This window comes from Huijunlia imazamoxiresistens (assembly GCF_037132455.1).
Classification (GTDB): Bacteria; Bacteroidota; Bacteroidia; order Chitinophagales; family Chitinophagaceae; genus Flavisolibacter; species Flavisolibacter imazamoxiresistens.
In genome coordinates, this window is the sequence record NZ_JBBBEI010000012.1 from 56586 (window position 1) to 114256 (window position 57671).

Consider the following 57671-nt stretch of genomic DNA (forward strand, 5'->3'; position numbering starts at 1 on the left):
CCAGGGGGCAGGGAAGAGCTGAAAAAAGCCCCGGTCCGGGCCGCCCGCTCACTTCTACGTTTCTATACGGGTTCTACACGCCCAATGGGAAGCAAAAAGGGGCAACAGAACCATATTCCGGCGTGATCTCCAATAACCACTGCTTTTGAAGGTTTTGACTGCAAAAGCTTTTGCTCCTAAAGGTACACCAGGCTGATGCTTCATGTACCACATAAAAAAACCACGCAAAGTTCGGCGGCTGGCACAGGGCCCACGCACAAGGGCAGGACCAAAAACTTCCGCCATAAACACAGGGGCCAGCGCACAAAGGCCCTCTTTTATTGCGTTGCTTTTTGGCCCTGCTGCTGCGCCGCCGGGAAGGGTGCTTTCTTTTTTATTTTTTTCCTTTTTATTTTTTCTTTTCAGAATAGGTAGAATATTGAAGAGGCGGAGGATCATCAGACACTGCTTAGGGATGGTTCTGACGGATGAACGCAAGTTATCGCTCTGGAAACATTGACTCGTCAATATAGTTCCGACATAAAGCTGCAGTTCCTGTTTGGATCCATGTATCCTGCACTGGCTGCACCAAGGGTTTGCGGCGGCAGCCATCCACGGATTTATTCCTTTTCCTTTTTGCCCTTTTGGCCCCGGGCCGCTGATCCCGGAGGCTTTCTTTTTTCCCTTTTTCTTTTGGGAAGTGTTACCTCCCCAACAGCAGCCATGACTTTTTACAGGCCTACCCGTTATGAATATTCATCCCTCCTGAAACTTGCCAAAGCGCCTGGAAGACATTCCCAATTTTTCAGTAATTTCCCTTTATGCAGGCAAAAGACGAACGCTTCCTCTTGGCCGGGCAAAAGATCAAGGCAGGGCAAATCACCCGGTTCTCGGACATTTTCAAAATCGTCCCGAAGACAGTTATTGCCAGGGCGCTTGCCAAAAACGTACGAACCTCCCTCCCCCTCCTAAATAACGATCCTTTTTATTTCCGGGTAGGCGAACTCCTGAAGCTTGCCGGTCTGATGGGGGTCAAAGGACGTAAAGTACCCTCCCTGATGGAAGTTGATATTCATGCAGTTGAAGCCAGCAGGGTAACCACTACCCGGGCAAAAGGCCATACCCCCGCATTTCTGAAAAAAGCAAAAGAGGCACAGCGGCTCTTTGCCACCGGTAAATACAATAAAGCCCAACGTGCGGCAAAGATGAACAACAGGCAATTCAACATCCATACTCAACAATGGCCGTAAATAACGGGGATCCTACAGTTTAGCGGACAGTGCTTAAAGTTACCAGCGTGATTGTATCTCCTGCCTTGGTACCATTCCTTCTTGAAAGGCACATCACCGACATTGTAGAATTAATTTAACTTCGTTCCCGTAATTAGGTTTTACTATGTATTAGGAATTTTTAGTAAGGTAAGTTTCCGAATATTTATTCCGAAATTGATCAAGAAGTTCTATTTCAGTTGGTTTCCAATCACCTCGAAGAAAAGAAAGTGCTTTTTGTCGCAGTTCAGGATCCGTTGACTTGATGTGTTGCGCGTCTCGTTCAATGAGAGATTTGTACTCCTTTTCCAACTCTGCCAGCCAGATCCGTTCTCCCTCAGTATTAATTGTGAGGCGTTTTCTATAGATTGACAGCCGCCAGATGTTCATAACCAGTTGATAATACGGTTCTGCCTTGTTGGACACCTCTTTGCTGAAAGTAATCCCCGAAAGCGTTTCTAACATCTTCTCATCTGGAATTTGCGGCATCGGATCCGGCAACGTCTCTTCCTGCTGAGTCGCCTCTATACGCTTCATGGTTTCAAAATAATCTCTTGTAAATCGGTAAGCACCGATTGCTTCTCCATCTTTGTTTACAAAGACAAAACTGAAAAAATCAATATCTGTATTACTAAGACTAGTGAGTCCAAAAGAAAGGGTTATCAGGTCGTCACTACTACTAACATCAAAACCCTGTAATCCAATAACTGCCGTTTTCGAGAGTTTTTCCTGTAGGATAAATTTTGGATAATAAAGACGAAAACCTGATGCTTCCTCAAAGCGACGTAAGATCATATGGATCATTTCCAATTCTTTTTTTTCTTCTGCTATAACCCAAGCCGCTACTGTGCGTTCAACTACTATTACAGTATTGGTCTCTCCTGAAACGATTCGGTGTCGGAAAAAGCGTGCAGTGTTTAGAAGTCTGCTTATCCAAACAGCTTCTTTCTTTTCCAATTCCAACACATCCACCTCAAAATATGGATGCGTTGACTCCATAATGACCCGAAAGCCTTTTTGTGCTCCTTCTAGATAGTACCGCGCAGACGTCAGGTTCACAATCACCAAGTTTCGGTCATGTTCTTTGCGAGGGTTAAACAAATAAGCTATCTGGTTCATCACATTCCGAAAATGTCTGTGATAATCACGGATGGCTTTAGTTTCTTCTGAAAACAATTTCACTTCTCCTTTCTGTGGTCTATATACAGGTAGTTTTGCACGTTGGGTTTCACTTTGAAAATAGTTTTTGCTCAAGATTTCAATTGTAGAGGCCAAGGATTGCACTCTCGATCGATTTAGCTCCAAATGAGCCTCAATTAGTCGAGTTAGCTTTTGGGCTAGTTCAACTGTTTTATCCCTCAACTCCTTCTCTTCCCTCTGCCAGGTAAAGATTGAATCAGCGCGGTAAATATCTTCAATGACTTTAATCCATATTTTATTCTGGTGAACTTCAAAATCACCTTTTAAGTATTCTGCTGCAATATGTTTGGTAGAAGATTGAATTACAAAGTCATATACTTTTCCTGAGATCAAAGGCAAAGCCAAAGCCTGTGCACAATAGCGCTTATAAAAAGGAAAGATTTTCCGAATTTTTTCCAGCCGAGAGACGCTCTCTCCATTTGGATCCTCCCATTTCTGATTTAACAGATATTCCATTTGAATATCACCGTCTTTTTCAAAAATCGTTACTGTATCAGTTGCCTTTTTTAACCAGCCCCATATTTCGGAGCCGCTCCGCTCCAAAAACGCTTGATACTGCTGAGGATGCACTAAGGCGTATATTTGAAACAGTTCGGTTGCCGTCTCCAAATTTTCTGTTCTTAAAGCTTCGATTAGGTCCTCATCTTTTGGCTCTTTTAACTTAGGATACGGAAGGCCCATCATCATAAACCATTGATAGAGAAAGAGTGTACCCTTACTCCCATTTTGAACTGATTGCCCCTTTATTGCCTTGCCTATTTCCGTGATGAACCTATAGAGTACTGATTCTTCTTTTTTATAAGAAGGCAGCGCCTTTAATTGCTCATCTAAATAACGAATATTTTCACTAAGCTCCGGTCCTAATGCATCCAGCAACATATTTAAGGAAGTGCTATTCTGAAAAGGATTGGTATCCAAAGCAACCAGGGGTAAACCACCACGTCTAAAAGCCTCGTCAAAAAACTCCTTATTTAGCATCCAGAATAATAAGGGTTCATAATGTGCTAAACCATTGATCGCTGATACAATATCCTTAAATGATTTACTCCCCATATGATCTGCGGCCGCGCTGTAAAACGCCTCATCCACAGAAAACTGAACTGGTGCTGCGATAAAAAATTCACTAATACTGTCGACCTCCAATAGGGGTAACAGGTGAAGCAAGCTTTCTTGAATCGAGGAAGCCCGATGCAGTAAGTTCACAAGATGACGGGAACGAACAGGATGAAGTCCTTCGATATAACGATCTCCAAACTTCAGCGTATATTCTTTTTCCAGTTGGGCAAACATGGCATTAGGGTCCTTTGACAAACCAGTGTACTTTCTAAGGTGCTCAACTAGGTGACTTGTGCGTATTCTAATGTTCAGTACATCTGCTAGAGCTATAAGTCTCAATGTTTCTACTTTCGCGCCACTTTCTTCTTCTCCTTCTATTTTTCTAACCTGATATTGCAAACGTTCTTCCAGCCCTTGACCCTGGGTCATCAAGTAAACATATTCAATCAACAATCCCTTATCCTTAATACGTTCCCAAAGCGGTTCCCAAGTATGAACCGAAGGATGTAGCTTGCCCTGTTTTTTAAATGCTTCAAAAAGCAGCTTTGCTTCTTCAATTGAAAGACTAACAAGGACTGTATTTAACTTCAAACGTGCCACATCTGAATTGTATCGGTACCAGTCTTCTTCTCGGGTGGTCACTAAGCATTTGATCGGTAATTCTCTCAGTCCTTCCGCGAATTCCTGCCAAGCGGCGGTTGTAGTAGATAGCCCATCGATTATCACTAGTGGGACTTCCCCTATCTGCAGTCTGGTAATCAGGAAGTCTTTTATGGCGTTCGCCTCACTGAACTCTTTACACTGCAACAATTGATACACTTGCTTCCCTTTTCTTTTCCACTCAAAACCAAGTAGCCAAGCTAGAGTCGACTTTCCCTGACCGCTTGAACTTTTTATCACTGTGACATCAAAATCTTCTAAGCTCTGCCTCAGCTTCAACTGCCAAAGAGGCCGCTCCACCGCCAATCCACTAGCAATGTCATTAGGTTGAGCAGCTTTACCATCAAAGTAGCTACAACAGTCTCCTTTTTGCTGGTAGGTGACCTTAATGATCCACCCATTCTGGATCGCTGGGTTGACCGAGTGTCGGGAATTGACGTCTCTTACGTCAACTAAGACCCTTTGCAATTCTTGGTATGAAACTGTTTGCCGTTCACGGGACCATAGAAAGACTTGGAAGAACAGAGCATTCAGGAAGCTGGTCTCCGCTCCTAAGTTCACTTCAAAATGTGTGTATAAGAGTTTGGTTATTTGTTCCAGCAGCCATGGCTCACTATGTTTTTCAAAAGAAATGCTGCCAAAAAAGTGTTTTATGTATTCTAGTGAAATCTGTAATTTGCCAGTATGGCTTATTTGACTGAACTTTTCAATCCAAAAATCAAAGGATAAATCTGAATGGGCATTCTGCACGAGTGCCTGCATGTGCCCTTTACTGAAGCCTATGTTGTGCACCAATCGAAAACGAGCCTTGGGGTCCAAGTCGTAGACCTGCTTAAAATTTTGTAGCACGCCTAGTTCCCAAAAAGTTCCAGCATCCATCGTATTTTGACTGGTTTTCACCTGTATAAATTCGCTTCCTTCCTCGCTATAAATATCAATATCTTCAAGACCTTCAAGACGGACCTTTGCCGTTGTTTCTTTATGTAGCTTCGTCAGAACAATGTAGACTGCATAAAGTAGTTGAAAACGCATTCCCCGAAAATTGATCGCCCCACCACTTCTCTTGTGCGCTAGAATATCTAAGATATTTGAGTGAACTGATGCAGGAATATCAAAGTGCTTGGCTTCCGCAATTTGAGCTTTTACTTTTTTCTTTCCCATAAGTACTTCAATTGGTAGAAGTAAACAAAAGTACAAAGCCGTCACCTTTAAGACAAAGGTGCTTCCGTTCCAGCTTTTCTAGGAAGTGCTGGCCGAGAATCGCAGCCAGGTGCCGGAACCGGCCGGGTGGCTGCGGCCCAGAGACTTCAGGTAAAAAAGGAAATATTCGTCCTATAGCTTGTACACAAGCTATAGGAAACTCACTTAAAGGCATTCAATAACGACTCAGCTTTTTTCAGGCTGTCAGCATAATCAAATAATGCCTTTTGGAATAACATAGCGAACTCTGTATTACTAAAGCAATAAACTTCATTAAGTCCCGAGGAGGAAGAAAATTGAAGCTTGCCATACAGCGCTATGGGTATTTGATAATTGTTCGAAAACCGCCTGTCAGGCGATCCATCCTTATTAACTTTGTGCCATGTATGCCCTACAACTTTTGCATCGCCAGGCACCTCCTCTTCTTCTATAAAGTTCTGCGCATTGTAGGAAATGGACAAATCAGAGTAGTTGATTATTGCAAATTCTGTTTTTGATTCATATACGATTAAAAACCCTGGATAAAGATATATATCACCTCCATTTATATTATGGAAGCACATGGCAGGCTCATCAGTTTCTAAAATTGGAAGCTTTTTTTCAGTCAGGTCAATAAGTGACCGGGTAATAGTTGAAGCCGCGGAGGTCCGTTCTGCGTAACGGTTCGTTGCTCTTGAGCTAGTAAAATCCCATTTTTTCTCCGATTGAGTTAAGAGGCGAAATGCTTTTCTAAGGTTATAATACAAATCGCCAAAAACATCTTCGCTGTCAATTTCCAACCGGACAACACTTAACTTCAGCTGCTCATTAAGTTCACTTATTTCAGCCTGCACTTCCTGTAAATCAGCAGCAAGTTTAGCCCGCTTCTTTTTATATAAAAACTTAAATAAATTATTATTGAGCCGGTCCAGCTTCTTTGAAGTTTGCTCATGCTTGGCAGTTTTCTCGGTACTTAATTGTTGCGTTTCAGCGTACGACTGCCCAGAAGCTAATAAAAGGGATTTAAACTCCTGAAGACTTTCAGGCGTTAAACGATTTATTGGAGCGCTTTTGATTTCATGCTCTTCCTCGTAAGGTTTAAATAACTGGAGCTTCAACTTTTCCACGCTAAGTTGCAGATCTGTATTAGTTTCCTTTGGAGACTGAATTTCAGTTTGAATGCCACCTTTCCCATATTTTAATTTGATACCAGGCATTACTTGAAATTCTTTTCTGAATTTCCATTCCATTTACAGTTAGTTTAAGTGGTTGATTAAAAGCGTTTTGGAAAACCCAATTTACAATGTTTTAAAAACTTAAAGCACCTGGCATTTTAAAAAATAAAATGTTTAAGTAATTATACTTAAAATCAAATATGCCGCTCTGGATAGTAGAAAGAGGCCCCCATAATAAATCCTATCATTGGCAGAGCCAACTAAATAAAGCACGAGAATCCTAAAGTATTGATTATCTATATTTTGGGCGCATCTTGTGTAGCCAGATAAAACTATGGCCCCTTTTCAAGCAGCTTAAAAAGGTTCCATTGTTAGTGTACTTACCACAAATCAAGTCCATTGCTTCCCGCTCAAGGGGGGGTATAGGACTTGGATGACATCCATCTACGAATTTTTTCCGGCCCATTTTTGCCCTTTTGGCACCGGGCCGGAGGAGGCTTTCTTTTTTCCCTTTTTCTTTTGGGAAGTGTTTACCCCTCCAGCAGCCATGACTGGTTACAGGCCTACACGTTATGAATATCCTGCCCTCCCGGAGCATGCTCCAGCGCCGGGAAGACATTCCCGAATTTTCAGTAATTTCCCTTCATGCAGGCACAAGACCAACGGTTCCTCATGGCCGGGCAAAAGATCAAAGCAGGGCAGATCACCCGGTTCTCGGACATTTTTATAATCGTCCCCAAAACAGTATTGGCAAAGGTGCTTGCTAATAACATACGCCCCTTCCTCCCACTCCGGAATTACGACCTATATTATTTTAGAATTGACGAACTCCAAGAGCCTGCCAGTTCGATGGGGGCCAAACGATGCAAGCTGCTCTCCCTGGTGGAGGCTGATATGCAGGCTGAGGAAGCCCGAAAGGGTACACTCTACCCGGCAACAGGCCATATACCTGCATTTCTGAAAAAAGCAAATAAGGCATGGTAGCTCTTTGCCACCGGTAAATACAACATAAACCATCTGGCGGCAAAGATGAACAACGGCCAATTAAAAATCTCTACTCAGGATTGGTCCTAAATGACTGGAAGCCTACAACACCTCTATCAGCTATCTCTGTAGTGATTTATACTTTGGCGGTTGCTCCTGTTGTGAAAGAGCCGTTGCCGGCCCAGGATGCTTCTGGCGTTATGCAAACGGCCGACTCATCCCAGAATTTATTCTTAGTAGCCTAAGACTTGAAAAACCTGGCAGCGTGGAACGTGCCTGATGCCCCATACGGGAAGCATCATTGCCGGACACCAGCTATTGGGCTTCAAAGGCAATGTAGGTTCCCTCCACCTGGTGACCCCGCGTTACCTCTTCAGGATTTTGCCAGGAGACTTGTTTCAGCAGCTGCTCCAGGCAGGCCAGCAGTTGCGCATAGGTGTCGGATTTTACCACGTAGAGCGTAGCCCCACAGGCGTATGCCTGTTTGATGTCCTCGTGGTGGCTGCTGCCGCCATACACGATGACAGGTATGTTGGCATACCGCCCTTCCTTAATTTTCTGTAAACAGGCGCAGCTATCCACCTCGGCCAGGTCCATTTCCATAAAGATCAGGTCCGGTAAAAAATCCTCTTCCTTGAAGGATGGATAGTCACTGCAGGGCAAACAACAGGATGCAATAGCCGGTTCAATCCTTTGAACGGCTTCCTGAACAATCGAATAATCGTCTTCATCCTCATAAATAAAGAGAATGCTGCGAATGGCAGAGGGTGTGGTTAGCATAGTGTACTGATAAATCGGTATTTTTCAATAAAGCTCTGCTGTTAAACGCTTTACGGCCAGGCATTCCGACCAGTTTTCCGGCAAACAGGTTCCTTACCAAGCTTACAAGTTTGAGGCCATGGCCGGGCCCGGGAGTTTACCTGATGGTACGCGGACCTTACCGGGAAAAAGGGCCGTTGTTCCGATTTTCGCCCTCAGACCGCGAGAAGCCGCTCTATAAATCATCGATTTTCACACAATTACAAAGAAAGATCAAATCAAGCCATTCGAGTAATTACCCGGTCTTCTGCAGCGCGAACCAGTACGGCAGCCACCCTACGCCGGATCTTGTCCATCCCAATAATCCCCTGTTTCGCCGAAGGGTTACAGCCGTCCAACCCTTTTAGCAAACCCTTGGTGCTTACCGGGTTATATATTTGCCCCGCAATATCCCAGGTAAAAACTTATCGGGAAAGCCTACGTTTTATCAGGGAGCGCTTCTAAAAAATGGAAGTCGTCTTTCGCAAAGTCAGCAATTAAACTTTAAACTGATGAACTGTACGCACTGTATCTTTTTAATTGATGATGACGCAGATGACCGGGAAGCGCTCCGGGACGCCCTCCAGGAGGCTGGTTCCACCCAACCGGTTGTTGAGTCCCGGGATGGCCTTCAGGCTCTTGAGCTCCTCCAGGGCATGAAAGGTTCGGGCCAGCTGCCCTGCCTGATTGTTCTGGACGTGAATATGCCCCGGATGGATGGCCGACAAACCCTGCTGGCCCTGCAGGCCGACAGCGCTCTCAGCGCCGTGCCGGTTGTGATGTTTTCCACTTCTTCGCTGGATTCGGACCTTGCCTGGTTCGCCCAGAGAAACGTTCCCTTTATTACCAAGCCCCACGACTTCAGCGGCCTGATAGCGGTAGCGACCCGTTTTTTAGGTTATTGTGCCCAGGAAATGAGAGCCTGACCAAACCCTTTTCCTATTGGGGAAGCAGGACAATGAAGCGGGCGCCCTCCCCTTCACGGGAGCGGGCCAGGATGAGGCCGCCATGGTTGTCCACGATCCTTTTGGCAATGGCCAGCCCGATGCCGCTACCTTCATATTCGGTTTTGCTGTGGAGGCGGCTGAAAAGGCCAAAGATCTTTTCGGCATACTCCTGCCCAAAGCCGATGCCATTGTCCTGCACGCAAAGCTCCAGGTAACGGTCCGCAGAAGGCAGGGAATGATGTTGTAGTTCCCCTTCCGTCAGCCACTTATGGGTGATAGAAATGTGGGGCGGGACCTCTGGCCGAGAAAACCGGAGCGCGTTGTCCAGCAAGTTCCGGAACAGCTGCCGTAACTGTTCCGCTATCCCCTGTACCACCGGAAGTTCATCAAAGACAATCTCCGCCTTTTTTTCCCTGATGCGCTGTTCCAGTCCTTCCATAGCCTGCCGGATAATTTCCGCCAGGGAAACGCTTTGTCGTTCGTCCCAGAGTGTCAGGGTGGAATACACCATAATGTCGTCGATCATGCGGGTGGCATCCCTGGCCAGTTGGTTGGCCCTTTGTACCAGCCGGCGGGTAGCCGTCGACAACTCCTCCATCCCGGTTAGCACCATGTCGGTAAAGGTGGCGATTTTGCGCAGCGGCTCTTTGAGATCGTGACTCGCCACGAAGGCAAATTGCTCGAGGCTTTCGTTGGAACGCTCCAGCGCCCGGGTTTTCTCCTGGAGTTCCAGCTCCGCTTTCTTCCGCTGGGTAATGTCCTGGATGGTGCCGACCAATTTTACGGCACGGCCGTCCTGGTAAACGGCAATACCCCGGGACCAGATGTATTTCAACTTGCCGTCTTTCAAAAAGCGGTATTCGATTTCGTAGGAGCCCTCCTGCCGGGCCCGGGCCATGTTGGCCGCCACCCGCTCCTTGTCCTGGGGATGCACATACTCCAGGAAGGCCCCCATCCCGGTTCCGGCTTTTATTTCAAAGATCCGGTAGATCTCCGGGGAGCTGTGGGCCTGACCGGTATCCAGGTCCAGTTCGAAGCTACCCATCCGGGCAATATGCTGGGCTTCCAACAGTTCTTTCTCGTGCTGGGCGATCTCGTCCTTCAGCAACTGGATATAAGTGTTGGTAGCTGCAGTAGTACTGCCGGTGAAAAAACTGTCCAGTTCGTCCACCAGCTCCAGTATCGTGTCGATGTGGGTGCTGAATTCCGGGATAAAGAGCCGGAATGCCCGCTGCCGGATGTAATGGATCAGGTAAATGTCTTCGGCCACCAGTTCAAACCTGCCAATAATTTCCAGCTGGTCCGCCTTCCACCGTTCCAGGGACAGCTCAATGAGTTCGGCGGCCTTTCCCTGAGCCAGGAGCTCCAGGTACTCTTGCATGGAGTGTTGGGTCATCTCCACCAGCTGTTCATCACTGTAGGAGGCCAGCTTTTTCAGGGCCGGCAGCTCCACTTCCCGGGCCAGTGCCAGCTGCTGCCGGCTAAAAGCTTCCAGCCGGTGTTCCTGCAGGTAGCGGGCGAATGGCGGTAACCATTTGTACGTATGCGTACTGGTATAGGAGCGAATAAACCTCACTGCTTTTCCGTTTGTAGTTTTTCGTTAGGCCTCCGGGCTGTTTTGCTTTTCCCCCTTTATGGAAGGGAGAAGCAGTAAGCTCCATACTATCGGGTTTTCATTCCTGCGCCGACCGTTGTCCTGTTTTACCGGGCTCAAAACAGGGGCCGCCTGCCACCTTTCACCGGTTTCCAACGGGGCCGGTAAGCCCCGCGGTGTACTCAGCTCTCTGAGTGTGTGAAGAACAAATGGGAACTGCTGTGGGACAAGTTCCTGACAGGGCATTTTACGGCCTGAAAAAAAGTGGCTCCCGCTCTCTGCGGAAACCACCTCGCCTTTGGATACGGGGAACGCTACCTCCTTCGGGGTAAAGGGCTGCATAGGGCCTTTTAGGAATCCAAGGGTAAGGGGGTACAACTTCATCCGGGTCGGTTTTCATTTGCACGGCAAAGCAGATTTCATCCATCAGTTCCTGCTCCCTGTAGTACCGAAGCGATGCAACGCTCCCCGGTACCAGGCTGCTGCCATCACCGCCATTGACGCTACCTGCTTTGGTTGCCCTGTATAGGCAAACACAATGCCGAAGAACAGCCCGGGCCGGCAATCGGGAAGACAGAGGCAGCCCGGCAGGAATTGCAGAGGGCAGGTGGCGGGCGCCTAAGTCGGGAACAATGGCCCCGGGCAGGCGTAGATCCCGTCCGCAGTCCCGGGTGGTTCTGTCTGCCGGTGAAACCAGGGGCTGGCTTTAGGTCCTGTTCTCCTTGCTGCAGTATCTCGACCGCTACTTTAAGGCAAGAATCCCTGTAAGATAAACTCCATTGTTCCGGCATTCAGCGGTTGGGCATCACAACCTATTGCCACTGAAACTCAACAGGATAAAGGCTTTCAGCCAAGCTCATGTGGCTTTTGGAATAATGAAACAGGTGTAGGATTGATGCAATGCAAACGGGCACTTCCGTTATGTTTGTACCCGGTACAAAGCTGCAGGAAAGGACAAAGAGAAACGGATTCCGGCAGCAGCATTGTAGCTCCAGACAGGACTATTTCCAACTCTTTCATATGGCAAGCAATCGTTAGTCGCCCCTTGTTTCCACTCGGGGCTTTTTTTATTTCTGTTCTATCCCCCTCCAAACCAAATAGATGTTATTAAATTGATTACCTTTCGGTTAAGCAGCTTTTTACGGATTATTAGCGTTTTTGTCCAAAGGGGGCATAGGGACCAACCTGAAAGAAGCTCCTGGGCAGGGGAAAAAATTGACCCCTGTAGAAACAGGGGTCACAACCAAAACTAACTGCTTATGAGAACTGCAAAATTAGGCACAATTCTATTGCTCATCAATAATTTACAGGTACTTGTCGTTCATGCAACTGCATTTTAACACATCCCAATAGCTTCTGCTTGGGCGGTACCAAGCCCGGGCCGAAAAAAGCCCCCGCCGGGGATAGGGGCTGCCATCTGTGAATTGGAACCTTTATAAAGGAAATTACCATCTTTTATCCCTGCCATATTGGCTTTAGGAACGATCCCCTGCTTTTTTGCAGGGGCTGTTGTTGTCGCGGTCGTATCGGTCGTCCCGGTCGTCTTTGCAGTACGATTTGTTACGGCTGCTGTAGTGCCGTTCGTTGACTTCGCGAACCTGGCGCTCGCGGCGGGACTGCAGGTTGTCCAACTGATGGTCTTTGTCACGGGAGCTCAGGCGGTGATAGGTCCGTACTATGCGATTCTGGAGGTCATAATCACGTCGGATGCGTTCAACCTGCTCATCCCGCTCCCACTTGGACAAGAAATAGTTTCCAGGGGCTGTGGCAGGTACTTCAACTTTTCCTGCAGGGACAGTAGAAGGAGCCACAGCAAATACGGTACTACTGGAATTCAAAAACGGAGGGCGCCGGGTAGAAAGGAAGCCATTGCAACATTTCAAAAAACATATTAACCTCAAAAAGACACGGCCAAAAGAAATAGAGGAAGACACGAAGGTAGCGCCCGGACAAGAGATCGATGCAGGGCAAATTACCTGATTGCTCAGGAGACTATTATCCTGATCTCTCCCGAAGGCTCCAACTTAGCTGGTCTTAAAGTGGAAAACACCATGACCGGTATAGCACAGAGCTCCGGGTGAGCCTACAGGAAAAGAAGGGTCTCGCGGTCATCCCTCCTGGGCATGTTCATGTCCCGCACCATCATGCAGGGCAACGGGTCTTTTTCCTCCAGCTCCCCAGGCATCCGAAGGGCCTCAATGCCATTGGGGCCTCCATAACGGAACAGGTGGGTCGGGTTACTTCGAAGGCCTCCCGGTCATCAGCGTCTGCTCCAACATTAAGGCAAACTCCAGCTATTTGGTGTCAGCTCATGGGTTTTGGCAAGGTATTGGTTAAACGTAAAGCCCATGGGTACCGCAAGCTGTAGGCAGCGAACCAGACTGCATCAACTCTTTCATATGGCAAGCAATCGTTAGACGCCCCCTGTTTCTACTCGGGGCTTTTTATTTTTTCCTCATCGGGGCAATCGGAAAGTTATCGGGCAATCCGACAAAAGGCAATTCATAATTACCAGTCTAGTAGCAACGGCCGATAACAATCGCAAATCATCGGTTCTGTTGAAAAGGGATTCGTAATTGCCTAAATGGATGCCTGTAATCATCGGTTGCGGGGTGACGTTGCCTCTGCAAGATCCTTATCCCATTTTCCATGAAATCCGCTTTAAAGTGAGGACGTGTGGCATAATTATTTCACGCACAATTGCTTACAACTTTTTTAGTGATTATGTTTGCAGTTAGGGCTGGAATGAGGCAGTGGTGTGAAAACCTGAAAACCCATGGGGACAAGCCTGCCTTCCTTGATTCATCCGAAGGGTGTCATCATCTTTTGCATTAGCAGGCCGGGCACAGGCCTATACCTCAACATGAAGAAAATAACCATCATCATCGTAGACGACCATACCCTGGTGCGGGAAGCCTGGGCTTTCATTCTGGACCGGGATGCCCGGTTCAGCGTAGTAGGGGAATGTGGAACGGGAGAAGAGGCCTTAGAGCTGGTAAGGCTGCTCCGTCCCGAAATTGTACTTATGGACATCAATTTACCCGCCATGAGTGGGCTCGAAGCCGCTGAATTGATCCAAAAGGAGATCCCGGCTTCCAAGGTTATCGGCATTTCCTTTCATGCCGAACCCGCTTATGCCCGACGAATGATACAGAAAGGCGCGCTGGGTTACCTGACCAAGAACTCTTCCCATGAAGAAATGTACCAGGCGCTTTTGGAGGTACACCAGGGCCGCAAGTACATCTGCCAGGAAATTAAAGACTTGCTTGCGGAGCAAATGGTTGGCGGGGGAAACGGGCCGGACGGGCTTTCTTCCCTGACCCCGCGGGAACTGGAGATCGCTGAATATATTCAAAAAGGGCACTCCTCGCGGGAAATAGCGGAAACCCTGCAGCTCTCCACAAAAACAGTGGAAGTACACCGGCATAACCTTTTAAAAAAGCTGAAACTGAAGAATACGGCCGCCCTGGTAGCCTATTTGGGCAGCAAGCCTCCCTTTTAATAAAAGTGGGCCGGGATACCGCGCACATCTGCCAGCACGTGCTTAGCTGCGGCTGGGACTATTATAAAAAGGGAACAAGTTGCCCCCGGTGTTCCTTGATCCGGTCCGGATGGCGCCAGTCCAGCTGCAGGATCCCCCGCAGGGAGACCAACAGGTCCGAATAAGACAGGGGCTTGATAAAAAACAGGTCCGCACCCAGGTGGTAGGCTGCTTCAATATTACCGGCCCGGGTAGAGCTGCTGTAGATCACCACGGGCAGGGAGGCAAAAAGTGGATTTTGCCGGATTTCTACCAGGCACTCCAGGCCGCTTTTTACCGGCATGTCCAGGTCCACAAATACGAGATCAGGCCGCAGGCTCCTCAGAAGCGCACAAAGGTCATCACCGGTGGACACACTATGGATTTTGAGGGAAGGATCGATCTGGGCCATGGCCTCCCGGAAGACCAGCACATCATCGGGGTCATCATCGGCATAAAAAATCGTTCGGACGGTGCGGGGCGCACTCAATTTCCTGCTTGGCATACAAGGAGTTGAAGGCTAAGAGGATAAAGATAGGAAAAGATCAGTTACCTCATGCAGATGAGATCAGGACGTTGGGCTGCCCGGCCAGGACTTCCAGCAGGAAGAAAGGTCCCGGAAACAGGCTGAGGGTGGTGCTGTTATACGGTAAACGGAACAAAGCGGTTATTCATGAAGTAGTGGTGATGAGGAGTCGCCTTCTGCCACCACGTCTTTTCCAATACCGTCTCCAGTGCATTTTTCAGGTGTTCGCTGGCAAAGGGTTTTACCATATAGAGGTCCGCCCGGGAGGCGAAGCACTTTTGGATATCGGTCATTTGGGCAGAGCTGCTGTAGACAATCACTTTAAGGTCCCGGAACGCCGGGGTCATCCGGATCTGCTCCAGGCATTCCAGCCCGTTTTTACAGGGCATGTTCAAATCCAGAAAGAGGATTTCCGGCAATTGCTCCAAAAGCAACTGGAACAACTCCTCGCCGTCTTGGGCTACCGCCAGTTGTTTGCAGGGCATAACTTTCTGCAAAATGCGGCTGAAAAGGAGGGCGTGATCGGGATCATCATCGGCCAGAATGAGATAATTTTCTAATGGTGCGCTCATGTTTCTTCCCTACGGATATAGTGTCAAACGGAATATTGGAATTCTGGTCCTTTTACGGGCACGGGTGGATAGAAAGAGTTTTGCGCACTGCTAACGTTCTTTTGCTTCTTATTTCCCTGTTGGTCTCTAAGCCACTCACCTCGTCCCGCCTGTTCTGCTACCGCCAGGCATCAGGTCCGCAAGCCTACCGCCTCGCCTCTGTGTCCCTGCCCCAAAAAACCTTCTGTAAGGCGCAAATTCTGTTCCAGTTTTCCTGCATTGTCCTAATAGTCAATCCGTTCGAAATTGGCCCGCCCCGGTAGCTTTCCCGCAGTAGTGCCTGGTGAAAAAATGTAGAGCTCGATACACAATAAAAAAAATTAAACCAGCAGCAGCGGGCAGGATTGCCGGCCCACCCCATGCCCCGGACAAAGAATGGGAAAGGAAGGGGCCGGCTGCCTAGGCGGGCAGCAGCAGGGAAAAGGTGGCTCCTTTGCCCGGCTCGCCCTGCGCCCAAACAGCACCGTTGTGATTGACGGCTACCTTGTGAACAATGGCCAGCCCGATGCCGGTGCCGGGATAGTCCAAACGCCCCTGCAGCCGATGAAAGAGCTGAAAGATCTTTTCGGCCTCCTGGGGATCGAAGCCAATGCCGTTATCGCCTACCTCAATGAGGCGGCAGCTGCCGGCGCAGCTATCCTGCAGCAGTGGGGCCGAAGTATCACCTTCCCTCACCGGGCGGTAGCGAAGGGTGATCCGGGGCGACACCTCCTTGTTGCGATATTTGAGGGCATTGCCCAGCAAATTCTGAAACAACTGTCGCAGTTGCCGCTCATCGCCCCGGACCTCGGGCAGGGGATCAATCTGCAGGTGGGCACCCGACTGCTGAATGGCCGTTTCCAGGTCGTGGAGCACTTCGCGCACCACTCCGTTCAGGTCCACCGGCTGGAGCAGGCCGGGTTTCATGCTGACCTGGGAAAAGGCCAGCAGGTCATCGATCAGGGTCCGCATCCGGCTGGCGGCATTTTCCATGCGCTCCAGCAATTGGCTATTTTCTTCCGGAACGGCGGTGGTAAGGCCCTGCCGCAACCGCTCGGAAAACAGCTGGATCTTACGCAGCGGTTCCTGCAGGTCGTGGGAAGCGGCATAGGCAAATTCCTGGAGGCTGGCATTGGAGCGCTGCAACTCCTCTACCGTGCGCTCCAACTGAAGCCGCGTCTGCTTCTGGGTGGTAATATCACTGAGGACAAAAATCAGCTGGTCCCCTGTCAGGCGGGACAGGGTTACTTCCAGCCATTTTTGGGTAAGTTGCCAAAAGAGTTCGGTGTGCAAGGTGCGCCCGGACTGCAGGGCTTCTGTGTTCAGGTCTAAAAACTGCGACTCCCATACATCCTGGTGCAGGTGCGCAGCTGTCTGGGACAGGTATATTTCCCGGGGAATGCCGACCAGCCGGATGGCCGCGTCATTGGCCATGACGATGCGCAGGTCCCGGATATTTCCCTCCTGATCCCGCACCGCCTCGCCTACCACAATGCCGCCGGAGGAATGTTTGAGGATGTTTTCCAAAAGGCGGCGCTGCTCCTCGACCAGTTGCGCTGCCTGCTTTTGTGCCGTCACCTCGGAAAAGGTAACCAGCACACCGCTGTCCAGCTTTACGGAAGTTACCTGGAACCAGGCGTCCCGGTGCCCCAGCCGGCAATGAACTTCCCTGCTTTCCGACTTCCCGGTTTTAAAGACCCGGAGGTGCTGGGCGAACAGCCCCGGGTAAAGGGCCTCGGGAAACAGTTGCAGGCAGGAGGCTCCGCGCACCCGTTCCCCGTCCCGTCCCAGCAGGCGTGCACAGGCAGGATTCACCCGGTCCAGGGCAAAATCCAGCACCTCCCCGGACCCGCCCAGCCGGACCTTGGCCACAAAGATCCCATTGGGAGAAGCGTCCAGAATGCTGCCCGCAAGTACCCTTTGCCGCTCCAATTCCTGGATGGAGTGGCTTTCTTCGGTGATATCCTGGATCACCGATAATACCCCGCCCCGGAAAGGGAAGCGCACCACGTTGGCGTACTTGTCTATGACAGGGTTATACAGGCGGCTCCACGACCGTTTCCCCCGCTGGTAGACCCCCAGGACTTCAGCAAACACATTGCGGCGGAGATCGTCACTGAGCGTAGGGGTAGTGGAGATCCGGAGCCCCCTTACCCGGTTGCAGCTGAGGTTCAGGTAGCGGGCGCCTTCTTCATTGCAGTAAACGTATTCAAAGTCCACCGGGGGGCCATCCGTCCCCTTAAAAAGGGGGCGCATCCAAATAACGGCCTGGGGTTGATCGTCAAAGAATTCGGAAAAAAGATGAGCATCATATAGGGTGTCCATTACCGTTTCCTTTAGTCTAATTTAAGGGTTTCCATGCAATAGAAAGCAGAAGAGGTCGGCCTGCCGGACGACTGGCAGAAAAGGTAGCTTTACAAAAGTGTGCCACACTGCGGGGCTTTTGTAAAAGCCCGCTCTTTAAGGACAACAGTAGCTTCACGCCCATTCCCAGGAAGGGAAAGGCGCTACCTTTACCCTGTTGTTACCCTGTTAATTAGGCGGTTCGGCAGGCTTGGAGGAGCCCCGGCAGGGGCCTGCCGCAAATTGCCCCTGGTGTTTACCGTATAACCTCTTCGGGCTGGCCCATAAAAGGAAAAATTATTATTGTTTTGATGTAGGGGGATGGGAATTTTCATGGGGATTTTCTATATTTATAAAGGCTTTAGAAATCACTAATTTCCACAGGGCTGAATTTCCATTCGGCCCATTTTCTTTTGGAGCGGATGCATCCGGACGCCCTGCTTTTCCTACGCCTCCTTCCGTTGGTCCGACCGCCGCAAATAAATTTTTACCGCGTTCACCAGGTTGTTGCTTTTTTTTGGAAACACGATCGTTTTTAGAGCATCCTGCTTCTGAGTTGCAGTTTCATTTCTATAAATAGGAAAACACTCTTTCCCTTTTTTGGCTACCCCCAATATCCCACAGTACCCTTTCATTCCCGGAACTTCACGGTTGCCCCTTCCCGGAAAGCAGGCGTTCCCGCTGATGACAAGCGTCCCGGTTCCTGCTATTTACTTCCGGATTAACCAGCCCGGGATAACATGACCTTTTCGGAGCTAACCTGATTCCCTTATTCGATCTTCCGCCTGCCCGCGGTGGGCGAAAGCCTGTGTGCATTTTGGCCCGGATATGGAACCCTGGATCGGGGGCCTGGAAGAACCATCGGTTCCTTAATTTTACTCAAATGAATACGCTTTATAAACTTGCCGTTTTGTACCAGGGGCAGCAGCCCCCACCGCAAAACGGCATTGTAAAACCCATGAAGCCGGGAGGATATGCGGACAGCGGAGCAGATATTGCCTATGCCTTGCGGCAGAGCGGTATTCCTGTCATTACCCCATCGGAGGAGCCGGATGTATATGCCGACCTGGATTGGGTGTTTCCGGATACCCGCGAAGGTATTCAGCGTGCGGTTGATTCCGGAGCGGACTGTATGTGGCTGAACACGGTTCTCTACAGCGGGCACCCGGTAGCGCAGTTCCCAGGGCTTTGGGTGGTAGGTCAGCGTCCTTCCGCAGTAGACCGCTATGATGATAAATGGTATACCAATAACTTGCTAAGAGAGCAGGGATTGCCCATACCCAAAGCGGAACTGGTAACCCACGCTACCTTTCAGCAAGCGGAACCGAAAATCTTACCGCCCCTGGTGGCAAAGCCTATCCGGGGCAGGGGAAGCGAGGGCGTAACCCTGATCACCACAAAAGAGGCGTACCAGCGGGTGGTTGCAGATCTGTTTGAACGGGACCGCTTCGGCACGGCGGTATACATAGAGGAATACCTGCCCGGGCAGGAAATTACCGTAACCATCATGCCCCCGGGCAGTTACCTGGTTGCCGGCAGAGAATGCCGTAAAGAAGGGCCCTGGTGTTTGCCTGGCGTTGCCCGGTTCAACCACCAAAACGGAATTGCACCTTACAATGGCACAGTAGCTGTTATCCATAATAGCCGCGTTTTAACGGACGAACAGGAGGCTTCGCCTGTCCTGCAGCAGTTGTACCGTTGGTGTGAAAGGGCAGCAGCACTTGTGGAGCTCAAAGCGCCCATTCGTATTGACTGCAGGGCGGATGCGCAAGGCAGGTATCTTTTGTTTGATCTGAACATGAAGCCCAATATGACGGGTCCCTCCAGGCCTCATCGTACCGACCAGGATAGTCTGAGTGCGTTGGCAGCCCGGAAAATCGGGTGGAGCTTTCATGAGTTGCTGACCAATATGCTGCGGCAAGCCTGGAAAATCTAAACCCTTTTCAAAAAGGTTCTGAACAGCCGCACTTTTCCACATCATGCGCCAGCGCCTGGAAGTCTTTTCCAAATTTTTAGTAATTTTCGTAAACGGTCAGGCAAGCACAGGTATCGATTAATGACACGCGGTTGCCTGTTTGTTTACGAATAATCATACTTCCTGAAAGCATACAGCCCTAATCAATAGTCATCCTTTCCATATTTAATAATTTAAACCAAAAGGAGGAATTATGGCTAGCTTGCCCATTCGTGATCAGAAACAAGATCATTTGCTGACACCTGAAAACGCGGTAGTAATCATTATAGATTACCAGCCGGTACAGGTAAACTCCATTGCCTCTATGGACAGGCAATTAATGGTCAACAACATTGTTGGTGTAGCCAAGATGGCAAAGCTGTATGGTTTACCCATTGTGCTTTCCACTGTGAACGTAAAAACAGGATTGAACATTGAAACCATCCCCCAACTCAGGAAAGAACTGTCTGGCGTTGCTTCTTATGATCGTACAACAATTAATGCCTGGGAGGATAAGGAGTTTTTAGAGGCTGTAAAAGCTACTGAAAGAAAAAAGCTTATTATGACAGCACTATGGACAGAAGCCTGTCTTTCTTTCCCAACACTGGATGCGCTGAAAGAAGGTTATGAGGTTTACCCGGTAGTCGATGCTGTTGGCGGGACCTCACTAGCAGCTCATGATGCCGCCCTTAGCCGAATGGAGCAAGCCGGCGCAAAACTTACAAGTGTGGCCCAGCTCTTTTGCGAGTTGCAGCGTGATTGGGCAAGATCGCAAACAGTTCATGGATTTATGCAATTGTTTATTGAAACGGGCGGCACGGCAGGCATCCAATTCTCCTACGATCGCAGCGAACCTGAAAAGAATAAAGAAACAGTTGTTACTTAAATGAATGGATGAAAGGAAAAGATTTTTGTCCATATTCAGGACAACAGATAGGACCCGGGGCTCCTGTCAGACTGGCTCAGTAGAGCAGAACAGCGGGAAGGCACGAGCATTAGGGGCCCTGGCACCTGCGGTTAGGCTGCAAGGGAAAAAGTAAACATGATCCATGATCCGTCCCGGGCTATCCCTTCCACCTGTATCCTGCCGCCTTCTGCAGTGGCCAGGGCCCTGTCAATGTCTTGCGGGCTGTTCACCGGCCTGCCGTTGATCAGGATGAGAATCGTGCCCGCCGTAACCCCTACCTGGTCAAAGAACCCTCCCGGGCGCACGTCGGTTACCAGGATGCCGGAGCGGATCTTATGGTATTGTTTTAGTTCCGCCGGGACCGGGGCAAAGGCAGCCCCCAGTGTAGCATAGATCTCTTCCAGCGAATGCAGCCGGTTTTCCTGTCCCGGGGCGGCCTCGCCCTTTAGGGTAGCGGTAAGGTTTTGCGGCTTACCGGCTCGTAAAACAGTAAGTTGCACCTTGTCACCCGGCTGGTGCCTTGCGATTCTTTCGGAAAATTCTGCGGATGAGGACAGCGGCGCTTCATCAATGCGCTGTACAATATCCCCCGCTTTGAGCCCTGCTTCCTGCCCGGCGCTCCCCTTTTGCACCCCGGTGATATAGACGCCTTTCACCGAACCCGGGTCAATGCCCTGCTGGCGGAAATACTGCTGCTCCGTCAGCGGCGTGGGAAAAGTAACGCCCAGGTAGCCTCTCCGGACTTCCCCGTATTTTTTTAAATCCTCCAGTATTTTCCGGGCGAGGTTGACCGGTATGGCAAAACCATAGCCGGCGTAGCTGCCGGTCATGGAAGCAATGGCCGCATTGATGCCGATCAGTTCTCCCTCCCCATTGACCAGGGCCCCGCCGCTGTTCCCCGGGTTAATGGCCGCATCGGTTTGGATGAACGACTCAACAGGGGAAGGCGCCGCTCTTTCCGGGAAGGAGCCCTGCCGGTCCAGAATGCCGATGCTCCGGCCCTTTGCACTGACAATGCCGGCGGTAACGGTGGTGTTGAGGGAATAGGGATAGCCGATGGCCAGCACCCATTCGCCCACCTGCACCTTATCGGAATTCCCCAGCCGGACCACCGGCAAACCCGAACCGGCCACTTTTAACAGGGCCAGGTCGGTGCCGGGGTCCCGGCCTACCAGGCTTGCCTTAAAGACCCTTTTATCGGGCAAGATCACCTCGATGCCCGAGGCATTTTCAATGACATGGTTGTTGGTGGCGATATAGCCATCGGCACTGATGACCACTCCCGATCCCGACCCTGCGGCCGGCGCACTGCCCTGGGGAGGGCCATAGATACCGTAAAGAGAATTGGAAGAGGTGCCGGCGGTGCTGTACACCGTTTTAACGTGGACGACCGCCGGTGTCGCCGCACGGGCTGCAGGAACAAACTCCCGGCTGTCCCCCCGGGAGGTCCGTGCTCCCTGCCGTTGGTTCTCCGGTACCGCCGGCAATTCCCCGTGGCCGGGAAATAACTGCGGCATCAGGAAGTAGATGCCCGTCGCTACGGCTGCTGAAAGCAACAGGATGAGCGGAATATTTCTTTTCATGTTCGTCTATTTACGGGAGCTCTTGCTCCAGGATAACAATTGCCCCAAACGAAAGTGGCGCTTCCCTTTCCCTGTGCTTCTTACAGCGCCCCAGATACCGCCGGCGGAGGCATGGACCAGGTTTCGATCATCACGGCTATGGCCATGATCATGGCGGCCGGCATCAGCGCCAGTGTGATTGCTGTTTTTAAATAAACCCGTTTAACCATAACTACAGGGGACGGTACACATACTTTAGGTTTTCAGGTTTTGCTGTTTGACCCATAGTTCCTGTACCACTACCATCAGGATCGCCACCAGCGGGGTAGCCAGTACCAGCCCCCAGCCGCCGGTGAGCACGCCCATAAAGAGCTGGGCCATGATGATGAGAGCGGGTGGAATATTGATCAGGCGTTTCTGGATCTGCGGGGTAATGACATTGCTTTCCAACACCTGCACCCCGATATACAGGCCCGCTACCAGAAGAGCGGTGGAAGGCCCTTTGAGGAAGCCCACCAGCACTGCCGGCACCATGGCGATCAGTGGACCGAAGTTGGGAATGAAGTTCAGCAGCCCGGCGATCAGAGCCAGCACAAAAGCCATCGGCACCCCGATGATCAATAGCCCTATGACGGTGAGCACAGCTACCACCAGCATGGAAAAGATTTTTCCCTTGAGCCACTTGGTCAGCGTAGCCCCTGCTTTGCCGACCACATCACCTGCCCTGGGCCGCGCCGTGTAGGGCATGAGCTGAAGAAATCCGTGTATATACGTCCTGGGGGAGACGGTAAAAAAGATGCCCAGGAACAACACAACGTATACATCTCCCAATACCCCGAAAGTGCTGCGGAAAAAGGTTTTCATTACGGCGGACGCTTTTTGCATGCTCCGCCCGGAAGTGGCTTTTTGAAGGATGTGCTGCCCGACGGGACTTTTGCGCAGTTCCTCTTTCACTTTCTCTACAGTGGAAGGCAGTATCTCGCTGAGCTGGCTTGCCTGCTGGGTGATCCGGTTGCCCGCCAGCCAGAAAAAGCCGGCCACTAAAAGCAGCGAGCCCATAATGGCGATGGAAAGACTCCCTTTTTCCGGCAGGTGCAGCCCCCGGTGCAATAGCCCGCTCAACCCCCGGAAATAAAGGGCGATCAACGCTCCGGCCAGGATCAGTAATAGTACGCTGAAGGTTGCTTTCACCAGCCACAGCAGGGTAACTACCAGGGCTACAATGCCTGCCGCGGTCCATACCCTGGCGGAGAAGCGCTGCGGTGCCTTACCCGAACCTTCCTGGAAATGGTCCATACTTCCTCCTTTGCTTTTAACGATCGCAAGGGGTGCCGCCCTCTTCCCTGCAGTCCTTGCGCCTTCCCGTTGAGTTTCACCTTCCCTTTTTAAAGCCTTGGCCCTACAGCGCTACGCCATAGCTGGGATGGATCGATATCTTCCCGGCTGTTGCGCCTGGGCAGGCACTGAATCAAGTTTTCCTGACCACAAACTGCACGCCATGACACCCGGCAATAAGCTGATTTTAATCCTGTTCTAATCCTGAAGCGTACTGCTCTGGCAACGCTCCGAGGGGAAGTAGAGAACAACAGCGCTACCGATAAAATTGCACGCTGCCGCCGGAAAGTGGTCAGCCTAAAGGCACCCTCATTACGAACCCGCCCCTATTCCTCAGCATGCGCTACCTGACCGCTTAGCTATAGCTCCACGATGCAAATTGTGGCACAGTTTTCCATTAATAGCGGGAAAAATGTTCTCTATGGAAAAAGCATATTTAACCGTTATGGCGGCCCTGGTGAGTGCAATCACTTTTGCGCAGGAGGGCGGTGGAACGAAAAGCGTAGATGTTGACATCAATACGCATTCGGGAGGCGGAGGCAGTTTTCCCTGGATCTGGGTGGTTGGCGGTGCTGTTTTCATTTTACTCCTGGTAGCGCTGATGCATGGAGGCAGCCGCAGCGCCGAGTAACTTGAATCGATGCGTTCTCTTTTTGTTGCGGTAGGCACACCAGGAATAACATCGCTATAACCTGCATTTGTACCGCTTTATGGAAAGCACAGAATAATTTTATTTTCTTCAAAAAAATCAAATTCGATTAAGGACAGGAATCTCTATTCCCGCCCTTTTTTTGTTCCCGGCTACTGTAAAGGAGCAATTGCGTTCTCTTCTTAATTCCGCTTAAATTTAATCAGCCCCGGGATTAGAATATCCTCATAATCAAGGCCAATTTCCCTACTGTTAAAAATTCGGTCTCAGATTTGAATAGATGAAGTAGCCCTGGCTATTTGCATCAGGTCCCGGTACCCTGCAGATAGCCGGGACACCTCCTCCAACTCCCTTTAAAAACAGTCCCACAACCTCCAACTGCAGGCTTACAGCCTCCTTTCCATTATTATGAAAACACTCACCCTTTAAAATGAAGACAGTATGAAAACCGGTATTTTACGCTCCCTCTTTCCTACGGTACCCATTTCTTGCCTGATATTTCCTGTTACACCTTCACGAAAGGAACGAGTTTTCGCTCTTCATAAGAGCCTTGGTTCCGGCTGTTTTCTTTTGGATTAACCAGTGCGGAATATCCTGGCTCTCTTAGCAAACCTAATCACCTTATTTAATTTGCCGCCGGCCCGGGTGCCTTTTTGCCCGGACGGTTGCCCCCTGCCCTTACCTATACACATCTCCTTAAAAGCAGTGGCAGGTCCCGGCGGTCTCAACGCACTTTGGTGAAGTGCCTGCAAACAACCTGAAGTTGACTATAAAAAACACCGATATGAAAACCACTTTTTTATTGTTCATTTTCTCCCTCCTGTTCGTTCACGTATTAAGCGCACAAACTACCCTTATTCCTTTCAGCTCTTCCTGGAAATACCTCGATAACGGTACGAACCAAGGCACGGCCTGGCGAGGCACCGGCTTTAGCGATGGCGCCTGGAAAACCGGTAATGGAAAATTCGGCTACGGCGTTACCGGCACCAGCACCACTATCAGTTATGGATCCAACAAGGACAACAAATACATCACCACCTACTTTCGAAAAGCCTTTTCGATAACCGATGTAAAGGCATTCAGCTCTTTCAAGGGTACGGTTTACCGCGAGGACGGCATCGTCGTGTACGTCAACGGGGTGGAAGTGTACCGCAATAATATGCCCGCCGGCACCATCGCGTACAACACCCTGGCCGCCGACGGCGCCAAGAACGACGGAGCGGACCCGCTTAGCTTTACCATCGCTTCTTCCTACTTTACCAGCGGCACCAACGTCATCGCCGCGGAAATCCACCAGCAGAAAATCAGTTCGTCGGATATGCTCTTCGACCTGACCCTTTCAGGCACGACAGGAACGTCCACCAACGCGCCGCCCGTTGTTTCGGCCATCAGCCGTTACTCCGCCTCCCCCACCAGTGCCACCTCGGTGCGCTACCTGGTTTCCTTTTCCGAAAAAGTAAGCGGGGTGAATGCGGGCGATTTTGCGGTTACCCGGGTAAGCGGCACGGTGGCCGGCACCGTCAGCTCGGTCAGCCCCCAGGGCACCGGCGGCAACCAGTTCCTCGTAACGGTTTCGGGCATTACCGGCACCGGCGAGCTGCGCCTGGACCTGAAAAGCAGCGGAACAGGCATCACCGACGTGTTGAACGCCCTGCTCACCGGGGGCTATACCCTGGGCCAAACCTTTGTCATCCAAGCCGCCCAACAGTCCCCGGGAAGCACGCCCGGCTTTGCTTCCACCACCCGCCTGGCGCCGCTCAACATCAGCAAGAACACGGCCGACAAGCCCCAGGCCAAGGTATGGACCTATGACGGCCGGTGGTGGTGCGTGCTGCCCACTTCCAGCGGCACGAACATTTACCGCCTGGACGGCACTTCCTGGACCCCGGTGCTGCCCATTCAAAGCTCCGGCAACGCCCGGGCCGACTGCCGGGTGGTGGGCAATACCGTGCATATCCTGTTGTTCCGGGGAGAATCCAACAATTCCTACCTGGTATCGGCAGAATATGACAACGTGCAGAAAACCTATAAGCTGTGGAACCAGCGCACTTCCAAGGTGACCCTTGCCTTCGGCAAGGGAGTGGAAACCGCCACCCTCGACATCGACGGTACGGGCAGGATGTGGGTGGCTGCCTGCGATACCACCAATGTGACGGTCCGCTGGAGCGATGCGCCTTATGCCACCTGGAGCAGCCCGGTCGTTATCGGTACCGGCGTGCTGGACGATGACATCTGCGCCATCACCACCCTGCCGGGCAAAATCGGCGTGCTCTGGTCGAACCAGAACAACAAACGCTTTCATTTTCGCACCCATACCGACGGTGCGGCTCCCGGCACCTGGTCGGCGGACGAGCTGCCCGGTGCCGCCTCGGCACAGGATAATGTAGGACGCGGGCTGGCCGATGACCACCTGAACATTGTGCGATCGGCCAACGGCACCCTGTACTGCGCCGTAAAAACCGGTTTCGACGAGGAGGGATACCCGGCGCTTTCGCTGCTGGTACGCCGGCCCACGGGCACCTGGGACCCACTTTATCCCGTTACCATCAATACGAGTTCGGAACATGACGGCACCCGGGGCATTGTGCTGCTGAACGAAGCCCTGGGCCGGGTGAAAGTAGTGTACACCTCCCGGGAAGACGGGGGCGAAATCCTGTACCGCGAGTCGGCGCTTTCCTCCATCGCTTTCGGTGAGGCCAGGGCCCTGCTGACAGGCGATTTCAACAATGCCACCAGCACCCACCAGACCTACACCAATGAAATCGTGGTGCTGGCAACGGACCAGAGTACGAGTCCCGACCAGGCCGCCGGCATCATCGGCTATGATGGCACGGCACCCGTCCCTTCAATTACTGCCGTCCCGGCGGAAACCGAACAGCTGGCCATGGCCGGCAGCCTGGCAACGGAGCTATCGGTAACGCCCAACCCGGTTACGGGCAGCGGACTGGTACGCTTTACCCTTCCGGCAGCGGGTAATTACATCCTGGAGTTATATAACCTGGCCGGCACGCGACAGGTGGTGCTGCGGCAGGGCAGGGCGGAAGGAGGGCAGCTCCAGTCGCTCTTCCTGGATGCCTCCGGCCTGTCCAACGGGGTGTACCTGTTGCGGCTGCAAACCGCCGGCACCAGCAAAACACTAAAGCTGGTCGTTCATAAATAAAACTTCATCCGAGGCGCTGTATCTACAGCGCCTCTTTTCTTTGCTGTTTACCCGATTGCCCTTCTTAGGGGCTCATAAAAAGCCCCTGTAAAAACAGGGGCCGTACATGAAAAAAGTGTCCAGGATTACCTGGCTGACTTCTGGATGATAAAGCCTGCTAAAACCGCACCACCTTATGATCCCTGTTCCTTCTGTATGAACGCTTTGCCGGCAGGAGGTCCCTCCTTTTAGTAACCTTTATTTCTGCCTTCCTTGCCCCGCAGGCGCCACCTTTTCTGCCCGTTAAAATAACCGGATACCACCTTCATAAGGGCGGAACCTTAAACTGTGGTGGATGCTGGCCTGCAACAGGCCGCCCTCCGGGGAAACGCCATAGGTGAGCGTAAAGAGCGCCAGGTGAAACGGCGCCACCAAAATACCGCCGCCAACGCCCCGGTGCCACTGCCCCGACCGCTCCACCGGCTGCCATACCCGGCCCCCATCCATGAATCCCAGCACGCCGGCCTTGCCGTTGAACAGGTAGCTGTTCACATCGAACAGCCACCGCACTTCTCCACTGCCGTACAGGGAGGTGCGCCCGCGGAAGCGATCCAGGCGGTAACCCCGCAGCGTGCGGGGACCGCCCAGGGTATTGAGCTGGTAAAACTCCGCCGGTCCCTGTAGGGTGGCGGCGCCTCCCTCCACGACCAGGACCAGCCGGCGGTCCAGCGCCATATACCCCTTGACCTGCCCGCTGTAACGGATAAATCCTGCCCCCTTGGAAAAGTTCCAGGAAGGGATAGCAGAAAAGGCGGAAAGGAAGCCTTTTCGCGGTACTACCTGATCATCCAGGCAGCTGTAGCGCAGGCGCAGCGCCGCCCCGGCAAAATGCCGGTAGCGGTAAGGATCCTCCCCGGCAGGAAAGGCATGGTCCAGGGAGGCGCCGCTGGAATGGAGCACTTTTACTCCCTGGTAGTACGGGCCCACCGCCAGGCTGCCCCATTTTCCCAACGAATGCTGCAGGTAAAAGCCGGCCGTTACTTCGCGGGTATGCAGGCGGGAAAAGCTTTTGGGCCCTCCCTCGTTTTTGCTGTCATTGCCCAGGCCGTAAAAATTGGTCCAGCGAAGGGCGTCATAGCCGGCCAGCAGGTGCAGGTCCCATTTCCGGGCAAACTGGTTCACCGCTCCCTCGTAGACGAGGCTGAGGGCCTGCTGGGTCAGGGAAAAGGCCGCATGCACCCCATGGCGGTGGGCATAAGGCCCCCGCCGCCACCGGTAACGGGTAACCTGGTAGCCCAGGCCCGTATAAAAGCGGTCGTTCATGCTGTAAAACAGCAGGGGTTTCAGGCCTTTCTGGTCATAATGAAAACCATTGTACGCATACCGGTGCACGGCCGTATCCCGGCTCAGGTGGTGGCGGGCCGGCCCGGACAAATCGTTTTGGAAGTCATCATACACATGCACGCCGGGTGGTTTCCCTTCCGGGCTGTCCTGAATGCGGTAGGTATCCCGGGCCGGTCCGCCGATGATGCGGAGGGTAATGCCTTCGCGCCCGCCTGCTTCGACTTTATAGACATCGCTGCCCGACAGGCCGAACAACCGTACCTCCCGGGTTTCTTCGCGGCGGAAGAGGCGCTCATAAAAGGGACGGTCGCTTTGTATGCCCTCCTTTACCCGGTATGCCCGTACCAACAGTTGGCCCTCCCCGGGCCGGCTCACTTCAAAAAGGTCGTCCTGCCGCGAGCCGGTGACCTCCACTTCCCGGGCGAGGAACTGGTAATAATCCCGGGCGTACTGCTCCAGGTGCGCCCTCCTGGATTTCAATTTGGCAATGAGCTCCGGCCCGGAGATGGGGAACACTTCAGGCGGCATTTGCCGCACGGAGGCCTCGATCACCGAATCGGTCAGGGCTGTTTGCAGGCTTTTGGCAATGTCCCGCCACTCCTGCAGCGAAGGTTCGTTGGCCATTTGGCGGTCGAGGTGGCGGGCCGGGAAATTAAACCGCCGGATGTCTTTTACCGTGCTGTCAAAGCTTTTCAGGTGGCTCAGCCCGGCTACCGAAAGCCCCACCTGCAATAAGGTGCCGTCAAACCTTGTATAGGTCTGGTCCCGGTCGCGGGGAATGGGACGGTAGACCGTCCCGCCGCCTTCCCATAGGGTGGCCCAGCGCCACTGGTCCTCGTGGCGGCCCCAGTCGCCCAGGAACATATCGAAGAGGCGGGCCCGCACGAACGCCCGCTGGTCGACCCGATCCTCCCGGCTGTCGAACAGACGCTCCTGCAGCTTTTCAGTGCTGATGATTTTGGGGGAATGGCCGAAGTTGGGCGCCTCCTGCCAGTTCTCGTCCGGCCGCTGCTCAAAGAGGTACAGGTCATCGGCATGGGTATGGTTAAAGCTGTCCAGTGCCGGCTGCCGGGGCAGGAACACTACCCGGGGCCAGGTATGGTAGATGCCGGCGGCTTCGGCCATGAGGGGCACGGTCAGGGCCGCGTAGGGATGGGCGGCGGATACCTGGTCATTCATCAACGTTTCTATGAAGGTGTGCTGGAAGAGGGGCGGCAGGGCCTTGCCGTAGGTTTTATCGATGCTGCGCAGCACATATTCCCTTTCCTGGGCCGCGTGGAGCCTCAGGGTCTTGCTTTGCCGTCCGCCGCCGGCCCCGTAAGGCGTCAGGCTGCCGGCTGCCGTATCCAGGTAAAAGAGCGGCAGGGTTACCGGCCTTGTCCATTCCCTGCGGTAATGCTTCCCCCACAGCCATTGGTGGAAGCGCGAAGCGGCATACTGGTTCCCTGCCGGGACAGTACGGGAGTTTTCCTGCGGAGAAATCCCGGCGGATTCCTGTGCCGCCAGCGGAAGGGTAAAGAGCAGGGGGATGCCTGCCAGCATAGCCCGCCACCAACGGGGTACGCGAAATAGGATAAGACTCTTCATATGAACTCGTGTCAGAAGTGCTGCGGACATCAGCCCGGCAATACGGGGTAGGACAAGGATTGTGCCGTACAGCTTTGGAAAGCATTGCTTCCAAGCCCGGGAAAAGCACGACGGCCTTTTCTTCTTATTGCCGTTTTCAAAATGACCGGCCGAAGTTGTCCTGGGCCGGGCGTGTTTTTAACGGGCTGGCCGATCAGGTATGGCCGTTGTTTTTATCGGCTTTGCGGGTGAACGCCTGGAGGTAACGAATGCTTTTGATGCCCTCCGGGTTGGAAACATCCGTAAGGGCCATCATACCGCCATGAAGTTTCCAGCCCTGCTCCAGCTTTTCATTTACGGAAGGAAGGAAACCTTCGTATTCAGAAGATTCAATAAGGTCAAATTCCAGCTTTTTCGCCATAAGTACTTTTTGACCGCTGACTGTCGAAAGTAGTGCCAGTTAACAAAAGGTGCCGGCAGATCGGTAAAGGATACCCAAAAACGGATGGGCAGGAAAGGAAGGAAAGCCCCCCTTAAGCCCGTTTATGGGTACCAAAGGGCATTTGGACCGGAAAAGGGAGGCATTCACGGAAATTATTCAAGCTGAAGCACTTATAAAAGGACCTTTGCCCTGCAATTCCCCGGAAAGCATCCCCTATCACCCGCCCGGAAGCGCTTTCCGGAAATCCTTTCATCGAAAATCATAGTACTGATGCCCTTTATATTTTTAGCAGATGCTGACGCTGATGATCGCTTCCTGCTCCAGGAAGCACTGTTCCAGGCCGGATCTCCCTATGACATCAGGGAGGCCCGGGACGGAGAGCAGGCACTCCGGGACCTAACCCGGTTGAAACAGGAGGGCGCCCTCCCTTCCCTGATTGTGCTGGACCCTCATATGCCCCGGAAAAATGGCTGTCACCTTCTTCGGGCCCTGGGCTCCGATGAGCTGTTGAGCGCCGTGCCGGTGGTGGTATACACCACTGTTGCCGGGCACCTGGATCCCTTGTATTTGGTGCAAAAGGAAGCGGCCTTCAGGGATCACCTCTTTATCGGCAAGCCTTCCCGTGCGGGTGACCTGGAGGAAGTAGCTGGCCGGATGCTGGCGGCCTGTCAGATCCCGGTTTCATTAGAAGGGGAAGCACTCCCCGCTTATTCTAATTGACGTGCTTGATATTTTCCATCGATTTTTATAGGTTGCCGAATAGGTTTATAGGTTAATAGTTTTTCAAGGGCCGGAGTTTCTACTCGGGCCCTTTTTATTCCTCAAGGTCTCTTGGCCAAAACCGTTCTTTTCCAAAAAAAGCTTTCCCATTTAATTTATCCGGGCGGGTTTCTATTCGATCAATGTACACCCGTAAATATTCCAGATGGCGTAGGCTCGGATAATGCTCGTTCTGTTGCTTTCAGCTGGATCCCAGCCGCTGGTAGGAAAACCGGATGCTGGAAGCCGGGCAATGGGCTGTGTCACCAAAAGCTCTCGCCTGGAAATGATCACCGCCATCCGGCTGGTAACCCGAGGTCAAAAGTATGTTTCCGGTGAAGTTCCTCAGCCCGTTTAAGGGACCATACGGGATGCCGGGTCATTAAGCCCCCCTTACCCTCCGTTTTAGGTCATTAACAATTCACGGCCAGCCTCCAGTGGTTGGGGCGGCAGTTATGCCCATTGCCTGTTTTTCAAGGAGGCCAGCCCGCTGAAGAACTAGGAATAGCCCCTGAAGGCCATCGGGCTGCTGCTGCCCGGTACCGGTAAGACGCCGGAAAAAACTAAGGGAAGAAAAGCTCCGCCCTTATGTTATTTTGATATTCACCTGCCGGGAGGAGGCTTTTACCTGCTGGCCGGCCCTGGGAAAGAACGGGTGCAGTTGGAGCTTAGGAAGCTTACTGGCCTTTTTTCTTTTCATCATCGTCATCATCCACGGCATTCTTCACTTTGCTGCCTACTTTTTCAGCCGCGTTACCGACTGCTTTACCGGCTTTTTCAGCCGTGTTGCCAATGGCCTTACCGGCATCTTTTACTCCATGCTTGGTCTTGTCCCAGGCATTGCCAATGGCGTTGCCAGCCTTGTCAAAGAAGTTGCCGGTCCGGTCCACTACTTCTCCTTCGTGCAGGTCGATTTCATCATCTCCCCGCTTTACTTTACCGGTGCGGCTTACCACTACATCATTCTCCAGGCGTACGTCTTCTTTCGTTTCCACCCACTCCCCGTTCCGCATCACCCGTACCTTGCCATCCCGATAGGTAACATCGCCTTCCTGGGCGGTATAAGTGGTCGTAGTGGTAGTTGTGGAGGACGAAACCGAGGTATCATAGGGAGCGTCGGCCGTGGTCGTAGTGTTCGTGGTGGTGCTGGTATCCGTATTTTCCGATGTAGTAGCACTTTCATTGTTACAGGCGGCCAGCGACAATGCTGCCACAGCCATTGCAAGAAGTTGTTTCATGATTATGGTTTTATTGAGTGGGCCGGCCCTTTACAATCGCTTTTCAGCGCTGCCCTGCCGGCGTGGAAACATCCACCAATTGAAAAAGCTGTGCCAAATTTACCCGGCAGCATCTTTTCGAGCTATTGCCGGGCCTGCCTGCAGTGCTATGCCATGAGGTGCTGCAGTAAAACCGGACAGTGAATTAGCCTTTCATTAGCCAAACAAATGAAAGAGAAAATAGGTCCGGAAAACCGTCTCAAAAATGATACAGCCTTGAAAGAAAAAGTCTTAAAAATGGTCTTTATCGGTCGGCCAGTGCCTGAACAATGGAAAAGCCGTTACAATGTATTTTAACACTAAAAGGAGGCATTCAGCCCTCAGCTATGAATGTCCGGTGGTCTTTAAAAACAACTATTATTTTTTCAAAAACTAAGCAACTTTACTGTCGGGAAAAATCCACACACCTCATGAAACCGTATGGCTCAATAAAGCAGGCAATAGTAGCTTCAAAAGTTTCATATGCCAATCCTTGTTTTGGGGTAAGCCGCTATTCTTTCTTAAAATCATATTTTGCCACAGCGGGCAACGTATCGGTTACCTCCTTTCTTTCCAGGACGCCCTTAACCTTCTCGATAAGCAAGGAACTGCCCGGCACTTCATGACGGAAGGATCTGCCCTGCATCGTTACCGGCAGTGCTCCATAATTGAAGAGCGATTGCCCGTTCCCCGCCTGGAAGGCTGCCGGCTTTGTTCCGTCCAATTGTGCCCTTATCTGCCACCCCCCTATCTCCAGTTGTATCAGGCCATCGGCTTCAGGTACCCGTTTCCGTACTTCCTGCCCGCCCTCCTTCACATTTATGATGGTCAGGAATCGGTACTTCTTTGAGGGTACGGAAGTAATGCCCGCATGCCATTGCGCATAAAATTCTTTTACCTTTCCGCCTCCCTCTCCTGTTTTACCCTTCCAGTTTACCGCAGGTTCGGCAAATTTGTTATGCACCTGCAACACCAATGGGCTGTGCCCATAAGTATGAACGGCGGTACCGCCCCAGGGCGTCTCTACCCGAAAGTTCTGGCAGGCAGCGTCATCGGAAGCAGAGGGCCGGATGATGAAACGGGGCGAATGAAACTGCGTGGTCCATTTTATGGCCTGATCTGCTTCCAGTTCATCGTATAAAATAAGGTAATCCCCCTCTAATTGCAGCAGGTGCCGGCGATACAGCTTTACGCCGGACGCGCCATAACCGCTGCTGTTGCCCGGTGCCAGGTCGATCTGCTGAAACCGGTCCAGCCAGAATTCGCTTTGAATAGGGCCATAAGCCTGCGAGGCGTCGCCCAATGCATATTGAATGCGATGGCCGCTGAGGCTTCGGGCGATCCATCCGTAGCCTTCATCACCCAGTTTCTGGCCGAGGCTATCCGCCAAAATGGTACTGTAGGCCCTGGACGACCGGTAGTGGAGCAAATTATGGCGGTCGCTGAAATTACTGTAAAAGCCGCTGGCACCCAGCACCGTTATCCCATCGTAATTACAGGTAAACGCATTTTGACTGGCATGTGCATGACCCGCGGAACCAAAAGGATTGGCGAGTAAATACGTGCAGAGTCCCTTGCCGGCCCCGGCCGGCGCCTGCAGCATGGCCGCCACGCCCACGTCGGCAAACAGCCTCGTCCGGGGCAGCCCATCCGGCGCTTTCACCGGGAATCTTCTGGTTGCATCATAATTCAATAGCCTGAAGAACAGGAAATCGTCCGTACCCATAAAATACGCGGGGAACTTTTGCCGTAGGGTGGCCACATACCAGTTCAGGTAAGGGTTGCTCATTTTATACGAGAGCGCCTCCGCAAACCAGGCCTGCACCTTTGCCATTTCTCCCAGGTCCTCCCACATATCGCCGGTGGCCGTGGAGGTGCCGCCAGCAGGGAAGGTATAGATCATGTAATAGGGCAAATTTTGCATCCAGGGAAGCCGGAAATAATCCACCCCGGAAAAGTCGCCCAACAGTTGCGACAAATAAATGATCGACCGGAAATGCACCTTGAAATAGCCATTACCCTCGCGCCAGCCGCCGTCCGTATTGCCCAGAATCGGGAACCGGGCCGACCATACTTCGTAAATATACCGGAACCACTCTTCCGCTTCGGGCACTTCCTTCATGACCGCCACCGCCCCAATGGCCAGGTTGCGCAGCGTGATCTGCCACACATGGTTATCGCAGGTAAGCAGTTCAAAACGGTTCGGCAAAGGATCATAGATCCTTTTGGCCCGTAACCGGATGGCCTGTTGAAACAATTTCTTCTCCGCATCATTTAAAACCGGGAAGCCGACATCGTAAAACCATCCCAAGGCCTCCAGCACGGCGCCGCTGTTAAAATCGTCCCTGGTTGCCAGGCCGCCCGGATCCATGCGCGCCAGGTCCAGGGCTCTTGCCCGGGCAGCGTAAAGAAAACGGTCGTCCCGGGTAAGCTGGTAGGCGATGCACAAATTGCGCACCGGCGTTCCTACATGGTCGCCAAAGCCATGATACATGCGTTCCATGATCTGCGCTTTCTCGAGCTTTGTTCTGCCGGCCGTGTCTATGACCCGCATGGGCTTCTCGACGGGCAACGGCTGTTGCAGCAACTGCCCCGCAAAGGCCACCAGTTGCCTGGCTTCGGGATTGGTTAAGTTGTTTTGATAAAAGCGGTCGCCGATGGCATGCATGTTCCACAACCTCGGATGCGGCCCCTGGTTTCGTTGCACCACCTCCCCGACAGCGGGCGATACCAGCGCAGCGGGCACTTCCTTATTTACATAAAAGTCGAATACCGGAGACCAGTTCCACCCGTTACCGCCTTTTCGTTTATAGCCGTACTTCCAGAACCAATGTCCCTGCTTCAGGGGTTGGTGCAAAGGATGCAGGGCCAACCGCTGTTCCCCCGTTTCCAGGTGCACCTGCCGGAACGCCGGATCCTGCGACAGGAGCACCTTATACAGGACGTTGCGGGCGTTGGGCGCCTCCGGCACGGCGCTCCCGCTTTCCATGGGGGCAATGCGCTGCTCGCCATTGGTTCCGGGCCATAGAAGTGCCTGTGGCGAAAAAGGCAACTGAACGCCGTTGGCCGGGTAGGCATATTCCCGCGACCGGGCATACAACCGGGGCGGGGCCGCCGCTTTCGCTGCGCCTTCGGGCAGCGGATGGGATTGGCCGAATGCCTGGGCGGCCACTAAAGACAAGACAATTATGAAATTTTTTCTCATGGGATCGTTTTCAGGAATGGATCGTTATGATGCAAACACCATTTTTTCAGATAAGCCCTCATTTGACGCAAGGTTTTCCGGCTGTCCTTATCAAAGGCGAGGTTCCGCATTTCACCGGGATCGCTTTTTAAGCGGAACAGCTGCTCTTTAATGGCCCCCTGGTCATACACGATGTATTTAAAGTCGTGGGTAATCACCGCCCGCCCGCTGATCCCCAGCAGCACCGTATTGTCCGAAAAATCGGTCTGGATCACCAGCGTATCGCGGAGCGGGGCCTCCGGCGCCGTTATTCGTTTACCGAGGTCGACGCCCTTTAAACCGGGCGGCTGCGGTACGCCGGTAAACCCGCACAGGGTGGGCATGATATCAATACCGTTACACACCAGCATCGAATCGACGGAGGGTTTCCATACCCCAATATTCGAAAGGATAAAAGGCACTTTGGCGGATTCTTCGTACAGCACCTGCTTCTGGTTCCACTTATGGGCGGCATAACCATCGCCATGGTCGGCCGTGAACAGGATGATCGTATTTTTTTCCACGCCATATTTATGGAGCGATCCCAGGAGCATGCCGATATAGTGGTCCACTTGCTCCACCAGGCGGTTGTAGGCCCAGCGGTACTGGCGCCATTGATCGCCGCTCCAGTTGACCGACGGATACGTCCGGGGGTTCACCTTTTGCTGTTCTCTTATGGCCGGCGGTTCCTGGGCAGGAATATCCCAGTTGGCGGGCAGCGGGGGACATTGCGCCGGAGGGGGCGCACCGTCCAGGAGGTCCATTTTCAGGGGTTCCTTTCTGGCCCATTCACAGATATCATGCGGATTCAGGAAAGAGGCCACCAGCAGGAAGGGCTGGTCTTTATGCTCTTTGATAAAGGCGGCGCAGAAAGAGGGGGTGGCCGCATCGTTATAATCCAGAAAGTCCGTATTGCGGATATACCCGAAACCATGCTGGCTGATCTTGCCGGCGGGAACCGGCAGGTGCCATTTGCCCACAAAGCCGGTTTTGTAGCCCCCCTTTTGAAAAATTTTTCCCATCATCAGCAGGCTGTCGGGCCATAGCCCGTCCTGTTCACTGGCATTGCCGACAAAACCGGTTTCCACCGGCATTTTGCCGCTGAAAATGGAACTGCGGGAGGGGGTGCAAAGGGGTTGTGCACAATAAGCCCTCGTAAACCGTACGCCGTTGGCCGCCAGCTGATCCATTGCCGGGGTGTGCAAATCCTTATTGCCGGCATTGCTCATGGCATCCGCCGTTTGCTGGTCGGTCAGGATGACCAGGATGTTCGGACGCGCAGGGGATTGCGCCGCCAGGTGCACCGTTCCCAACCAGAGCGCGGACAAAAGGGCGACGGTTTTATAAATATTTTTTTTCATAAAAAAACAGGGGTATTTCGGTTGTTTTCTTCCAGGTTGTGGGAAAGGCCCGCTGCCTGCAGGCTCAGGGAGCCAGCTGGACGTTCACCGGCTGTTGCTTTCCGTTGATGTGGAGGGTAAGGCGGAGGCGGCCCCGGCGCCAATCGTTTCCTTCATTTTCCTGTACGCTGACCCGGGGAGGGTGGGCCCCTTCGTAGGGATACAAAAGGGTAAGAAACACCTGCGGCCGGCTGTCTGCTTTGGGCTTTTCAAAAACCAGGGCAGGACGCTCCAGTTCTTTCCGGTAGCTGTAGGAAACCTTGCTTGTTTCGGCTGCCAGCGACAGCGGATCCCCATTCAGCGACTGTACCAGCAGGTTGTTGCCGTCGGGGTAATTGGTATGCACGCTACGGCCTGCCGTATCGAAAACCGCCCGGCTGTCTTCCTTCAGGTGGAAATGCACCCCCACCCTGCCGGTGGCCGCGCCCCGGGCCTCGTCGATGAGCAGGAAGTATTTTTGGTCGATAAAGAGCAGGCTGCGCCGGTGGTCCAGGCCGGGGTAGCTGGGGTTGGTGTAGGTCAGCACCTCCCGGCCGGGGGTGGGGTCCCAATGTTCCAGGCGGGCGTTGGTGATCGCCATGTTCCGGTTGTCCAGGGTCAGGGTGTTGTGCACCCTCGTCTGGCGGTAGGCTTCGCGGAGCTTCATGACCTCCGCATCGCCGCTATACACGTATACGCCGGCATCGGGGGTGAAGTTGCGGCCCTTGACCCACAGCTCGAAGGTGCCGTTGTCGGGCTGGGCATGAAAGGCGCCGGGGGGACTGGCCTTCAGCACCAGTACCGTTGCTTTCGGGTCCCAGCCGTTGCGGAAGGTATAGAACCCGGCGGTGGTTAGGCCCTTCGACAAATAAGGGGGCGGCGTTCCCTGCCGGCCCTCCGTGGCAAAATATTTAAGGGCGCTGTTGTGCGGAAAGGCTTCGGCCCAGCTTCGGAACTGCCGCAGCCGTACGGGCTGCTCCACCTGCCAGGCGTCGCCGAACATGGGTACCTGGTAATCGGGGAACGACATATTGAGGGTCGCCTCCACCATCTTTTCCACCGTTGCCCGGTAGCTGCGGGGGAATTCCTTTTCCGCCCCGGCCATTTGGGCCGCCTGGTAGGCCTTCAGGAAAATTTCGATGGAAGCCACCTGGTAAGCCGGCGACAGCTCGAACTGCACCCCATCGGGATAGACTTGCTTCTTTATTTCGGTATTCAGCACCTCGATGCCGTGTTTTCGCCAGCGGGCGGCGTTTTGGAACTCGGGGAAAAAGGCGCCGGCCAGCAATACCCGCTGGGCCTCGAACAGGCGGTGGTTGCCCTTTTGGGCGAAATGGCCGTTCAGGTAGTCGGCCTGCTGGTGGTAGCTGTTTAAGAACTGCAGTAAAAAGGCCCCACTGAACTGGGGCGAGCCCAGGAACAGCTGGAAGGTACCGGACAGGCTCTGGATGCGATCCGAGATCTCCAGGGGGCGCCAGGCAAAGCTGTCGTTGTCGGCCGACAGGCCCAGCGGGTTCTTCTTTACCCAGTCGCCGAACTGGAAGACCCATTCCCGGGCATACTTTTCATCGCCGCTGCTGCGGTAGGCCAGCCCCAGGGACTGCCACCATTTTACCCGGTGCAGCTGCCAGCGGACCTCGTTGTCTTTTACCGGCCACAACTGCCAGTCGATATCCCGGCCATAATCAAAAAAGCCATAGCCCTTATGCGGCTGGAACTTGTGGACCAGGGCACTGTCGGCCTTCTGCCGGTCGGCCGCACCGATGGGCTTGCCCGCAAACCGGCGGCGCTCCCCCCAGTTGAACTCGGGGTGCCGAATGCCGGTGCGCCCGCGGTAATACGCCAGCAGCGCTTCGGCGGCCTTATCGTACGCTCCTGCGACTACCGACCGTTTTACTTGTTCCAGGCCCGGGTAGTCCAGGTTGATGGGGTTAAAACTTTCTTTACCGGGCCGGCCGTCCTGGGCGGTTGCCCGGGAGCACAGCAGCAGCACGATCAAAATTGCCTGGGTGAGCTTTGTAATCATTTTTTTCTAAATAGTTGGTGGGCAAAAAGATCCACTAGCAGGTCCGCATACCCTTTTACTTGGGTTAGATGGTACCGGGAAGCCCGCAGGGCTTCAATTATAGTAGCCCCGGGTGAAACCCGGGGTCAGCCGTAGTTCACCACCACAACCCCGCAGGGGTTGAATGTGTCCTGTTCGATTTACAACAGTTTTCAATAACAGAGGTACTTTCGGAAAGCCTTTCAAATCCCGGACAGCCTGCTTGCTGAGAGTCCCACATTCAACCCCGTTGGGGTTGTGGTGGTGAACTACGGCTGACCCCGGGTTTCACCCGGGGCTACTATAATTGAAGCCCTGCGGGCTTCCCGGTACCGTCTAACCCAGGTAAAATGGTATTATATCGACAAAAGTAAACGGGTTCTGGGGCAAGGGCTTTCCATTTGGGGGAAACCTCTTTTAAAATGGTTGAAGCGGCCCGGCCTACGGGGGATTCATCAAAATTGAAAGGCACTTCAACAGGACCAAAAGCCCTTTCCTGCCGCTGCTTTTAGATTTGTTCCCGGCACCACCCCGCTCCTCCGCCCTGGCGGCCCGGGCCGATGCGGGGCGATTGTGCCGATAATCTTACTTTTATAAAAGCCTTTTGTGACAAAAGACGCTGTCCTACGCATGAGCAAACGATTGCAATTACTATTATGGAGCGGGTGGATGCTGCTGGCGCTCCTGGGCGCCGGCCGGGCGGTGGCCCAGGTCGAAACCCGCCATTTCCGGACCATTTCGGTGGACCAGGGTCTGTCCCAGGGCACGGTTTATACCATCCTCCAGGATACGCTGGGGTTTATCTGGATGGGCACGCAAGACGGGCTGAACCGTTATAACGGCGAAAGCTTTTCCGTGTACCGCCCTTCCAAAAATGATCCCCGCAGCCTGAGCTCCTATTATATCCGCAGCCTGCTCCGCGACGAGGCCGGCACCCTGTGGGTGGGCGGCAACCGGGGCGTCAGCCGGTACGACTATTCCGCCAATAACTTTCACAACTATGCCTTCACCCGCAAGCCGGGCGAATGGTATATTTCGGCCCTGGTGCAGGACGCCCGCCGGACCCTCTGGGCGGCCTCCAGCGCCGGCGCCCTGTTTCGCCTCCAGGCCGCCGCCGATACGTTTCTGCAGGTGCCCTTCGGAACGGCGGCTTACCGCCCGAAAACCATTACCTGCCTGCAGCCGTGGCACAACGACCTGCTGGTGGGCACGAAGGAGGGCTTGTTCCGCAGAACGGCCGCCGGCACGACCGAGCCGATCCACCTGGGCATAGCGCCGCCCTGGGTCAACAAGCTGTTCCCGGACGGCCCCTGGCTGTGGGTGACCACCGAAGGCGACGGGTTGTTCCGCTACGATACCCGCAACGGCGCCGTGCAGCAGTACCGGCATGGGCCCGGCGCCTCCAGCCTGGCCGACGACGCCGTGCGCGGCATCAACAAGGACGCCCGGAGCCAGCTCTGGCTGGGCACCTTCCGGGGCCTGTCCGTCCTGGACCCGGCCAGCGGGAAATTTTCCAACTACTACCACCAGCCCTCCCTGCCCTACACCCTTAGCCAGAACTCGGTCCGCTGCATTTTCCGCGACCAGCAGGACGGCATGTGGCTGGGCACGTATTACGGCGGCGTCAACTATTACCACCCCGGCGACATCGTCGTCAACCTCCTGGGCCAGAATACCGGCGAGCTGTCGCTGAGCGACCGGGTGGTGAACGTGATCCGGCAGGACAGCAAAGGCAACTTCTGGATCGGCACCAACGACAAGGGGTTGAACTACTGGGACACGAAAGCCCGGAAGATCCGGTACTATACCCAGGAGGAAGGCAGCGGCGGCGGGCTTAGCTCCAACAACATCCAGGCCATCGCCTTCAGCCCGTCCGGCCAGGTGCTGGTGGGCACCCACAATACCGGGCTGAATGTCCTGGATCCCGCCACCGGGCGCACCCGGGTGTACCGGTACCGGGAGGACGACCCCAACAGCCTTTCCGGGGATATGGTGTATGCCCTGCTGACGGACAGCCGAAACCGCATCTGGATCGGCACCCGCTCGGGGCTGGACCAGTTCCACCCCTCCGGCCCCTCGTTTACCCGCCTTTTTTCCGATTCGGCCGGCAGGCGCCTGAGCTCCGATGAGATCACCTACCTGCTGGAGGACAGCCGCCACCGCATCTGGATCGGCACCACCAACGGCGTCAACCTGTTCTACCCCGACCGCCTGCGCTTCGATCCCCTGCCCGGCGCCACCCTCAGCAATGATGTGATCAACTGCATTGCCGAGGACCGCCAAAAGCGGATCTGGGTGGGCACCCGCGACGGCCTGAACCTGTACCACGAGGCCACCCGCTCCTTTACCGGCTACGGCACCCAGCCGGCTTTCCCCAAAGGGGCCATCTACGGCATCCAATCCGACGATGAGGGCAACCTCTGGATCTCGACGAACACCGGGCTCATTCGCTTCAACCCGGAAACCTTTGAACAGCAGTCCTTCGACAACAAGGACGGCCTGCAAAACAGCAGTTTCAACCTTTATGCCTTCTGCAAGGCCGCCGACGGCCTGCTGCTGTTCGGCGGCACCAACGGCGTATCCTACTTCTACCCCTCGGCCCTCAGGCAGCCGCCGGTTTCGCTGAAGCTGACCTTTACCGGCCTGGAAGCGCTCAACAAAGCCGTGACCCCCGGCGACGAGACCGCCATCCTGGACCGCCATATCGACCAGGCCGGACGCCTGACCCTCAGCCACGAATACCGCCAGTTCAGCATTTACTTCAATGCCTTCAACTACATCTCCGCCGACCGCACCCGCTACCGCTACCAGTTGGAAGGGTTCGACCACGACTGGCAAACGGCCGAAGTCGTGCCCCGGGCCACCTACACCAACCTGCCGCCCGGCAACTATACCTTCCGGGTGAAGGCCGTCGGTCCCCAGGGGGAAAGCAGCCCCACCCGCAGCCTGCGCATCAGGGTGCTGCCGCCCTGGTACCGGAGTTTTTGGTTTTACCTGCTGGTGGTGGGGGTAGCCGCCGCGGCGGGCATTTTCCTGTACCACATCCTGAGCGAACAGATGCGCACGCGGCAGCAACTGAAAGGGGAACGGCTGGAGCGGGAAAAGATGGATGACATCAACCGGATGAAAACGGAATTTTTCACCAACGTTTCCCACGAGCTGCGCACCCCGCTTACCCTGATCATGGCGCCCCTGGAAATACTCCTGGCCCAGCCCTCCACCGACCGGTCGCTGCGGAAACGCCTGGAGCCCATGCTTGCCAACGTCAAACGGCTGTCCCAGCTGGTCAACCAGCTGTTCGAATTCAAAAAGACCGAAAGGGGCACCCGCAGGCTGCAGGTAGCCCGCGGGGAACTGGTGGGCCTCCTGCAGGAGATCCATGCCTCCTTCCGGCCGTTGTCGGAAAAAAACGACATCCGGTTTTCCTACCACCCCCCCGAAGACCTCCTCTGCGGTTACTTTGACAAGGAAGCTGTGGAGCATATCCTGTTCAACCTGCTGTCCAATGCCTTTAAGTACACCCCGGGCGGCGGCAGCATCGCCGTGGACCTGTCCGCTACCAACGGGCAGGCGGTCATCCGGGTAACCGATACCGGCAAGGGCATGGCCCGGGAACACCTGGACAAGATCTTCGACCGTTATTACCAGGTCAGCGGCCCGGAAATGAACCTGGGCTCAGGGGTGGGCCTCGCCTTCACCCGGCGCCTGGTGGAGCTGCACCACGGGACCATAACGGTGGACAGCCAACCCGGCAGGGGCAGCACCTTTACGGTCACCCTGCCCCTGTCGGCCGATGCCTATGCCGGTGATGACCTGGTGGACATCCTGGTCAGCGACGCCCCGGCTCCAGCCCCTGCCGTCCAGGAAGCCGAAGAAGCGCCAACAAGGGTCCCGGAAGCGGCCGGGGAGGGGCCGAATGGGCTGCAGGAAGGCGAAAAGCTGCTCCTGGTGGACGACAACCGCGAGATCCTGGAGTACCTGAAGGAGTATTTTGGGAAAAGTTACCAGGTGCGGGCCGCTAATGATGGAAAAGAGGCGTTGGCCCTGCTGGAAGACTACCAGCCCGACCTGGTCATCAGCGATGTGATGATGCCCGAAATGGATGGCCTCCAATTCTGCAAGCGGGTGAAACAGAATATCCGCACCAGCCACATCCCCGTGATCCTGCTGACCGCCAAAACGGAAACGCCCCAGCAGGTCAAAGGCCTGGAAATGGGCGCCGATGATTATGTGACCAAGCCGTTCTCCATAGCCGTGCTGCAGGCCCGGGTGCAAAACATCCTGCGCTCGCGCCGGCAGTTGCGGGAATATTACGCCCAGTCCACCGAAGTAGCCCCCGAGAAGATCACTTTCAATGCCCTGGACGAGGAGTTTTTGAAAAATGCCATCGCCATCGTGGAGGCCAACATCCAGGAGTATGATTTTTCGGTGGATAAATTCAGCCGGGAAGTGGGCATGAGCCGGTCCAACCTGTACCTGAAGATCAAGGCCATCACCGGCGAATCGGCCACCGCCTTTATCAAGCGCATCCGCTTTAAAAAAGCCGTGGAACTGCTGGAGTCCCGGCAATATACCATGGCCGAGGTGGCCTATATGAGCGGGTTCAACTCTCCCTCCTATTTTTCCACGGCCTTTAAGCAATTCTATGGCTGCATGCCTACCGAATACCTGTCGCGAAAGGCGCCCCGGCAGGAAAATGAACCCTAACACTTCCGGCCGCGGCGGTTCATCAAAATTGACAGCTTTTTGTACGGAACCAAAACCCTTCCCCGGCGGGTGGTGATAGATTTACCATCGTTACGCTCACCAAAAAAGTGTAATCCCGTTAACGATGATAAAAACCGAAGCACCGGCAAAACGCCCCCGCAAACCCCTTGGTACCGCTGAAAAAATGAACCTGGAGGTTTTCCCCTCCGCCGCCGAAGCCTCCCGGCAGGCCGCCGCCGAAATTGCCGCCCTGATCCGGGAACGGCAGGAAGAAGGCCGCTACGCTGTGCTGGGCCTGGCCACGGGCTCCACCCCCAAAAAAGTGTACCAGGAACTGATCGCCCTGCACCGCCAGGAAGGCCTCAGCTTCCGCAACGTAATCGCCTTTAACCTGGACGAATACTACGGGCTGGAACGGGAGGACCCCCGGAGCTATTATACGTTCATGCAGGAAAACCTGTTCCGCCATACGGACATCCTGCCCCAGAACTGTCATATCCCCGACGGCTCCATCGAGGGGGCGGCCGTAAACGAGCACTGCCGCCAATACGAGCAAAAGATCCAAGCCAGCGGCGGCATCGACCTGCAGCTCCTGGGCATCGGGCGCAACGGGCATATCGGCTTTAACGAGCCGGGCTCTTCGCTCCATTCCACCACCCGCCTGATCACGCTGGACGTCACCACCCGCACTGATGCCGCCCCGGATTTCGGCGGCATCGCCAACGTTCCCCGCAAAGCCATAACCATGGGCATCGCCACCATCCGCTCCGCCCGCAGGATCCTGATGCTGGCCTGGGGCGAAAAGAAAGCCTCCATCATTAAAAATGCGGTGGAAGGCCCCGTGACCGACAGCCTGCCCGCTTCGCACCTGCAGGGACATCAGCACACCACCCTGCTGATCGACACCTCCTGTGCGGCGGCGCTGACCCGGACAAAGGCCCCCTGGTTGTTTGAAAACATCCACTGGGACCGGGGCCTCATCAAACGGGCGGTCATCCAGCTGGCGCAGGCCCTGCAAAAGCCGGTACTAAAGCTGACGAACGCGGACTACAATGAAAACGGGCTGAGCCAGCTGCTGGCGCTCTCCGGCGATGCTTATGACCTTAACATCGACGTCTTCAACCAGCTGCAGCGGACCATTACCGGCTGGCCCGGCGGCAAGCCGGGGGCCGACGACACCCACCGCCCCGAGCGGGCCGCCCCCGACCGCAAACGGGTGCTGATCTTCAGCCCCCACCCCGACGACGACATCATCTCCATGGGCGGCACCTTCCAGCGCCTGGTGGACCAGGGCCACGAAGTGCATGTGGCCTACCAGACCTCCGGCAATATTGCCGTGGCCGACGATGAGGCATTGCGGTTCATAGAATTTGTCGCCCAATTCAACCGGCAGTTTCACTTAGACAATACGACAACAGAGGCCATCCTTTCGGCCACGAAGAATTTCCTGCGGGAAAAAACCCCCGATGCCGTCGACCTGGAAGCCCTCCGCCGGGTAAAAGGCCTCATCCGCAAAGGCGAAGCCCTCAATACCTGCCGGTTCGTGGGCGTACCGGAAGACCGCGTTCATTTCCTGAACCTGCCGTTTTATGAAACCGGCAGGGTGGAAAAAATGCCGCTGGGAGAAGAGGACTACCGGATCCTGCAACAGCTGCTCAGGGAAGTGCAACCCCACCAGGTCTTTGCCGCCGGCGACCTGGCCGACCCGCACGGCACCCACAAAGTGTGCCTGGATGCCCTTTTCGAGGCGGTGAAGCGCCTGGAAAACGAACCCTTCATGAAAAATTGCCGGGTATGGTTGTACAAGGGCGCCTGGGCGGAATGGGACCTCGACCAGATTGAGATGGCCGTCCCGATGAGCCCGGAGCAGGTTTTGAAAAAACGGCACGCCATCTTCAAGCACCAGTCGCAAAAGGATGGGGTGGTCTTCCAGGGCGAGGACAACCGGGAATTCTGGCAGCGGGCCGAGGAAAGAAACCGCAAAACCGCCGACCTGTACAACCAGCTGGGACTGGCGGAATACGAGGCCATGGAGGCATTTGTCAGCTGGAATTATTAATCAACGGCAAAACGATTCTTCATGAAAGCACACACAACTCCAAAGCAAAACCAGGGCTACTTCTCTTCCCTTACCCTCATCGGCCTCTTGTTTTTCACCTTCGGATTTATTACCTGGGTCAACGGTTCCCTGATACAATTCCTGAAAATCGCCTGCGGACTGGAAGGCGATGTGCAGGCCTTCCTGGTCACCTTTGCCTTTTACATGGCCTATTTTGCACTGGCCCTTCCGGCCGCCTTCCTGCTGAAAAAAACAGGGTATAAAAACGGCATGGCCATGGGATTGATCATCATGGCGCTGGGCTCGCTGGTATTCATACCGGCCGCCATCCTCCGGGACTTTAACCTGTTCCTGATCGGCCTGTTCCTGCAGGGCTCCGGCCTGGCCCTGCTGCAAACCGCTTCGAACCCCTATATCAGTAGTATCGGCCCGATGGAAAGCGCGGCCAAACGCATCAGCATCATGGGCATCTGCAATAAGGCAGCCGGGATGATCGCCCCGCTGGTGCTGAGCGCCCTGCTGATGAAGAACGCCGGGGCGCTGGAAACGAAGCTGCTGGCGACCCCCGGCCTGGAAGACCGCAACCGGGTGCTCGAGGAACTGTCGGGACGCGTCATCCTGCCCTATTTCCTCCTGGCGGTGGTGCTGCTGCTCCTGGCGGTGCTGATCTGGAAATCCGCCCTTCCCGAAGTGGAGACGGAACCGCTCCCCGCAACGGAGGCTCCTCTCCCCGCAAAGCGTCACGTCTTCCAGTTCCGGCATTTACTGCTGGGGGTGCTCTGTGTGTTCCTGTACGTGGGCGCCGAAGTCATGGCGGGCGACGCCATCGGCGTTTACGGCAGCGAGCTGGGCATATCGATCGACCAGACCAAGTACTTTACCACTTTTACCCTGGTGGCCATGTTGCTGGGTTATATTATCGGGATTTACACCATTCCCAAAAAAATATCCCAGCAAACGGCGCTGAAGTATTCGGCCCTCCTGGGCATTTTCCTGACGGTTGCCATTTATTTTGCTACCGGGTATTATGCCATTTGCGGTATCGCCCTGCTCGGGCTGGCCAATGCCCTGGTATGGCCGGCCCTGTTTCCCCTGGCCATTGCAGGCCTGGGACGCTTCACCCAGGTGGGATCGGCCCTGCTGATCATGGGCATATCCGGGGGCGCCCTGATGCCCCTGTTGTATGCCACGCTCAAGGAGGAGGCGGTGGGATGGAGCAACCCTGCCGCCTTCTTTGCCTGCACGCTCCCTGCTTACCTGTACATTCTTTACTATGCCCTCCGGGGCCATAAAGTCCAATAAGGAAGGATCAAAAATTTAAAAAACCGGAGCGAAAACAGGCGGTACCGCGAAAGCGGTACCGCCTGTTGCTTTTGGGGCCGGCGGATAACCTCTCCCCCGGTTTCGTCTAGCCTGAGGCTAGACGAGACGCTCCCCTCCCATTTATACCATTTTCACTTAGGTTGACCGCGAAAGGGGAAGCCCGCAGGGCTTCAACTAAAGTAGCCCCGGGTGAAACCCGGGGTCAGCCGTAGTTCACCACCACAACCCCAACGGGGTTGAATGTGTCCTGGTCGATTAAGGAAAATGATCTATTTCAAAGAGAAATTTATATTATATTTATTACAAATACAAAATCTTCTTCAAAATCAACGCATGAGCACCTATAAACAGATCTTTTATCATATAGTCTTCGGCACTAAAAACCGCGAAGCCACTGTAAAAGAAGCATATGCTGAAGAGCTTTATAAGTTTATTTGGGGTGTGATAAAGAACCACAAAAGCACACTTTACCGAATTAATGGGATGGAAGACCATCTTCATATTTTCTCTGATTTACATCCTACGGTCACGCTTGCCGATTATATTAAAGAGATCAAGGTGTCCAGTAGCTTATGGATGAAGGAAAATGGCCTTTTTCCCCGATTTGCCGGCTGGCAGGAAGGCTATGGAGCATTTACCTATTGTTTCCAGAAGAAGCAAGTCGTTATTGACTACATCAAAAACCAAAAGGAACATCACAAAACCGAATCCTTTTATGATGAATACAAGCGATTATTAATAGAAAACGGGATCCAGTTCGACGAGAAATACCTCCTGTAGATTCCTCGTTTGTCGGTAGGGTGCCACATTCAACCCCGTTGGGGTTGTGGTGGTGAACTACGGCTGACCCCGGGTTTCACCCGGGGCTACTTTAGTTGAAGCCCTGCGGGCTTCCCTGGTTCTACGCAAGCTATCCCTCATCAGCAAAAAACGTTCTAACGGTAGCCTCATGTGGGGAGCGGGTGCCATGCCACTGGGGTGGCGGGGGAGAGGTTATCCGCCAGGACCAAAAGAAAAATGGAGCAAGCCCCTTTTCCATTAGGGCCTGCTCCATTGGTGCTCTATTACCCAAAAACGGGTGCGCTCTTCGGTTAGTAGTTGGGATTCTGCTTCAGGTTTCCGTTCACTTCGAATTCAGCCGCCGGTATGGGGTACAGTTCGTGTTTGTTGTCGGTAAAATTGGTGCCGGCCTGGTAGGGATAACTGGAGCGGTACGCTTTCAGGGCCGCTTCCGTTGCCCGCAGGCTGCTGCCTAAACTGTTCCAGCGGATCAGGTCGGCTTTCCGCATGCCCTCGAAACACAGCTCCCAGGCACGCTCCTGCTTCAGCTTCGCGAAAAAGCCCTGCTTATCCAACCCTGCGGGCAGGTCCGCCGACGCATCGGCTACGTTCAGCGGCTTTCCATAGGCCCGTCTCCGGACCCTGTTGATGGCCTCGTAAGCAGCGGCGTTGGGCCCTTCGTTCAGCTCGTTTTCCGCCTCCGCCCGCATCAGCAGCACATCGGCATACCGCAGCACACACCAGTTCAGATCCGTGTTGTTCAGGTCCTTGGCCGGCGGCACCTGCCAGTCCCTTCTCCATTTGCCGGGGGCCCACTGGGCATCGCCGGAGCCGGTCAGCTGCACCTGGGCGCCGTTGATGTCGATCTTGTAGGTGGCCACTGCCACATCCCTGCGCAAATCGCCAGCCGGGTAGCTCTTTTGAAACAGGGCCGTTGTTTTGTAAAACGAGTTCGCACGCCCGTAGGGATTGCCCTGGTCGGCCACCGGCGCATTCCAGGTTCCGATATACCCACTGTGGCCGCTTTCGCCGATGGCATTGAAAAAAGCCACCTCGAACATGCTTTCCTTAGGCTCCAGGATGTGCTTGCAATGATTTTTAAACACCTGCTCGTAGCTGGCATTTAACGCATGCGCCCCGGACTCCATGATCTCCTTTGTCTGTTGCTGGGCCAGGGTATAGTATTCTTTATAATTGGCCGGCCGTTCCATTTGCCCGTTCTGGCGCAACGAATACCCACCTGCCGCCAAGGCGATCCGGGCCAGCATGCCTTTTACGGCGCCTTTCGAGATCCGTTCGTCGTTCTGCTTCGTCCAGGGGATCACCTCCGCCGCTTCCTTCAGGTCGCTCAGGATCTGGTCATAGATCATGTACCGGTCGGTCCGGGGCAGTTTCATGCTGTCGGAAGCTTCCGTCGTCTTCGTCTTGAAGGGCACGTCGCCAAAGAGCCGGACCAGCTCGGAATAGTAAAAGCCCCGCAGGAATTTGGCTTCCCCCAGCAGGCGCCGGAGGGCCTCCTTCTGGGCGTCCGAACCGCTTTGGTACAAGGGCATTTGGGAAATGGATTCCAGCACCAGGTTGGCGCGGTTGATGCCTTTGTACAGCAGCGACCAGGTCTGGTACAGCATCGGGTGCGCCGGCGAGATGCCGTAGTGCGCCACGATCCGCACATCATTGGTGAAACCGAGGCCCGCCATCTGGGCGATGTCCGAATCGATATCGTAGGCCAGGGAGATGTAAAACCCAAACGTCTGCTGGCTGGACAACGGTTCATAAGCGCCCAGCACCGCCATAGTGGCCTCCTCGGGGCTGTTGAAGAAGGAGGAGGCGGCAAAGGAGGATTGGGGTTTTTCTTCCAGCCACTTCTGGCAGGAGGCAAAGCTGGTGGCGGCGGCAAGCGCCAGCGCGATAAAGGCGGTTTGGGAAGTGCGGTATTTTAAGGAAGGAATCGTTTTCATGATGAAGATGCGTTAAGAATTAAAAGGAAACATTGAGACCGGCAACCAGGGACCTGGAGCGGGGGAAGGCCCCGAAATCGACCCCGGGCGTCAGGCGCGAGGAAGTGACGACACTCACTTCGGGATCGTAGCCGGAATAGTTCGTCAGCACCAGCAGGTTATAACCGGTAAGGTACACCCGTGCATTGCTGATCTTAGCTTTGGAAAGCCATTGGGAGGGGAAGGTATAGCCCAGGCTCAGGTTGTTGAGGCGGATAAAGGAGCCATCCTCCACGAATCCGTCGTGGAAACGCAGGGCGGTGCCGGCGCCGATATAGGAGGGTACTGTTTTTCCCGCGTTCACTGCCTCCAGTTGCTTGGGATCGGTGATCCGTCGGCCCTGTTCATCGATGGTCATCCACCGGTTGGCCACATGGGCCATGGCATTGGGATAAGGATTCGCCGTGATGCTGTTATACAGCTTGTTGGCATTATAAATATCGTTGCCAACGCTCCAGTTCACGAACACGCTCAGGTCAAATTTATGGCTGCGGAAGGTATTGTTCAAGCCGCCGGTGAATTTCGGGTTGGCATCCCCGATGATCACCCGGTCGGCCGTGGTGATCCTGCCGTCGTTGTTCTGGTCCTTCAGCTTTACATAACCGGGCTGCGGAACCATGTTGGCATCGAAGGGAAGGCCCCCCTTCAGCGTATAGGCGCCCGTTGCGGCATTGTAATCAAAATCACCCACCTGGTACAGGCCCTGGAACTGGTAGCCATACATCTGGCCCACGGCCTCTCCTACCCGGATCAGGTAATCCGCTTCCGACAGGGTGCCCGAACCGGTGCCGGCACCCCAGCTTTGGCTGTACCGGGCCGTTTCGCCGCTGGTCAACGCGGTCACTTTATTGCGGTTAAAAGCGAGGTTGAAGCTCGAATTCCATTCAAAGGCTTTCCGGCGGACATTCACGGTGTTCAGCGTCAGTTCGAGGCCCCGGTTGCGGGTGGAACCCACATTGATCAGCATGGTGGTAAAGCCGGAGGTAGCAGGCACCGCCGCATTCAGCAACAGGTCCCTGGTGCGGTTGTCGTACAGATCGGCGGTCAGCTGGATGCGCTGCTTCCAAAAACCCAGGTCGAGACCGAAATTTTGCGAACGGGTCGTTTCCCATCTCAGGTCCGGGTTGGCCAGGGTAGAGGGAAATACGGCAATGGAATTATTGTTGTTGAGCGGGTAGCTGCCCGATTGCAGCAGGGCCAGGGACAGGTAGTTGTTGATGCGGTTGTTACCCGAGGTACCCATGCTCAGGCGCAGCTTCAGGTCGGACACCACCGGGATTTTGGACATAAAGCTTTCATTGATGACCCTCCAGGCAAAAGCGGCGGCCGGGAAGTTGCCGTACTTATTGTTGGGGCCGAATTTGGAAGACCCATCCCTGCGGAAGGAGGCCGAAAAGATATACCGGTCGGCCAGCGTTACATTGGCCCGGGTAAAATAGGAAACCATGCGTTCGTCCTGGGCGGAAGACTGCGGTATGCCCGGCAGGGTGCCCTGGCTGATGTCGTTCAGCCCGAGGTTGGTGGCGGGAAACCGGGCGGAGCTGACCGAGAAACTGTTCATCGCGGAATATACCTGCTCCTGGCCCAGCAGCACATCCATTTTATGACCGCCCTTCAAGGCCTGGGCGTAGCTCAGGGTATTGCTGTAGTTCCAGCCCTGGTACCCGGTTTGGGTGATGGAACCGCCGGGTCCCCCGTTGCGCTTGGCGGCCATGGACCGGGCATCGTTGAACAGGTCTGCCCGCACATCCGACCGCCGCAGGGCGGCCAGGCCGCGGTAGGTCAGGTTTTGGAACAGTTCGTAATCGGCAGAAACGTTCAGGTTCAGGGCTTTGGTAGCGCTCGTCCGGCTCTGGGACAGGGCATTGGTGATGGGGTTTTGCAATACATTGCCGCTGTTGCCGCTTAAGGCCGGGTCCTCGTCCAGGTCCAGCAGGTCCTGGTCCGACCCGCTTTTCCCCAGCATGGGCCGGTATTGCAGGATGTTTTGCAGCTGGTTGAACCGGTTGCTGCCTTCCTGGGTACCCACCCCGAAAACCGTTTGCTCGGAATAGTTCACAATGCCGCCCAGCTTTAACTTTTTGCCGGCGGAATGATTCAGCTGCAGCTTGGCCACGTCCTTTTTGGCGCCGCTGTTCAACATGATGCCCTCGTCGTTGTTGTGCGAATAAAACAGGTTGAACCTCGTTTCCTTGCTGCCCCCGCCCACGCTGATTTTGTGGTATTGGTTGTTGGCGGTCCGTCCGAACAGTTCGTCCTGCCAGTTAATGCCCGGCTTGCCTTCGTACAAGGCTTTCAGGTCGGCATAAGCGCCATACCGGGCGGTGAAACCCGCCAGCAAAGTGGAGTCGGCCATGCTCCGTTCGTATTCCAGCAGGGCATACTGGTAGGGATGGAGCAGGGACAGGTTTTTGGTGATCTTTTTAGCGCCGAAATACATATCGTAGTTGACCGACAGCTTGCCGGTTTTCGGCCGTTTGGTGGTCACCAGCACCACGCCGTTGGCGCCCCGGGCGCCGTAGATGGCGGTGGCGGAGGCATCCTTCAACACATCGATGCTTTCCACATCGGTAGGGTCCAGGAAGGCCAGCCCGTCGGTTTGCGGCACGCCGTCCACCACGTATAAAGGCTCATTGCTTTGGGTGATGGAGCCGCCGCCCCGGATCACGATCTGGGGGGTAGAGCCGGGCGTACCGTCGCCCTGGGTGACCTGCATACCGGCCACGCGGCCCTGCAGCGACTGCGCCAGGTTTTGTACGGGCACCTTCGACAGCTCCTTCCCGCTGACGGAGGAAATGGAACCGGTCAGCTCCTTGCGCCGGGCGGTACCATAACCCACGACCACCACTTCGTCCATGTCCCGGGCCTCCGCCGCCAAGCTGATATCGATGGCGGTCCGGTTGCGGACCTTTTCTTCCACCCGCGCATGGCCGGAATAGGTAAAGATCAGTACGGCATTGGGCGGGACCGAAAGGGAATAGCGGCCGTCTTTGCCGGTCAGGGTAGCGGTCTTTTCCCCTTTTACAAGTACGGTGGCGCCGACAACAGGCTCGCCGGCGGCGGTGACCACCTGGCCCTTCACCTGGATGTTCTGGGCGAACAACGTGGTACAGCCGACCACGGTAATACACGTGAGCAAGAATCGTTTCATAATGATATTTTTCTCTTTAACAGTTCGGAAAAAATTGACCCTTCAAAGTACCGTCAGGCGGAAAAAAACCCGTTTCGATCCGGGTTAGTATCCTTTCAAGTTTGATGAGAAATCCGTTTAAAACAGGTGAAAAAGGCTAAAAACGGCTTAGTTCCGGGCGGCGCTTTCCGTCGACGCCCCGCGGCCCGGCCGGCGGAGCAGCTCTCCCAACCGGACCGTCTTATTCTGCACCAGCGGACGGGCGTAAACCGACAAAAACAAGATATACCCGAGGGGCAGGAACAGGAACGCCAGGGCCAGCTGCAATCCCACCGCATCGCCCAGGGCGCCGACGATCAGCGGCACCAGCGCCCCGCCGAAAATGCCCGAACACAGGATCCCTGAAAAAGATCCGTGGTGCCGGTCCACCGAGTTGAGCGCCAGGGAAAACACCACCGAAAACATGACGGAAATGGAAAAGCCGGCGAGGGGGAAGGCGGCGACCGCCCACTCCTTGCGGCCCAGCAACGCCACGGACAGGACCAGCATGGAAACCAGGGCGGAGGTTTTTAGCACCAGCCGGGCATCCCAGAGTTTCAGCACCACCAGGCCCAGCAGGCAACCGATGGTCATGCAGCCCCAGAACCGGGCCACCGCCGCCGCCCCGCTCGTGCGGGGGTCCAGCCCGTGAACGGCCCTCAGGAACTCCGACATCCAGTTGGCCAGCGATTGCTCGGTGCCCACATAGGCAACGATGCCCAGGAAGAACAACCATACATCGCTGCGCCGCAGCAACTGCAGGTAAACGCCCGCCGCACCGCTCTTTTCCTCTTCTTTCAGCTGCACCCGGGGAATTTTCAGCAGCGCCAGCACGACCAGCATCCCCAAAAAAATAAAGCTGAACAGCCAGTACAGGGCCGCCCAATGCGGGGGACGCTGCACCAGGGCACCCAGCCATCCTCCCAGGAGGCTGTGTGCCGGCGGATGGCCCAGTTCCTGCATCAGGTACGAAAACACGAACGGGCTGATAAACGAAGCGAGGCCAAAAACCAGCTGCCCCAGGACCGAGAAAAAAGCAAAATGCTCCTCCCCGCCGGCGGTGCGCATCAGGGGATTGATGATCACCTGCAGCATGGCCATGCCGACGCCCATGACAAAGAGCGACAGCAGCGCCATCGCGTAGTGGGGATGGAGCGCAAAGGCCAGGGCGCCCCCGAAGTTCAGCGCGAACGCCAGCAGCATCGACCATTTTTCTCCCATCCGTTCAATGAGCACGCCGGCCGGCACGGACATGATGCCGTAGGCCAGGAAAAAAGAAAACGGAAGGAAGGAGGCCATGGTAAGGCTGAGCTGATAGGTCTGGATGACGAAGGGCATCAGCGGGCCCAGGATATTGGTCACAAAGGAGAGGACAAACCAGATCAGCAAAATAACGCCGACCAAAAAAGGATTTCGTTGTTGCATAAGGAGGGGATTAAAAGTGCTGGAAAACGTTGGCGGCACAGCCCAGCATACCGGCTTTATTGCCCAGGAGCGCCGCCGCCAGTTGGGTATGCTGCCGGGCCGCGGGCATGGCCATCCGCAGCACCCGGGATTCGATTTCCCGGATATAAAAGGCGCCCGCTTCGCTGATGCCGCCGCCGATGACCACTTTCTGCGGGCTGAAAATGTTGACCAGGCTGGCGACACCCTGGGCCAGGGCATCAAAATGCTGCTGCAGGGCCGCTACCGCCGCCCCCTCCCCTGCCCGGTACCGCTCCACGATAAAGGCCCCGTTCACGCCGGTGCCTGCCTGCGGGTGCAACAACCGGTACTGGTCCACCAGGGCCGTCACGGAAGCATAGCTTTCCAAACAGCCCTTTCCGCCACAGGTACAGGGCCTGCCGTCCTGTTGGATGATGATATGCCCCAGTTCGGCACCACGGTTTTTATAGCCCCCGTACAATTTTTTGTGGAGCACCAGGGCGCCGCCGATACCGGTACCTACGGTCAGGAACACCACATCGCTGCAGCCCTCGGCTGCCCCGAACTGCCACTCACCCAGGCCCATCATGTTGGCATCGTTATCGATGAGCACCCGGAAGCCAGTTTCTTTTTCCAAAATGGCGGCCAGCGGCAGCTGTTCAAAACCCGGCAGGTTGTCCGCCCCGCCGATAACGACATTTTCCTCCACGATGCCGGGGAAGCCGATGCCCACGCCCCGCACCGGCTCCGGGGCGGCGGCCGCACACTGGCGGATGGCCTGTGCCAGCAAGGCCACCACCTGGTCTTCGGTGGCGGCATTTTCGGGCTGCAGCGGCTGCAAAAAGCGGTGCACGAGGGCGCCGGTGCGGCTGATTACCCCGCATTTGAACGAGGAGCCGCCGACGTCTATTCCGATAGCGTATTCTTTATCCATTGATTCTTATTGAGAACAGGGTTATAAAAGTAGAATACTATTTTTCACTGAGGTGTCCCAGGCGCCATAGGCGCCTCCTGTTTATCGAAAAGCCACAAGAGGAGGACATCGCTCCCTCGGAGCGCCTTGTGGAGAAAGTGCCTGTTCCCTTCCTTTAGGCAACTGTTTTTGCTTCACGGGTGGCTCCTACGAAGCCCAAAAGCGTTCAATAGGATGTTTCTAGAAACAGGAGGCACCTACGGTGCCCAATGCCTTTCGCCAATAAAGCAAAACTGCTAATAAATGACTTCAGTTACAATGTATTAAGATACTAATCTAAATAATTATACACGGAATCCAGCCCGAGCCCGTTGCGGGCCTCCGGGCCGGGATGCGCCCGCTTGTCGATCTCGCTGAAATAGGGAGCCCTATCCCACAATTTCGTGTCGCCGCCGGTAGCCCGGGGGTCTTTGGTGGTGGCCAGGTAGGCCTGCATCTGGGCGGCCAGCTGTTCCTTCACTTTTTGGTACGCCCCCTCCTGCGCCAGGTTGTGCAGCTGGTCCGGGTCCTTTTCGAGGTCGAAGAGCTCTTCGGCCGGCCGTTTGCCCAGGCCCAGCTCGAACAGCGGCTTTACCGCCGGCGCGTTCCGGTGGGCGATCAGGTACATCTTGGCGGGACCGGGATACTGAAGCATATAGGGATCCACATCGCCGTAAAGCGGCGGGTCGCCGGCCGCCCAGCGGGAGGGTTCGTAATTCTTAATGTATAAATAGCGGCGGGAACGGATGGCCCGGCCCGGGTAGCCCAGCCCGTGCTGGCGCACAAAGGCATGGCGCTCGCGGCCCAGCACGACAAAATCCCGCTGCTGCGCCTCCGCCGGTTCTTTTCGGACCACCGGTAATAAGCTCCGGCCGGTCATTTCGGCGGGGGGCTCCAGGTGGGCCAGCTCCAGGAAGGTGGGCGCCAGGTCGTTCAACGTGACCAGGTGATCGCTGAGGGCATTGCTTTTAAAGTGGCCCGGCCAGGAAATGATCAGCGGAACGTGGGTGCCGAAATCATAGAGATTCGCCAGGCCGCGGGGCATTTGCCAGCCGTTGTCGCTGCAGACCACGACCACCGTGTTGTCCCATTCGCCGCTTTGCTGTAAGGCTTCCAGCACCTCGCCCAACTCTTTATCAAAAAGTTCGATGGCGTGGTAATAGTCGGCAATATCCTTGCGCACCTCCGCATGGTCGGGCAGGTAGGCCGGTACGGTTACCCTGGCCGGATCGATGCCGGCCTTGCTGCCGCTGCCCACTTCGTAGGGACGGTGCGGATGGAGGCTGCTCACCCAGTAACTCCAGGGGCCGTCCTTCTTTTTCTGTTTCAGGAAATCCGCGAAGCTGTTGTAGGGGTCGCCGCCCGGGTTGCGTTTCCGGCCGTTGGCGGCAAAGCTGCCGGGTCCCCAGCCCTTGCCCTGAAAGCCGACCTGGTAGCCCGAGGCTTCCAGCAGGTCGGGATAGGTTTTAAACTCGGTGGGCAAAATGCTCCAGAGGTCGGCCCCTTCCTTTAAGCGCCAGATGTCCTGCCCGGTCAGCATGCCGGCCCGGGAAGGGGAACAGGAAGGGGAATTGCAAAACGCATGGGTAAAGCGCACGCCGCTGGCGGCGACCCGGTCCATATTCGGCGTACGCACCACCCGGTCGCCATAACAGCCGGCGTGGTTCCAGGACTGGTTATCCGACATGATCAGCAGGATATTGGGTCGCCGGGATTTTTCCGGGGAGGGCTGGCAACCCGCCATCCCTATCCCCAGAAGCAGGAGCAGAAAATACGATACTGTTTTCATTTTATGTTGATGGTATTTTAAACAATTGCGAGTAGCGGAACGACGGAAGTAAAGCGGGCTGTAGCAGGAACGGATTGGCCGCTGTCAGCGGT

The 57671-nt window shown here is 54.6% G+C and carries 36 protein-coding genes (1 of these 36 only partly in view); 15 read left to right on the plus strand and 21 right to left on the minus strand.

What is annotated here, in order from left to right; all coding sequences use genetic code 11:
* Window positions 1–126, plus strand: the end of a protein-coding gene (locus tag V9K67_RS15455; protein ID WP_336723918.1) for a Fic family protein. It extends 597 nt beyond the left edge of the window; 126 of the gene's 723 nt are visible here — the last part of the coding sequence; its start codon lies beyond the left edge, outside the window; the stop codon is at window positions 124–126.
* 674 nt (window positions 127–800) lie between these two features.
* Window positions 801–1229, plus strand: coding sequence for a hypothetical protein (locus V9K67_RS15460; RefSeq protein ID WP_336723920.1), 429 nt, complete (start codon window positions 801–803; stop codon window positions 1227–1229).
* 150 nt (window positions 1230–1379) lie between these two features.
* Here the strand turns inward: V9K67_RS15460 and V9K67_RS15465 are convergent, their stop codons facing one another.
* Both V9K67_RS15465 and V9K67_RS15470 read right to left on the minus strand, forming a co-directional pair.
* A complete protein-coding gene (locus V9K67_RS15465; RefSeq protein ID WP_336723922.1) occupies window positions 1380–5324 on the minus strand; it encodes a dsDNA nuclease domain-containing protein in 3945 nt (1314 codons plus the stop codon).
* Window positions 5325–5524: 200 nt separating this feature from the next.
* Window positions 5525–6592 carry a hypothetical protein gene (locus V9K67_RS15470; protein WP_336723924.1) on the minus strand — a complete coding sequence of 356 codons (1068 nt, stop codon included), beginning with the start codon at window positions 6590–6592 and terminating at the stop codon, window positions 5525–5527.
* Window positions 6593–7162: 570 nt separating this feature from the next.
* On the opposite strand from V9K67_RS15470, the gene V9K67_RS15475 reads away from it, so the two are divergent.
* Window positions 7163–7501, plus strand: coding sequence for a hypothetical protein (locus tag V9K67_RS15475; RefSeq protein ID WP_336723926.1), 339 nt, complete (start codon window positions 7163–7165; stop codon window positions 7499–7501).
* Between the two features lie 315 nt (window positions 7502–7816).
* Here the strand turns inward: V9K67_RS15475 and V9K67_RS15480 are convergent, their stop codons facing one another.
* Window positions 7817–8281: a response regulator gene (locus V9K67_RS15480; protein ID WP_336723928.1), complete on the minus strand. Its 465-nt coding sequence runs from the start codon at window positions 8279–8281 to the stop codon at window positions 7817–7819.
* A 530-nt stretch (window positions 8282–8811) separates the two neighbouring features.
* Here V9K67_RS15480 and V9K67_RS15485 point away from each other — a divergent pair.
* Entirely contained in the window at window positions 8812–9225 is a 414-nt protein-coding gene (locus tag V9K67_RS15485; RefSeq protein ID WP_336723930.1) for a response regulator, read from the plus strand.
* A 13-nt stretch (window positions 9226–9238) separates the two neighbouring features.
* On the opposite strand, the gene V9K67_RS15490 is transcribed toward V9K67_RS15485, so the two are convergent.
* Both V9K67_RS15490 and V9K67_RS15495 read right to left on the minus strand, forming a co-directional pair.
* On the minus strand, window positions 9239–10822 hold the full coding sequence (locus tag V9K67_RS15490) for a sensor histidine kinase (protein ID WP_336723932.1): 1584 nt from the start codon (window positions 10820–10822) through the stop codon (window positions 9239–9241).
* Window positions 10823–12315: 1493 nt separating this feature from the next.
* The gene (locus V9K67_RS15495) at window positions 12316–12585 is read right to left on the minus strand and encodes a hypothetical protein (protein ID WP_336723934.1); all 270 of its coding nucleotides are present in this window, start codon (window positions 12583–12585) and stop codon (window positions 12316–12318) included.
* Between the two features lie 1118 nt (window positions 12586–13703).
* Between V9K67_RS15495 and V9K67_RS15500 the strand changes: the two genes are divergently transcribed.
* Window positions 13704–14342, plus strand: coding sequence for a response regulator (locus tag V9K67_RS15500; RefSeq protein ID WP_336723936.1), 639 nt, complete (start codon window positions 13704–13706; stop codon window positions 14340–14342).
* A gap of 61 nt (window positions 14343–14403) precedes the next feature.
* On the opposite strand, the gene V9K67_RS15505 is transcribed toward V9K67_RS15500, so the two are convergent.
* From V9K67_RS15505 to V9K67_RS15515, 3 genes are all read right to left on the minus strand, one after another.
* Entirely contained in the window at window positions 14404–14865 is a 462-nt protein-coding gene (locus tag V9K67_RS15505) for a response regulator (RefSeq protein ID WP_336723938.1), read from the minus strand.
* A gap of 137 nt (window positions 14866–15002) precedes the next feature.
* Window positions 15003–15458, minus strand: coding sequence for a response regulator (locus V9K67_RS15510; RefSeq protein ID WP_336723940.1), 456 nt, complete (start codon window positions 15456–15458; stop codon window positions 15003–15005).
* Window positions 15459–15896: 438 nt separating this feature from the next.
* Window positions 15897–17801, minus strand: coding sequence for a sensor histidine kinase (locus V9K67_RS15515; RefSeq protein WP_336723942.1), 1905 nt, complete (start codon window positions 17799–17801; stop codon window positions 15897–15899).
* A 901-nt stretch (window positions 17802–18702) separates the two neighbouring features.
* Between V9K67_RS15515 and V9K67_RS15520 the strand changes: the two genes are divergently transcribed.
* Both V9K67_RS15520 and V9K67_RS15525 read left to right on the plus strand, forming a co-directional pair.
* Window positions 18703–19755: an ATP-grasp domain-containing protein gene (locus V9K67_RS15520; protein WP_336723944.1), complete on the plus strand. Its 1053-nt coding sequence runs from the start codon at window positions 18703–18705 to the stop codon at window positions 19753–19755.
* 232 nt (window positions 19756–19987) lie between these two features.
* A complete protein-coding gene (locus V9K67_RS15525; protein ID WP_336723946.1) occupies window positions 19988–20659 on the plus strand; it encodes a hydrolase in 672 nt (223 codons plus the stop codon).
* Between the two features lie 131 nt (window positions 20660–20790).
* Here V9K67_RS15525 and V9K67_RS15530 read toward each other — a convergent pair whose 3' ends face one another.
* The gene (locus tag V9K67_RS15530) at window positions 20791–22263 is read right to left on the minus strand and encodes a trypsin-like peptidase domain-containing protein (protein ID WP_336723948.1); all 1473 of its coding nucleotides are present in this window, start codon (window positions 22261–22263) and stop codon (window positions 20791–20793) included.
* 39 nt (window positions 22264–22302) lie between these two features.
* Between V9K67_RS15530 and V9K67_RS15535 the strand changes: the two genes are divergently transcribed.
* Entirely contained in the window at window positions 22303–22458 is a 156-nt protein-coding gene (locus V9K67_RS15535) for a hypothetical protein (RefSeq protein ID WP_336723950.1), read from the plus strand.
* Between the two features lie 39 nt (window positions 22459–22497).
* Here V9K67_RS15535 and V9K67_RS15540 read toward each other — a convergent pair whose 3' ends face one another.
* Complete coding sequence (locus tag V9K67_RS15540) at window positions 22498–23538, minus strand: AI-2E family transporter (RefSeq protein ID WP_336723952.1); 1041 nt, start codon at window positions 23536–23538, stop codon at window positions 22498–22500.
* Between the two features lie 460 nt (window positions 23539–23998).
* Here V9K67_RS15540 and V9K67_RS15545 point away from each other — a divergent pair, with 460 nt between their 5' ends.
* Window positions 23999–24208 (plus strand): hypothetical protein, encoded by a 210-nt coding sequence (locus V9K67_RS15545; RefSeq protein ID WP_336723953.1) that lies wholly within the window; start codon window positions 23999–24001, stop codon window positions 24206–24208.
* An 802-nt stretch (window positions 24209–25010) separates the two neighbouring features.
* Window positions 25011–27386 carry a T9SS type A sorting domain-containing protein gene (locus V9K67_RS15550; RefSeq protein WP_336723954.1) on the plus strand — a complete coding sequence of 792 codons (2376 nt, stop codon included), beginning with the start codon at window positions 25011–25013 and terminating at the stop codon, window positions 27384–27386.
* Window positions 27387–27668: 282 nt separating this feature from the next.
* Here the strand turns inward: V9K67_RS15550 and V9K67_RS15555 are convergent, their stop codons facing one another.
* Both V9K67_RS15555 and V9K67_RS15560 read right to left on the minus strand, forming a co-directional pair.
* On the minus strand, window positions 27669–30296 hold the full coding sequence (locus V9K67_RS15555; RefSeq protein ID WP_336723956.1) for a BamA/TamA family outer membrane protein: 2628 nt from the start codon (window positions 30294–30296) through the stop codon (window positions 27669–27671).
* Between the two features lie 193 nt (window positions 30297–30489).
* Entirely contained in the window at window positions 30490–30696 is a 207-nt protein-coding gene (locus V9K67_RS15560) for a hypothetical protein (protein WP_336723958.1), read from the minus strand.
* Window positions 30697–30987: 291 nt separating this feature from the next.
* Here V9K67_RS15560 and V9K67_RS15565 point away from each other — a divergent pair, with 291 nt between their 5' ends.
* Window positions 30988–31437: a response regulator gene (locus V9K67_RS15565; RefSeq protein WP_336723959.1), complete on the plus strand. Its 450-nt coding sequence runs from the start codon at window positions 30988–30990 to the stop codon at window positions 31435–31437.
* Between the two features lie 716 nt (window positions 31438–32153).
* On the opposite strand, the gene V9K67_RS15570 is transcribed toward V9K67_RS15565, so the two are convergent.
* From V9K67_RS15570 to hepC, 4 genes are all read right to left on the minus strand, one after another.
* The gene (locus V9K67_RS15570) at window positions 32154–32714 is read right to left on the minus strand and encodes a DUF6799 domain-containing protein (RefSeq protein ID WP_336723961.1); all 561 of its coding nucleotides are present in this window, start codon (window positions 32712–32714) and stop codon (window positions 32154–32156) included.
* A 529-nt stretch (window positions 32715–33243) separates the two neighbouring features.
* A complete protein-coding gene (locus tag V9K67_RS15575) occupies window positions 33244–35937 on the minus strand; it encodes a DUF4962 domain-containing protein (protein WP_336723962.1) in 2694 nt (897 codons plus the stop codon).
* Window positions 35934–37316 carry a sulfatase family protein gene (locus V9K67_RS15580; RefSeq protein WP_336723963.1) on the minus strand — a complete coding sequence of 461 codons (1383 nt, stop codon included), beginning with the start codon at window positions 37314–37316 and terminating at the stop codon, window positions 35934–35936. The genes V9K67_RS15575 and V9K67_RS15580 overlap by 4 nt, the downstream gene beginning before the upstream one ends.
* A gap of 64 nt (window positions 37317–37380) precedes the next feature.
* Window positions 37381–39360, minus strand: a complete 1980-nt coding sequence (gene hepC / locus V9K67_RS15585) for a heparin-sulfate lyase HepC (protein WP_336723964.1) — start codon at window positions 39358–39360, stop codon at window positions 37381–37383.
* A gap of 648 nt (window positions 39361–40008) precedes the next feature.
* Here hepC and V9K67_RS15590 point away from each other — a divergent pair.
* From V9K67_RS15590 to tnpA, 4 genes are all read left to right on the plus strand, one after another.
* Window positions 40009–44085 carry a hybrid sensor histidine kinase/response regulator transcription factor gene (locus tag V9K67_RS15590; protein ID WP_336723967.1) on the plus strand — a complete coding sequence of 1359 codons (4077 nt, stop codon included), beginning with the start codon at window positions 40009–40011 and terminating at the stop codon, window positions 44083–44085.
* Window positions 44086–44209: 124 nt separating this feature from the next.
* Window positions 44210–46144, plus strand: coding sequence for a glucosamine-6-phosphate deaminase (nagB, locus tag V9K67_RS15595; protein WP_336723968.1), 1935 nt, complete (start codon window positions 44210–44212; stop codon window positions 46142–46144).
* 21 nt (window positions 46145–46165) lie between these two features.
* Window positions 46166–47446 carry a sugar MFS transporter gene (locus V9K67_RS15600; RefSeq protein WP_336723969.1) on the plus strand — a complete coding sequence of 427 codons (1281 nt, stop codon included), beginning with the start codon at window positions 46166–46168 and terminating at the stop codon, window positions 47444–47446.
* Window positions 47447–47800: 354 nt separating this feature from the next.
* Complete coding sequence (tnpA, locus tag V9K67_RS15605; RefSeq protein ID WP_336723971.1) at window positions 47801–48247, plus strand: IS200/IS605 family transposase; 447 nt, start codon at window positions 47801–47803, stop codon at window positions 48245–48247.
* A gap of 311 nt (window positions 48248–48558) precedes the next feature.
* Here the strand turns inward: tnpA and V9K67_RS15610 are convergent, their stop codons facing one another.
* From V9K67_RS15610 to V9K67_RS15630, 5 genes are all read right to left on the minus strand, one after another.
* Complete coding sequence (locus tag V9K67_RS15610) at window positions 48559–50205, minus strand: RagB/SusD family nutrient uptake outer membrane protein (protein WP_336723973.1); 1647 nt, start codon at window positions 50203–50205, stop codon at window positions 48559–48561.
* A 19-nt stretch (window positions 50206–50224) separates the two neighbouring features.
* Window positions 50225–53395: a SusC/RagA family TonB-linked outer membrane protein gene (locus V9K67_RS15615; protein WP_336723975.1), complete on the minus strand. Its 3171-nt coding sequence runs from the start codon at window positions 53393–53395 to the stop codon at window positions 50225–50227.
* 147 nt (window positions 53396–53542) lie between these two features.
* Window positions 53543–54838, minus strand: a complete 1296-nt coding sequence (locus V9K67_RS15620) for an MFS transporter (protein ID WP_336723976.1) — start codon at window positions 54836–54838, stop codon at window positions 53543–53545.
* 10 nt (window positions 54839–54848) lie between these two features.
* Entirely contained in the window at window positions 54849–55772 is a 924-nt protein-coding gene (locus tag V9K67_RS15625) for an ROK family protein (RefSeq protein ID WP_336723977.1), read from the minus strand.
* 310 nt (window positions 55773–56082) lie between these two features.
* The gene (locus tag V9K67_RS15630) at window positions 56083–57579 is read right to left on the minus strand and encodes a sulfatase family protein (protein WP_336723978.1); all 1497 of its coding nucleotides are present in this window, start codon (window positions 57577–57579) and stop codon (window positions 56083–56085) included.
* Window positions 57580–57671 lie beyond the last annotated feature (92 nt).

What these genes read in the sequence shown, in the direction of transcription:
- V9K67_RS15615 (WP_336723975.1), bottom strand. Translation starts at nt 53,395, where the DNA reads ATGAAACGATTCTTGCTCACGTGTATTACCGTGGTCGGCTGTACCACG.
- V9K67_RS15625 (WP_336723977.1), bottom strand. Translation starts at nt 55,772, where the DNA reads ATGGATAAAGAATACGCTATCGGAATAGACGTCGGCGGCTCCTCGTTC.
- V9K67_RS15565 (WP_336723959.1), top strand. Translation starts at nt 30,988, where the DNA reads ATGCCCTTTATATTTTTAGCAGATGCTGACGCTGATGATCGCTTCCTG.
- nagB (WP_336723968.1), top strand. Translation starts at nt 44,210, where the DNA reads ATGATAAAAACCGAAGCACCGGCAAAACGCCCCCGCAAACCCCTTGGT.
- V9K67_RS15610 (WP_336723973.1), bottom strand. Translation starts at nt 50,205, where the DNA reads ATGAAAACGATTCCTTCCTTAAAATACCGCACTTCCCAAACCGCCTTT.
- V9K67_RS15460 (WP_336723920.1), top strand. Translation starts at nt 801, where the DNA reads ATGCAGGCAAAAGACGAACGCTTCCTCTTGGCCGGGCAAAAGATCAAG.
- V9K67_RS15465 (WP_336723922.1), bottom strand. Translation starts at nt 5,324, where the DNA reads ATGGGAAAGAAAAAAGTAAAAGCTCAAATTGCGGAAGCCAAGCACTTT.
- V9K67_RS15485 (WP_336723930.1), top strand. Translation starts at nt 8,812, where the DNA reads ATGAACTGTACGCACTGTATCTTTTTAATTGATGATGACGCAGATGAC.
- V9K67_RS15570 (WP_336723961.1), bottom strand. Translation starts at nt 32,714, where the DNA reads ATGAAACAACTTCTTGCAATGGCTGTGGCAGCATTGTCGCTGGCCGCC.
- V9K67_RS15545 (WP_336723953.1), top strand. Translation starts at nt 23,999, where the DNA reads ATGGAAAAAGCATATTTAACCGTTATGGCGGCCCTGGTGAGTGCAATC.
- V9K67_RS15505 (WP_336723938.1), bottom strand. Translation starts at nt 14,865, where the DNA reads ATGCCAAGCAGGAAATTGAGTGCGCCCCGCACCGTCCGAACGATTTTT.
- V9K67_RS15630 (WP_336723978.1), bottom strand. Translation starts at nt 57,579, where the DNA reads ATGAAAACAGTATCGTATTTTCTGCTCCTGCTTCTGGGGATAGGGATG.
- V9K67_RS15575 (WP_336723962.1), bottom strand. Translation starts at nt 35,937, where the DNA reads ATGAGAAAAAATTTCATAATTGTCTTGTCTTTAGTGGCCGCCCAGGCA.
- V9K67_RS15480 (WP_336723928.1), bottom strand. Translation starts at nt 8,281, where the DNA reads ATGCTAACCACACCCTCTGCCATTCGCAGCATTCTCTTTATTTATGAG.
- V9K67_RS15520 (WP_336723944.1), top strand. Translation starts at nt 18,703, where the DNA reads ATGAATACGCTTTATAAACTTGCCGTTTTGTACCAGGGGCAGCAGCCC.
- V9K67_RS15525 (WP_336723946.1), top strand. Translation starts at nt 19,988, where the DNA reads ATGGCTAGCTTGCCCATTCGTGATCAGAAACAAGATCATTTGCTGACA.
- V9K67_RS15620 (WP_336723976.1), bottom strand. Translation starts at nt 54,838, where the DNA reads ATGCAACAACGAAATCCTTTTTTGGTCGGCGTTATTTTGCTGATCTGG.
- V9K67_RS15550 (WP_336723954.1), top strand. Translation starts at nt 25,011, where the DNA reads ATGAAAACCACTTTTTTATTGTTCATTTTCTCCCTCCTGTTCGTTCAC.
- V9K67_RS15515 (WP_336723942.1), bottom strand. Translation starts at nt 17,801, where the DNA reads ATGGACACCCTATATGATGCTCATCTTTTTTCCGAATTCTTTGACGAT.
- V9K67_RS15540 (WP_336723952.1), bottom strand. Translation starts at nt 23,538, where the DNA reads ATGGACCATTTCCAGGAAGGTTCGGGTAAGGCACCGCAGCGCTTCTCC.
- tnpA (WP_336723971.1), top strand. Translation starts at nt 47,801, where the DNA reads ATGAGCACCTATAAACAGATCTTTTATCATATAGTCTTCGGCACTAAA.
- V9K67_RS15475 (WP_336723926.1), top strand. Translation starts at nt 7,163, where the DNA reads ATGCAGGCACAAGACCAACGGTTCCTCATGGCCGGGCAAAAGATCAAA.
- V9K67_RS15470 (WP_336723924.1), bottom strand. Translation starts at nt 6,592, where the DNA reads ATGGAATGGAAATTCAGAAAAGAATTTCAAGTAATGCCTGGTATCAAA.
- V9K67_RS15510 (WP_336723940.1), bottom strand. Translation starts at nt 15,458, where the DNA reads ATGAGCGCACCATTAGAAAATTATCTCATTCTGGCCGATGATGATCCC.
- V9K67_RS15560 (WP_336723958.1), bottom strand. Translation starts at nt 30,696, where the DNA reads ATGGCGAAAAAGCTGGAATTTGACCTTATTGAATCTTCTGAATACGAA.
- V9K67_RS15530 (WP_336723948.1), bottom strand. Translation starts at nt 22,263, where the DNA reads ATGAAAAGAAATATTCCGCTCATCCTGTTGCTTTCAGCAGCCGTAGCG.
- V9K67_RS15590 (WP_336723967.1), top strand. Translation starts at nt 40,009, where the DNA reads ATGAGCAAACGATTGCAATTACTATTATGGAGCGGGTGGATGCTGCTG.
- V9K67_RS15580 (WP_336723963.1), bottom strand. Translation starts at nt 37,316, where the DNA reads ATGAAAAAAAATATTTATAAAACCGTCGCCCTTTTGTCCGCGCTCTGG.
- V9K67_RS15500 (WP_336723936.1), top strand. Translation starts at nt 13,704, where the DNA reads ATGAAGAAAATAACCATCATCATCGTAGACGACCATACCCTGGTGCGG.
- V9K67_RS15555 (WP_336723956.1), bottom strand. Translation starts at nt 30,296, where the DNA reads ATGAAGAGTCTTATCCTATTTCGCGTACCCCGTTGGTGGCGGGCTATG.
- hepC (WP_336723964.1), bottom strand. Translation starts at nt 39,360, where the DNA reads ATGATTACAAAGCTCACCCAGGCAATTTTGATCGTGCTGCTGCTGTGC.
- V9K67_RS15600 (WP_336723969.1), top strand. Translation starts at nt 46,166, where the DNA reads ATGAAAGCACACACAACTCCAAAGCAAAACCAGGGCTACTTCTCTTCC.